46 protein-coding genes, 1 tRNA gene, 1 pseudogene and 1 riboswitch are annotated in these 44360 nt (G+C 71.3%); of the genes and pseudogenes, 37 read left to right on the top strand and 11 right to left on the bottom strand.

Annotated elements, in window-relative coordinates:
• The first annotated feature begins 65 nt into the window (after positions 1 to 65).
• From DLJ59_RS19340 to selB, 9 genes and pseudogenes are all read left to right on the top strand, one after another.
• Positions 66 to 863, top strand: coding sequence for a PrsW family intramembrane metalloprotease (locus DLJ59_RS19340; protein WP_124774047.1), 798 nt, complete (start codon positions 66 to 68; stop codon positions 861 to 863).
• Positions 864 to 980: 117 nt separating this feature from the next.
• A pseudogene (locus tag DLJ59_RS19345) lies at positions 981 to 1304 on the top strand (IS607 family transposase); the annotation flags it as partial.
• Positions 1301 to 2434, top strand: coding sequence for an IS607 family element RNA-guided endonuclease TnpB (tnpB, locus tag DLJ59_RS19350; RefSeq protein WP_208648766.1), 1134 nt, complete (start codon positions 1301 to 1303; stop codon positions 2432 to 2434). The pseudogene DLJ59_RS19345 and the gene tnpB, both read left to right, overlap by 4 nt.
• 106 nt (positions 2435 to 2540) lie before the next feature.
• A complete protein-coding gene (gene fdh, locus DLJ59_RS19360; RefSeq protein WP_279635765.1) occupies positions 2541 to 5813 on the top strand; it encodes a formate dehydrogenase in 3273 nt (1090 codons plus the stop codon).
• Positions 5785 to 6771: a 4Fe-4S dicluster domain-containing protein gene (locus DLJ59_RS19365; protein ID WP_124774051.1), complete on the top strand. Its 987-nt coding sequence runs from the start codon at positions 5785 to 5787 to the stop codon at positions 6769 to 6771. Before fdh ends, DLJ59_RS19365 begins: the two co-directional genes overlap by 29 nt.
• A complete protein-coding gene (nrfD, locus tag DLJ59_RS19370) occupies positions 6768 to 8030 on the top strand; it encodes an NrfD/PsrC family molybdoenzyme membrane anchor subunit (RefSeq protein ID WP_208648768.1) in 1263 nt (420 codons plus the stop codon). Before DLJ59_RS19365 ends, nrfD begins: the two co-directional genes overlap by 4 nt.
• Positions 8031 to 8043: 13 nt before the next feature.
• Positions 8044 to 8139, top strand: a tRNA-Sec gene (locus DLJ59_RS36355).
• 20 nt (positions 8140 to 8159) lie between these two features.
• A complete protein-coding gene (gene selA / locus DLJ59_RS19375; RefSeq protein WP_124774052.1) occupies positions 8160 to 9464 on the top strand; it encodes an L-seryl-tRNA(Sec) selenium transferase in 1305 nt (434 codons plus the stop codon).
• A gap of 2 nt (positions 9465 to 9466) precedes the next feature.
• Positions 9467 to 11251, top strand: coding sequence for a selenocysteine-specific translation elongation factor (gene selB / locus DLJ59_RS19380; protein ID WP_124774053.1), 1785 nt, complete (start codon positions 9467 to 9469; stop codon positions 11249 to 11251).
• A 24-nt stretch (positions 11252 to 11275) separates the two neighbouring features.
• Here the strand turns inward: selB and DLJ59_RS19385 are convergent, their stop codons facing one another.
• Positions 11276 to 12316: an NAD(P)-dependent alcohol dehydrogenase gene (locus DLJ59_RS19385; protein ID WP_124774054.1), complete on the bottom strand. Its 1041-nt coding sequence runs from the start codon at positions 12314 to 12316 to the stop codon at positions 11276 to 11278.
• Between the two features lie 97 nt (positions 12317 to 12413).
• Between DLJ59_RS19385 and DLJ59_RS19390 the strand changes: the two genes are divergently transcribed.
• The 5 genes from DLJ59_RS19390 (at position 12414) to DLJ59_RS19410 (ending at position 15697) form a co-directional block, all read left to right on the top strand.
• Complete coding sequence (locus DLJ59_RS19390; protein WP_124774055.1) at positions 12414 to 13022, top strand: TetR/AcrR family transcriptional regulator; 609 nt, start codon at positions 12414 to 12416, stop codon at positions 13020 to 13022.
• A 55-nt stretch (positions 13023 to 13077) separates the two neighbouring features.
• Positions 13078 to 13827, top strand: a complete 750-nt coding sequence (locus DLJ59_RS19395; protein WP_124774056.1) for a hypothetical protein — start codon at positions 13078 to 13080, stop codon at positions 13825 to 13827.
• Between the two features lie 57 nt (positions 13828 to 13884).
• Positions 13885 to 14082: a hypothetical protein gene (locus DLJ59_RS19400; RefSeq protein WP_030327722.1), complete on the top strand. Its 198-nt coding sequence runs from the start codon at positions 13885 to 13887 to the stop codon at positions 14080 to 14082.
• A gap of 79 nt (positions 14083 to 14161) precedes the next feature.
• Positions 14162 to 15439 carry a hemolysin family protein gene (locus tag DLJ59_RS19405; protein ID WP_124774057.1) on the top strand — a complete coding sequence of 426 codons (1278 nt, stop codon included), beginning with the start codon at positions 14162 to 14164 and terminating at the stop codon, positions 15437 to 15439.
• A gap of 72 nt (positions 15440 to 15511) precedes the next feature.
• Positions 15512 to 15697, top strand: a complete 186-nt coding sequence (locus DLJ59_RS19410; RefSeq protein WP_124774058.1) for a hypothetical protein — start codon at positions 15512 to 15514, stop codon at positions 15695 to 15697.
• A 5-nt stretch (positions 15698 to 15702) separates the two neighbouring features.
• Here the strand turns inward: DLJ59_RS19410 and DLJ59_RS19415 are convergent, their stop codons facing one another.
• A complete protein-coding gene (locus DLJ59_RS19415) occupies positions 15703 to 16353 on the bottom strand; it encodes a hypothetical protein (protein WP_124774059.1) in 651 nt (216 codons plus the stop codon).
• Positions 16354 to 16486: 133 nt separating this feature from the next.
• Here DLJ59_RS19415 and DLJ59_RS19420 point away from each other — a divergent pair, with 133 nt between their 5' ends.
• On the top strand, positions 16487 to 16690 hold the full coding sequence (locus DLJ59_RS19420) for a hypothetical protein (protein WP_124774060.1): 204 nt from the start codon (positions 16487 to 16489) through the stop codon (positions 16688 to 16690).
• Between the two features lie 5 nt (positions 16691 to 16695).
• Here DLJ59_RS19420 and DLJ59_RS19425 read toward each other — a convergent pair whose 3' ends face one another.
• The 3 genes from DLJ59_RS19425 to DLJ59_RS19435 all read right to left on the bottom strand — a co-directional run bounded on the left by DLJ59_RS19425 (position 16696) and on the right by DLJ59_RS19435 (position 18362).
• On the bottom strand, positions 16696 to 17172 hold the full coding sequence (locus DLJ59_RS19425; RefSeq protein WP_124774061.1) for a hypothetical protein: 477 nt from the start codon (positions 17170 to 17172) through the stop codon (positions 16696 to 16698).
• A complete protein-coding gene (locus DLJ59_RS19430) occupies positions 17169 to 17381 on the bottom strand; it encodes a hypothetical protein (protein ID WP_030327717.1) in 213 nt (70 codons plus the stop codon). Before DLJ59_RS19430 ends, DLJ59_RS19425 begins: the two co-directional genes overlap by 4 nt.
• 99 nt (positions 17382 to 17480) lie before the next feature.
• Positions 17481 to 18362 carry a universal stress protein gene (locus DLJ59_RS19435; protein ID WP_124774062.1) on the bottom strand — a complete coding sequence of 294 codons (882 nt, stop codon included), beginning with the start codon at positions 18360 to 18362 and terminating at the stop codon, positions 17481 to 17483.
• A 116-nt stretch (positions 18363 to 18478) separates the two neighbouring features.
• Here DLJ59_RS19435 and DLJ59_RS19440 point away from each other — a divergent pair, with 116 nt between their 5' ends.
• From DLJ59_RS19440 to DLJ59_RS37915, 16 genes are all read left to right on the top strand, one after another.
• A complete protein-coding gene (locus tag DLJ59_RS19440; RefSeq protein ID WP_124774063.1) occupies positions 18479 to 19225 on the top strand; it encodes an SAM-dependent methyltransferase in 747 nt (248 codons plus the stop codon).
• Between the two features lie 71 nt (positions 19226 to 19296).
• Positions 19297 to 20469: a PP2C family protein-serine/threonine phosphatase gene (locus DLJ59_RS19445; protein ID WP_124774064.1), complete on the top strand. Its 1173-nt coding sequence runs from the start codon at positions 19297 to 19299 to the stop codon at positions 20467 to 20469.
• A 56-nt stretch (positions 20470 to 20525) separates the two neighbouring features.
• On the top strand, positions 20526 to 20987 hold the full coding sequence (locus DLJ59_RS19450; protein ID WP_124774065.1) for a MarR family winged helix-turn-helix transcriptional regulator: 462 nt from the start codon (positions 20526 to 20528) through the stop codon (positions 20985 to 20987).
• Positions 20988 to 21281: 294 nt separating this feature from the next.
• Complete coding sequence (gene clsA, locus DLJ59_RS19455; RefSeq protein ID WP_124774066.1) at positions 21282 to 21914, top strand: cardiolipin synthase ClsA; 633 nt, start codon at positions 21282 to 21284, stop codon at positions 21912 to 21914.
• Positions 21911 to 22855, top strand: a complete 945-nt coding sequence (locus DLJ59_RS19460) for a DUF881 domain-containing protein (RefSeq protein WP_124774067.1) — start codon at positions 21911 to 21913, stop codon at positions 22853 to 22855. Before clsA ends, DLJ59_RS19460 begins: the two co-directional genes overlap by 4 nt.
• Positions 22852 to 23184 carry a small basic family protein gene (locus tag DLJ59_RS19465; protein ID WP_030327710.1) on the top strand — a complete coding sequence of 111 codons (333 nt, stop codon included), beginning with the start codon at positions 22852 to 22854 and terminating at the stop codon, positions 23182 to 23184. The genes DLJ59_RS19460 and DLJ59_RS19465 overlap by 4 nt, the downstream gene beginning before the upstream one ends.
• Positions 23185 to 23195: 11 nt before the next feature.
• Entirely contained in the window at positions 23196 to 24218 is a 1023-nt protein-coding gene (locus DLJ59_RS19470) for a DUF881 domain-containing protein (RefSeq protein ID WP_124774068.1), read from the top strand.
• Positions 24219 to 24278: 60 nt separating this feature from the next.
• Positions 24279 to 24659, top strand: coding sequence for a glycine cleavage system protein GcvH (gcvH, locus tag DLJ59_RS19475; RefSeq protein WP_091397961.1), 381 nt, complete (start codon positions 24279 to 24281; stop codon positions 24657 to 24659).
• A gap of 214 nt (positions 24660 to 24873) precedes the next feature.
• Positions 24874 to 25326 (top strand): oxoglutarate dehydrogenase inhibitor Odhl, encoded by a 453-nt coding sequence (gene odhI, locus DLJ59_RS19480; RefSeq protein WP_007071101.1) that lies wholly within the window; start codon positions 24874 to 24876, stop codon positions 25324 to 25326.
• A gap of 50 nt (positions 25327 to 25376) precedes the next feature.
• On the top strand, positions 25377 to 26078 hold the full coding sequence (gene ftsR / locus DLJ59_RS19485; protein WP_208648769.1) for a transcriptional regulator FtsR: 702 nt from the start codon (positions 25377 to 25379) through the stop codon (positions 26076 to 26078).
• 186 nt (positions 26079 to 26264) lie between these two features.
• Positions 26265 to 26729, top strand: a complete 465-nt coding sequence (locus DLJ59_RS19490) for a bifunctional nuclease family protein (protein WP_124774070.1) — start codon at positions 26265 to 26267, stop codon at positions 26727 to 26729.
• A gap of 159 nt (positions 26730 to 26888) precedes the next feature.
• Positions 26889 to 27485: a MerR family transcriptional regulator gene (locus DLJ59_RS19495; RefSeq protein ID WP_124774071.1), complete on the top strand. Its 597-nt coding sequence runs from the start codon at positions 26889 to 26891 to the stop codon at positions 27483 to 27485.
• 257 nt (positions 27486 to 27742) lie between these two features.
• Positions 27743 to 28141 carry a group I truncated hemoglobin gene (locus tag DLJ59_RS19500; protein WP_124774072.1) on the top strand — a complete coding sequence of 133 codons (399 nt, stop codon included), beginning with the start codon at positions 27743 to 27745 and terminating at the stop codon, positions 28139 to 28141.
• A 2-nt stretch (positions 28142 to 28143) separates the two neighbouring features.
• Positions 28144 to 29325: a globin domain-containing protein gene (locus tag DLJ59_RS19505; protein WP_124774073.1), complete on the top strand. Its 1182-nt coding sequence runs from the start codon at positions 28144 to 28146 to the stop codon at positions 29323 to 29325.
• A 52-nt stretch (positions 29326 to 29377) separates the two neighbouring features.
• On the top strand, positions 29378 to 30073 hold the full coding sequence (locus DLJ59_RS19510; RefSeq protein ID WP_124774074.1) for a DivIVA domain-containing protein: 696 nt from the start codon (positions 29378 to 29380) through the stop codon (positions 30071 to 30073).
• Positions 30074 to 30167: 94 nt separating this feature from the next.
• The gene (locus DLJ59_RS37915; RefSeq protein ID WP_208648770.1) at positions 30168 to 31127 is read left to right on the top strand and encodes an SAM-dependent methyltransferase; all 960 of its coding nucleotides are present in this window, start codon (positions 30168 to 30170) and stop codon (positions 31125 to 31127) included.
• Between the two features lie 25 nt (positions 31128 to 31152).
• Here DLJ59_RS37915 and DLJ59_RS19520 read toward each other — a convergent pair whose 3' ends face one another.
• Entirely contained in the window at positions 31153 to 31809 is a 657-nt protein-coding gene (locus DLJ59_RS19520) for an SDR family oxidoreductase (RefSeq protein ID WP_124774075.1), read from the bottom strand.
• A gap of 100 nt (positions 31810 to 31909) precedes the next feature.
• Between DLJ59_RS19520 and DLJ59_RS19525 the strand changes: the two genes are divergently transcribed.
• The 3 genes from DLJ59_RS19525 to gcvP all read left to right on the top strand — a co-directional run bounded on the left by DLJ59_RS19525 (position 31910) and on the right by gcvP (position 36976).
• Positions 31910 to 32977: a MerR family transcriptional regulator gene (locus DLJ59_RS19525; protein WP_208648771.1), complete on the top strand. Its 1068-nt coding sequence runs from the start codon at positions 31910 to 31912 to the stop codon at positions 32975 to 32977.
• 87 nt (positions 32978 to 33064) lie between these two features.
• A complete protein-coding gene (locus DLJ59_RS19530) occupies positions 33065 to 33907 on the top strand; it encodes an NAD-dependent protein deacetylase (RefSeq protein WP_124774076.1) in 843 nt (280 codons plus the stop codon).
• Positions 33908 to 33981: 74 nt separating this feature from the next.
• Positions 33982 to 34080: riboswitch (glycine riboswitch) on the top strand.
• Between the two features lie 73 nt (positions 34081 to 34153).
• The gene (gene gcvP, locus DLJ59_RS19535) at positions 34154 to 36976 is read left to right on the top strand and encodes an aminomethyl-transferring glycine dehydrogenase (protein WP_124774077.1); all 2823 of its coding nucleotides are present in this window, start codon (positions 34154 to 34156) and stop codon (positions 36974 to 36976) included.
• Positions 36977 to 37126: 150 nt separating this feature from the next.
• Here gcvP and DLJ59_RS19540 read toward each other — a convergent pair whose 3' ends face one another.
• On the bottom strand, positions 37127 to 37327 hold the full coding sequence (locus DLJ59_RS19540; RefSeq protein ID WP_007460326.1) for a DUF5999 family protein: 201 nt from the start codon (positions 37325 to 37327) through the stop codon (positions 37127 to 37129).
• Between the two features lie 123 nt (positions 37328 to 37450).
• Here DLJ59_RS19540 and DLJ59_RS19545 point away from each other — a divergent pair, with 123 nt between their 5' ends.
• The gene (locus DLJ59_RS19545; RefSeq protein WP_124774078.1) at positions 37451 to 38647 is read left to right on the top strand and encodes a chorismate-binding protein; all 1197 of its coding nucleotides are present in this window, start codon (positions 37451 to 37453) and stop codon (positions 38645 to 38647) included.
• A 55-nt stretch (positions 38648 to 38702) separates the two neighbouring features.
• Positions 38703 to 39212 (top strand): peptide deformylase, encoded by a 510-nt coding sequence (gene def, locus DLJ59_RS19550; protein WP_124774079.1) that lies wholly within the window; start codon positions 38703 to 38705, stop codon positions 39210 to 39212.
• Here def and DLJ59_RS19555 read toward each other — a convergent pair.
• Entirely contained in the window at positions 39209 to 39979 is a 771-nt protein-coding gene (locus tag DLJ59_RS19555) for a sulfite exporter TauE/SafE family protein (RefSeq protein WP_279635766.1), read from the bottom strand. The two genes, def and DLJ59_RS19555, sit on opposite strands and share 4 nt — an antisense overlap.
• Before the next feature lie 182 nt (positions 39980 to 40161).
• Here DLJ59_RS19555 and DLJ59_RS19560 point away from each other — a divergent pair, with 182 nt between their 5' ends.
• Positions 40162 to 40941, top strand: coding sequence for an endonuclease/exonuclease/phosphatase family protein (locus DLJ59_RS19560; RefSeq protein WP_124774080.1), 780 nt, complete (start codon positions 40162 to 40164; stop codon positions 40939 to 40941).
• Positions 40942 to 40990: 49 nt separating this feature from the next.
• On the opposite strand, the gene DLJ59_RS19565 is transcribed toward DLJ59_RS19560, so the two are convergent.
• The 3 genes from DLJ59_RS19565 to DLJ59_RS19575 are packed head-to-tail and all read right to left on the bottom strand — an operon-like array spanning position 40991 to position 44312.
• Positions 40991 to 41479 carry a cation:proton antiporter regulatory subunit gene (locus DLJ59_RS19565; RefSeq protein WP_124774081.1) on the bottom strand — a complete coding sequence of 163 codons (489 nt, stop codon included), beginning with the start codon at positions 41477 to 41479 and terminating at the stop codon, positions 40991 to 40993.
• Positions 41398 to 43008, bottom strand: a complete 1611-nt coding sequence (locus DLJ59_RS19570; RefSeq protein WP_124774082.1) for a potassium/proton antiporter — start codon at positions 43006 to 43008, stop codon at positions 41398 to 41400. Before DLJ59_RS19570 ends, DLJ59_RS19565 begins: the two co-directional genes overlap by 82 nt.
• Positions 43005 to 44312, bottom strand: coding sequence for an ArsB/NhaD family transporter (locus tag DLJ59_RS19575; RefSeq protein ID WP_124774083.1), 1308 nt, complete (start codon positions 44310 to 44312; stop codon positions 43005 to 43007). Before DLJ59_RS19575 ends, DLJ59_RS19570 begins: the two co-directional genes overlap by 4 nt.
• Positions 44313 to 44360: the final 48 nt, after the last annotated feature.

The following is a 44360-nucleotide window of genomic DNA, read 5'->3' on the forward strand; positions in this document are numbered from 1 at the left end:
GGGTTGGAGTTGTGAGGATCTCAGGGGGTGGGTCTTCGTAACCTTGGTCGGCCAGACTGCGCGGTATGCGTGATAGTTCCCGCCGGTGGGCGTGGCTCGGGGTGCTCGTCATCGGGTTGATCCTCTACATGGCGGTGCTGCGGACCCTCGTCAGCACCAAGAATCCGAACTTCGTACCGGCGTTGATCCTGCTCGGGGCGACGCTGGTGCCGTTGACGTTCCTGACATTCGCGCAGGCCCGCACCGGGCGGTGGCAGGTGCCGGCGTCGGTGCTGGTGACGTCGGCGTTCTTCGGCGGTGTGATCGGCACGGTGGTCGCCGGCACCCTGGAGTACGACACCCTGCGCGGGCTCGGCGCCCTGCCGATGCTGTTCGTGGCGTTGATCGAGGAGTCGGCGAAGCTGATCGTCCCGGTGGTGCTGCTGTTCACGGTGGTGGCCCAACATCGGCGTCGGGTGCCGTCGGACGGGCTGATCATCGGTGTGGCGGCCGGTATGGGCTTCGCCGCGCTGGAGACGATGGGCTACGCCTTCACCGCGCTGCTGAGCTCGCAGGGCAACATCGGCGCGGTGGAGCAGACGTTGTTCATCCGTGGGCTGACCGCGCCCGCCGGGCACACCGCCTGGACGGGGCTCACCGCCGGCGCGCTCTGGGCGCTGTTGGCAAGCCCGAGCGTCGCCCGGCTCTTCGGGTTCATCGGCACGTTCCTGGGTGTCGTCGTCCTGCACACCCTCTGGGACACGTTCTCCGGCTCACTGGTCTTCGTCGTGTTGGCGATCATCAGCATCGGCTGGTTGTTCTGGGAGCTGCGCCGCTACCGGACCTTCAGCGACCAGCGGATCGGCCAGCTGCAACAGCACTGACCATCGCCGTACTCCATGCCTCTCCATGCCCCTCCCGGGCTGCTCGACAGGCCGGGGGCTGACAGCTGCCGGCGTGTCGGTCGTCAGTTGTGCTCGCTGGTCGGCATAGTTGGCGTCGTGCCCACCTACCGGATCGGCCGCCTGATCATGGTCGGAGATCCGGTCACCGGAACGGCGGCCGAGGCCGGGCAGACCGTGGTGTACGAGCGGGTGTCGTCAGCCGATCAGAAGGCGGATCTGGACCGTCAGGTCGCCCGGGTGTCCGTGTGGGTGACCGGTCAGAAGCTCGGCGTGGACCGGGTGGTCACCGAGGTCGATGACGATCTGGTCTGCGACGTCATCGAGATCCTGACCTCGCTGTGCGCCCGCCTGTCCGGTCGTCGCGCCGCCGCGAACCGCGCCCGCCGCGTAGTCGAAGCCGCTACCGGGGCTCGGGTGTGAAGACGATTCAGGCGTACCGGTTCGCCCTCAACACGGGCTTGGAAGCCCTCGCGCGCGGCTTGAAGAATTGGGCTGACTCCCGCGGGGGCGCACGGGCCGGGCGAGTGGTCAGGTTTCCCCGGTTCAAGTCCCGCCGCCGCACTGCGCCATCCGTGCGGTTCACCACCGGGGCGATCCGGGTCGAGCCCGACCGCATGCACGTGGTGCTGCCGAGGCTGGGTCGGTTGAAGCTGCACGAGTCGGCCCGCAAACTCGCCCGGCGTTTGGACAACGGCACCGCCCGGATCATGTCCGCGACCGTGCGGCGCGGCGGCGGACGCTGGCACGTGTCGTTCACCGTCGAAGTCGAACGGGCCGAACGCGCCCCTGCCCGGCCGCGGTCGGTCGTCGGCGTGGACGTCGGGATCAAGCACCTTGCGGTGCTGTCCACTGGCGAGTTGGTCGACAACCCGCGCCACCTAGCCGCCGCGCACCAACGCATGCGCTCGTTGGGCCGGGCGCTGTCACGCAAGACCGGCCCGGACCGGCGTACCGGAAGACGGGCGTCGAAGCGGTGGGAGCGGGCAGCTGCGCGGGCCGGTCGTGCGCACGCCCGGGTCGCTCATCTGCGCCGCGACGGGCTGCACAAGCTCACCACCCGGCTCGCGCGTGAGCACGCCACCATCGTGGTCGAAGACCTCAACGTGGTCGGGATGCTGGCCAACCGCAAGCTGGCCCGGTGCGTCGCCGACGCCGGGTTCGCGGAGATCCGTCGCCAACTGGCGTACAAGACCGGGTGGAACGGCGGCCGTCTGCTGCTGGCCGACCGCTGGTATCCGTCCTCCAAGACCTGCTCGGGTTGCGGCACGGTGAAAACCAAGCTGGCCCTGTCCGAGCGCGAATACACCTGCGAGGCGTGCGGTCTGGTCATCGACCGGGACCGCAACGCCTCCTTGAACCTGGCCGCTCTCGCGGCCGAGTTCGATACCGTCGGGAGTGGCCCGGTGGCAGCACGTGGAGCCGACCAGAAGACCCGCGTACGCGGGCAGGTGGCGACGAAGCGTGAACCCGGCACGGCATCCGCCGGTCAGACCGGGACCGTCCCGCCGCAAGGCAGGACTACCAACCGTGTGTTTGCTAAAGCGCACTGAGAGGTAACGGAGGCATGACTGTTGGTGATCCCGCTGCGACCGGGCCGGCATCTCATCTAACGTCAGAGTGTTCATATTTGGCGGGATTAGTCGGGAAGGTGTGGCGATGGGGGTGCGCAGCTGGTTCGAGGGTTGGCCGGTCTATCGCCAGCTCACCGGCACGGACCCGTTGGGTCGGGGTGCGGCGGCGAAGTCCGATGGGTCTCGCGCGCTCACTGCCCGGACGGATACCGCTGACAGTGTGGCCCGGTCGGTCTGTCCGTACTGCGCTGTGGGTTGTGGTCAGCGGGTGTTCGTGAAGGACGGGCAGGTCAGTCAGATCGAGGGCGATCCGGACAGCCCGATCTCGCGGGGTCGGCTCTGTCCGAAGGGTTCGGCGAGTAAGAGCCTGGTGACGAGCCCGTTGCGGCAGACGACGGTCCGCTACCGCCGCCCGTACAGCACGCAGTGGGAAGGTCTGGAGCTCGACACGGCGCTCGACATGATCGCCGACCGGATCCTGGCCGCCCGGGAGCAGACCTGGGAGGACGTCGACACGCAGGGCCGGCCGCTCAACCGGACGCTGGGGATTTCCAGTCTGGGTGGGGCGACGTTGGACAACGAGGAGAACTACCTCATCAAGAAGTTGTTCACCGCGATGGGGGCTCTCCAGATCGAGAACCAGGCCCGTATTTGACACTCCGCCACTGTCCCCGGTCTGGGGGCCAGCTTTGGTCGTGGCGGTGCGACGGATTTCCAGCAGGACATCGCCAACGCTGACGTGATCGTCATTCAGGGTTCGAACATGGCTGAGGCGCACCCGGTGGGTTTCCAGTGGGTGATGGAGGCCAAGCGCCGAGGCGCGAAGGTCTTCCACGTCGACCCACGGTTCACGCGAACCAGCGCGGTCGCGGATGCATATCTGCCGATTCGGGCCGGCACGGACATCGCGTTGCTCGGTGGGGTGGTGCGCTACATCCTGGACAACGAGCTGGACTTCCGGGAGTACGTGGTCGCGTACACCAATGCGGCGACGATCGTGAGCGAGGAGTTCAGCGACACTGAGGACGGCGACGGCTTCTTCTCCGGTTTCGATCCGGAGACCGGCACGTACGTGCAGGACAGTTGGCAGTACGAGGGGCACGAGGGTTCGTCGGGCAGTGGGCACACCGCGCAGGAGCGGGACAGCGCTGCGGGGTTGACGCACGAGTCGCACGGCGCGCAGGTGGGTGGGCAGACCCGGCGTGACGAGACGTTGCAGCATCCGCGTTGCGTCTACCAGATCCTCAAGCGGCACTTCGCCCGTTACACGCCGGAGATGGTGGAGCGGGTCTGCGGTATCTCGCAGGAGAAGTTTCTGGAGTTGGCGCGGGCGTGGACGGAGAACTCGGGTCGGGATCGCACCGGGATGTTGGTTTATTCGGTGGGTTGGACGCAGCACAGTGTTGGGGTGCAGTACATCCGTACCGGTGCGATCATCCAGTTGTTGTTGGGCAACATGGGTCGTCCGGGTGGTGGGGTGATGGCCCTGCGGGGGCATGCCAGCATCCAGGGGTCGACTGACATTCCGACGTTGTTCAATTTGTTGCCGGGCTATCTGCCGATGCCGCACCACGCCGAGCACCCGACCCTGGACGAGTGGGTGGACAGCATCCGCCACCCCGGGCAGAAGGGGTTCTGGGGTAACGCGAGGTCGTTCGCGGCGAGCCTGCTGAAGGCGTACTGGGGTGACGCGGCGACACCGGAGAACGATTTCTGCTACGGCTACCTGCCCCGGATGACTGGTGATCATGGCACGTACCAGCAGGTGCTGAACATGATCGACGGGAAGATCAAGGGGTACTTCCTACTTGGGCAGAACCCGGCGGTCGGGTCGGCGCACGGTCGGGCGCAGCGGCTCGGCATGGCCAACCTCGACTGGCTGGTGGTCCGGGACCTGTTCATGATCGAGAGTGCGACGTTCTGGCAGAACGGCCCCGAGGTGGCGACCGGGGAGATCGTGCCGGAGGAGTGCCGTACCGAGGTGTTCTTCCTGCCCGCCGCGTCGCATGTGGAGAAGGAGGGCACCTTCACCCAGACGCAGCGCCTGTTGCAGTGGCGGGAGAAGGCCGTCGAGCCGCCAGGCGACGCCCGCTCCGAGCTGTGGTTCTTCTATCACCTGGGCCGAAAGCTGCGGGAGAAGCTGGCCGACTCGCCGTTGCCGCGCGACCGGGCGCTGCTCGACCTCACCTGGGACTACCCCACGCACGGTCCACAGGCGGAGCCGAGCGCCGAGGCGGTGCTGCGGGAGATCAACGGGTACGACGTGACGACCGGCCGCCCGCTGTCCGGTTTCGCCGAGGCACGCGCGGACGGCTCCACCGCGATCGGTTGTTGGATCTACACCGGGGTGTACGCGGACGGGGTGAACCAGGCGGCCCGCCGCAAGTCCCGACACGAGCAGGACTGGGTGGCCGCCGAGTGGGGGTGGGCGTGGCCGGCGAACCGGCGCATCCTTTACAACCGTGCCTCCGCGGACCCGGACGGTAACCCGTGGAGTGAGCGCAAACGCTACGTGTGGTGGGACGCGGAGAAGTCCGAGTGGACCGGCTACGACGTGCCGGACTTCGAGAAGACCAAGCCACCGTCGTACCGGCCGGCACCCGGCGCGTCCGGGACGGAGGGCATCGCCGGCGACGACCCGTTCGTCATGCAGGGCGACGGCAAGGGTTGGTTGTACGCGCCCAGCGGTGTCCTGGATGGTCCGCTGCCGACGCACTACGAGCCGGTGGAGTCGCCGGTGCGTAACCCGCTCTACGGCCAGCAGGCCAATCCGACCCGCAAGATGTACGCGCATCCGGTGAATTCGGTGAACCCGAGCCCGCCGCAGGAGCACGGTCAGGTGTTCCCGTACGTGTTCACGGTCAGCCGGCTCACCGAGCACCACACCGCCGGCGCGATGAGCCGGACCGTGTCACCGTTGGCCGAGTTGCAACCGGAGATGTTCGTCGAGGTGTCCCCGGATTTGGCCGCCGAGGTCGGGCTGACGCATCTGGGCTGGGCGCACCTGGTCAGCGGCCGCGCGGTGATCGAGGCGAAGGTGCTGGTGACCGACCGGCTCACCCCGCTGCGGGTGGATGGTCGGATCATCCACCAGGTGTGGTTGCCGTACCACTTCGGTTTCGAGGGCTTGGTGACCGGCGACTCGGCGAACGACCTGTTCGGCATCAGCCTGGACCCGAACGTCCTGATCCAGGAGAGCAAGGTCGGCACCTGCGACGTGCGGCCGGGCCGTCGCCCGACCGGGCCGGCGTTGCTCGACCTGGTGGCCGACTACCAGCGGCGCGCCGGGATCACCCCGGGCCAGCACGCCCCGGCCGTGACCACTGACGATGAGGGGAAGGAGCACGGTGCTTCCTGACCCGAACAGCCTGTACGGTCCGTTGGACCCGGCACCCGAGGCGGGCTACGAGAACGCGCCGCCGCGGATGGGGTTCTTCACCGACACCAGCGTCTGCATCGGCTGCAAGGCCTGCGAGGTGGCCTGCAAGGAGTGGAACGGTGTTCCCGAGAGCGGGCTCGACCTGCTGGGCATGTCGTACGACAACACCGGGGCCCTGACCGCGAACTCGTGGCGACATGTGGCGTTCATTGAGCAGCCCCGCCCGGCCGGGCATCGCGCCTCGCCGGCGGACGTCCTCGGCGCGCCGGTGGACGTTGGCCCTGACCGGCCGGTCGACGCGGGACCGCAGTTTCTGGGGATGCCGGGGGCCCAGCCGCCGGGGCGGGGGTCCGGTGCGGAGGGTCGCACGGATTTCCGGTGGTTGATGATGTCGGACGTCTGTAAGCACTGCACCCATGCGGCGTGCCTGGACGTGTGTCCGACGGGTTCCCTGTTCCGGACGGAGTTCGGCACGGTGGTGGTGCAGGAGGACATCTGCAACGGCTGCGGCTACTGCATCTCCGCCTGCCCGTACGGCGTGATCGATCAGCGTAAGGACGATGGTCGGGCGTGGAAGTGCACGCTGTGCTACGACCGGTTGGGTGCGGGGATGATGCCGGCGTGTGCGCAGGCGTGCCCGACCGAGTCGATTCAGTACGGCCCCCTCGACGAGTTGCGCGAACGCGCCGCCGCCCGGGTCGGGACGCTGCACGACCGGGGGGTTCCCGAGGCGCGGCTGTACGGGCACGACCCGAACGACGGCGTGGGTGGTGACGGTGCGTTCTTCCTGCTCCTCGACGAGCCCGAGGTGTACGGGCTGCCACCTGACCCGGTGGTGACCACCCGCGACCTGCCGAAGATGTGGAAACGTGCCGGCCTCGCCGCGCTCGCCATGGCGGCGGCGACCGTCGCCGCGTTCGTCGGAGGTTCCTCATGACCCCACCGGGCCCGGTCGGCGACCGGTTCCGTCGTTTCCGGGAGCGGCTCGCCGCCGAGGGCAGCCACCAGGCACGGGTGGGCGACGACCGGACCAGCGCCGCGGGCGGTGCGGAAACCGCGAGCGGTGCCGAGCTTGCGCACGGCGGCGACCGCCCGAACGACAGGGACACCGCCAGCGGTAACGGGGCCGCCGGTTCCCGTCGCGGCGACCGGCCGGCGCGGCGAACGACCGAAGCCTCCGGCCGGCGACGCGGGCGGCGCGGCGGTGGCGGCGAGGAACTGCGGGTGCCGGAGGCCGAGTTCACGTCCTACTACGGTCGGCCCGTTCTGAAGGCACCGGTCTGGAAGTGGGACATCGCCGCGTACCTGTTCACCGGCGGGTTGGCCGCCGGCTCGTCGCTGCTCGCCGCCGGTGGGCAGCTCACCGGCCGGCCCGCGCTGCGCCGCGCCGGTCGGGTCACCGCGTTGGCCGCCGTCAGCGCCAGCGCCGTCTTCCTGGTGAAGGATCTGGGCCGTCCGGCGCGGTTCCACCACATGCTGCGGGTGGCCAAGCCGACCTCGCCGATGTCGATGGGCACCTGGATCCTCACCGCGTACGGGCCGGCGGCGGGCGTCGCCGCGATCGCCGAGGCGGCCGGTGTGCTGCCCCGGCACGGTCTGCTCGGGCTGGCCGGCCGGGTGTTGCCGCCGATCGGGCACGCCGCTGGGCTGGTCGCCGCCGGCACCGCACCGGCGCTGGCCACGTACACCGGGGTGTTGCTGGCGGACACGGCGGTGCCGTCGTGGCATGAGGCGTACCCCGAGTTGCCGGTGATCTTCGCGGGCAGCGCGCTGGCCAGCGGTGCCGGCGTGGGTCTGCTCGCCGCGCCGCCGGCCCAGGCCGGGCCGGCCCGCCGGATGGCGGTGGCCGGCGCGGCCCTGGAGCTGTACGGCGCGCATCGGGTGGAGACCCGCCTCGGCCTGCTCAGCGAGCCCTACCGGTTGGGCCGGCCTGGTCGGTTGCTGCGCGCCGGGCGGCTGCTGACCGCCGGCGGGGTGGCGGGCGCCCTGTTGGGACGGCGCAGCCGAGTGGTCGGTGCGCTCTCCGGTACCGCGCTGCTGGCCGCGTCGGTGCTGACCCGGTTCGGCATCTTCTACGGTGGCGTCGCCTCCGCCCGCGACCCTCGGTACACGGTGGTGCCCCAGCGCGAACGGCTCGAAGCCCGACGAAGCAGCATGGATCTTCCACCTAATCGGGCGGCCCCGCCCACGGTGTGATCGAATGTCCGGTGGAGGCGTTCAGGCGGCTGGTGCCCCTCCCGGTCTTCAAAACCGGAGTGGTCCGGGACCCGGGCCAGGCGGGTTCGATTCCCGTCCGTCTCCGCCACACCGCTTGGAGATGACGTGATGGGCGACGGCCCGGTGGACCCGCGACGGCGGGTGCCCCGTACGGACACCCTGCTCGCCGATCCGGTGCTGGCCGCCGCCACCGTCACCCTCGGCCGGGACCAGGTCAAGGCGGTCGTTTCCCACGCGCAGGACCGCGCCCGCCGCGGTGAGCTCAAACCCGACGAGGTACGCGACGCCGCTGTCGCCGCGCTGCCCACCCCGGGGCCCCGGGTGGTGCTCAACGCCACCGGTGTCGTGCTGCACACCAACCTGGGCCGGGCGCCGTTGTCGTCCGCAGCGGTCGCCGCGGTGGTGGCCGCCGCCGGGCACACCGACGTCGAGTTGGACCTCGCCACCGGCCGGCGGGCCCGCCGCGGCCGGGGCGCGCTCGACGCGCTGGCCGCCGCCGTACCCGACGCGGGGGCCGTGCACGTGGTCAACAACGGCGCCGCCGCGCTGGTGCTGGCCGCCACCGCGTTGGCCGCCGGCCGCGAGATCGTGGTCAGCCGGGGCGAACTGGTCGAGATCGGCGACGGTTTCCGCCTGCCTGACCTGCTGGAGAGCACCGGCGCGCGGCTGCGTGAGGTGGGCACCACCAACCGCACCACCCTCGCGGACTACGCCGCCGCGCTCGGCCCGCAGACCGGCTTCGTGCTCAAGGTGCACCCGTCGAACTTTCGGGTCATCGGCTTCACCTCCACCACCGGCGTTCGGCAACTGGCCACGCTCGGGGTGCCGGTGGTCGCGGACATCGGCTCCGGTCTGCTCGACGCGGACCCGCTGCTGCCCGACGAACCGGACGCGGCCAGCACCCTGCGCGCGGGCGCCGCACTGGTTACCGCGAGCGGCGACAAGCTGCTCGGTGGGCCGCAGGCGGGGCTGCTGCTGGGTGACGCCGAGCTGATCGACCGGCTGCGTCGCCACCCGCTGGCCCGGGCGTTGCGGGTGGACAAGCTCACCCTGGCCGGGCTGGCCGCCACTCTGCACCAACCGGGCACCCCGACCCGGGCGGCGCTGCACGCCGACCCGGGTGTCCTGCGCGAACGGGTGGAGCGGCTGCGGGACCGGCTCGGCGCGGACGGCCGCAAGGCGGAGGTGGTGCCGGCCGTCGCGGTGGTCGGCGGGGGCGGCGCCCCCGGGGTGGAGCTGGACTCGTGGGCGTTGAGCCTGCCCGAGCGGTACGCGGCGCCGCTGCGCACCGGAGACCCGCCGGTCCTCGGCCGGGTGGTGCGCGGCCGGCTCCTGCTCGACCTGCGCTGTGTGCCCGCCGACGCCGACGAGGCCGTCCGCCAGGCGGTGCTGCGCGTGCCCGGGGACGACTGACCGTGTTCGTCGTCGCGACCGCCGGGCACGTCGACCACGGCAAATCGACGCTGGTGCGGGCGTTGACCGGGATGGAACCCGACCGATGGGCGGAGGAACGCCGCCGGGGGATGACCATCGACCTGGGTTTCGCCTGGACGACACTGCCGTCCGGCGGCACCGTCGCGTTCGTCGACGTACCCGGGCACGAACGGTTCGTGCCGAACATGCTCGCCGGGGTCGGCCCGGTCCCGGCGGCGCTGATCGTGGTGGCCGCCGACGAGGGCTGGATGCCGCAGTCCGCCGAGCACCTGGCCGCCCTCGACGCGCTCGGCGTCGCGTACGGCCTGTTGGCGGTGACCCGCGCGGACCTGGCCGATCCGGGGCCGGCGACGGCCCGCGCCCGCGCCGAGATCGCCGCGACCAGCCTCGGCGCGGTGCCGGCGGTGGCGGTCAGTGGCCTGACCGGCGCGGGCCTGCCGGAGCTGCGGGCCGCCCTGGACCGGCTCGCCGTCGACCTTCCCGTGCCGGTGCTGGATGATCCGGTCCGGCTCTGGGTGGACCGCAGCTTCACCGTGCGGGGCAGCGGCACCGTCGTCACCGGCACCCTCGGCGCCGGTCGGCTGCGGGTGGGCGACGAACTGGAGCTGGCCGGCGCCGACGAACCGGTCCGGGTCCGTGGCCTGCACTCGCTGGGCGAGGCCCGACCGGAGGCGGCGGCGGTCGCCCGGGTCGCTGTCAACCTGCGCGGTACGCCCCGCGACCGGCTCGGCCGGGGCGACGCGCTGCTCACCCCGGGCCGGTTTCACCACACCGACCTGGTCGACGTCCGGCTCGCCGGCGACCCGGCCGCCGACCTGCCGGCCACCCTCACCCTGCACGTCGGGTCGGCGGCGGTGCCGGTACGGGTGCGCCCGCTCGGCCCGGACACCGTCCGGCTGCGGTTGGCCCGACCGCTGCCGTTGCTGGTGGGTGACCGGGCGCTGCTGCGGGACCCGGGCCGCCACCACGTCAGCGGCGGGGTGCGGGTGTTGGACGTGGCACCCCCACCGCTGGCGCGACGCGGCGCGGCTGCCGCCCGCGCCCAGGTCCTCGCCGAGCTGGACGGTCGACCCGACCTGGCGGGGGAGCTGCGCCGCCGCCGGCTGGTCCGGGCCGGCGCGTTGGTCCGGATGGGCGTGCCGGTGCCCACCGCGCCGGGTCAGGGCCGGCCGGCGTTCGCCAAGCCGGTGGCCGGTGACTGGTTGGCCGACCCCGCGTACTGGCGGATGCTCGCCGGGCGGCTGACCGAGGAGGTCGCCCGCCACGCGCGCGAGCACCCGTTGGAGCCCGGGATGCCGGTGGACGCGTTGCGGCAGCGTCTCGCCCTGCCCGACCGGGTCCTGGTCGAGGCGCTGGTCCGGCCGCCGCTGCGGATCCACTCCGGCCGGGTCGGGGCGGCGAGCACCGCTGCGCTGCCCGAACCGGTGGCCCGGGCCGTGCAGCGGGTCCGCGCCGAGTACGGCGACCGGCCGTTCCGCGCCCCCGAAGCGGATCGCCTCGTCGACCTCGGTCTGGGCCCCCGGGAGATCGGTGCGGCGGTGCGCGCCGGTGCCCTGCTGCGGTTGGCCGACAACGTGGTGTTGCTGCCCGACGTGCTCGACGACGCGGTGCGGGTGTTGGCCGGGCTGCCGCAGCCGTTCACCCTCTCCGCGGCGCGGCAGGCGTTGGACACCACCCGCCGGGTGGCGGTGCCCCTGTTGGAGTTGCTGGACCGGCGGGGCGCGACCCGCCGGCTTCCCGACGACGCCCGCATCGTCGTCACCTGAGCGCCGCGACCTCGCCAACCACGTTCAGTCCAGGTCGGACATGTCGAGCACGAAGCGGTAGCGGACGTCGTTTCGCCGCAGGCGGTCGAGTGCCGTGCCCACCTGCGCCGACGGGAGGACCTCGATGTCGGCGGTGACGTCGTTGTCGGCGCAGAACCGGAGCATCTCGGCTGTCGAGCGGCGGCCTCCGCTCCCGGCGGAGCTGAGCTTCTTGCGGCCGATGAGCAGGTCGGTGGTTTCGACGGTCACCGGACCCAGGTATCCGAGCAGGCTGAGGGTGCCGTCCATCGCCACGAGCTTCAGATAGGGAGCGAGGTCGTGCGGTGCGGAGACGGTGTCGATGACGAGGTCGAAGGTGTCGCGGGCAGCAGCCATCTGCTGGGGATCGGTGGAGTCGACGAGGTCGTGTGCGCCGAGCCGGCGGGCGTCGTCCCGCTTGTCCAGCGTGCGGCTGATCACGGTCGTGGTAGCGCCGAGTGCCACGGCCATCTTGACCGCGAGGTGGCCCAGGCCGCCGAGCCCGGCCACGGCGACGCGAGTGCCGGGGCCGACGCGATGGGAGCGCAGGGGCTCCCAGACGGTGACGCCGGCGCACAGCAGCGGGGCGGCTGCGGCCGGGTCGAGGCCGGCGGGGAGCGGATAGGCGAAGGTGTTTCGCACCACGTATTCGCGGGAGAAGCCACCCAGGGTCGTCGACCCGTCCTGTCGGTCTGTGCCGCCGTAGGTCAGGGTCGGGAAGGAGTGGCAGAAGTTCTCCTGTCCGGCTGCGCACATGGCACAGGCGCCGCAGGAGTCGACGATGTTGCCCACCGCGACGCTCTCGCCGATCGAGAAGCTGGTCACCTCGGGGCCGGTGCCGGTCACCACGCCGGTGAATTCGTGACCCGGCACCAGCGGTGCGTTGGTGTGCTGGCCGTAGTCGCGCAGGGCGTGCAGGTCGCTGTGGCAGACCCCGCAGTGGTCGACCCGCACCGCGATGTCGTCCGGGCGTAGGTCACGGCGCTCGATCTCGGTACGCCGCAGCTCCGTCGGGCCGGTCGCTCGCCATCCAGTGGTCCTTCGCATGATCGATCTCCTACAAACAGACTGTTCGGTCTGTTGCAGCCTAGGTCGGGCGGCGAGCCGAAGCAAACCAACCGTTCTGTTTTGCTAGTGTGGAAAAATGCCGGAGCAGCCCCTGACCTCGCGAGGTGCCGCGACCTACCAGCGCATCCTGGACGCCGCCACCGAGGAGTTCGCCCAACACGGCATCGCCGGGGCCCGCGTCGAACGCATCGTGACGGCGGCCCGCACCAACAAGGCGCAGCTCTACGCCTACTTCGGGGACAAGGAACGACTCTTCGACGCGATCTTCCTCAGCTCGCTGGAACGCATCACCAACGTCGTGCCCATCGACGCCGACGATCTCGCCGACTGGGCCGTTCGTCTCTACGACGAATACCTGCGCCGCCCCGACCTCATCCGGCTCGCGACGTGGACGCGGCTGGAACGCCGGCCCGCCGGACACCTCGTCGAGACCCACCAGCACTACGACGATCGCAAGCTCACCGCAATCGCCGAGGCCCAGGCCGCCGGTCGGATCCGCGGTGGTGACCCGTTCGACATCATGGCCCTGGTCATCGCGATGTCCATGGCCTGGTCGCCGGTGAGCAACGTCTATGCGGCCAGCAGTCAGGAACCCGACGACGTGCATTCCCGACGTCGAGATCTGCTGCGCGAGTGCGTCCGGCGCGCCACCGTGCCGACGGACCAGGATCAACCTGACCGCTGACCGCCGCGACCGATCCGGTGCTGACACGGTTGCGCCGAGATGCGACGGTGGGCTGATGGTCGAGGTGACCCCGTCCCGGTCGCGGCCGTTCGATGGTCGGTGGCGGGAGATCGTCCCGGTGGCGCTGCGCTGGGGGCTGCCGGTGCTCTGGGTGCTGTGGGCCGGTCTGGCGTGGTGGGTCGAGCCCCGCCAGTCGACCGAGGCCCAGCTCGACCGCGATCTCGCGACCGGCCAGGTGGTGGCCTTCCAGCGGGCGTCCGGCTGGGCCGACGACGGCGCGTACTGGGGGAGCCGGCCCCGACCGCAGTTTGCGACAAACGGCGCGATGCTCGTCTGGACAGTGCCGAACGGCCAGAGCCGCTACATCCTTGACGCAACGCCCGCCTGGGATTCGCATCTCGCCGAGCCGGACCCGTCGGCGGGCGCCCCGCCGAGCTGGCGGGAAGCTCGGCTCGCCACCATTTCCGCTGCGGGGAGCGCGGACGGTGACCCGGGGCAGCGGATCGGGAACGCCGCGGGTCTGCTCGCCGGTGTGCTGACTCTGCTGTGGCTGGGCCGGCTGATCGTCGGCGCGCCGCCGCTGGCCGGCAGCAGGTGGTTCTGGTTCTGGGTGGGGCTCCTGCCGTTCGGGACAGGTGTGCTGGCGTGGACGTACCGGGAGTTGTGGAAACCGCCGCAGGCGCCGGTGCCCGGCCGGGGCTCGGGGTGGCGTGGCTTCGGCTGGTTGATCCTCGCCGGCATCGGGATCAGCCTGCTGGTGTCCGTCGCCCGGATCGTGTTCGGAACGACGGTGGTGCCGGGCTGAGCCGGCGGTGCCGGCCAACCGACCCCGAGGTCGGCGGTGGTCACCTACGGTGACGCCATGGACCCTTCGGCGGTCTGGCGGGACCGGCAGCACCGGTGGCGGATCGAGGCGTACCGCGCTCCGGACCTGCGCTTCGCCATCTACGCCACCAACGGCCCCACCGAGTCGGTGCCGCTGTGGCTGTTCGGGATGTCGGCGTTGGCCCGGTGGCTGATGACCCACGCCATCTCGCTGGACGACCTGGAGGTCGACTGAACCGGGCGCGGTGGCAAACCGGGCCCGCGCCGCGGCCCGCTGCGGTTGAGTGACCTCAGGCGGCGGACGGGGGTACGCGATGGGCGGTCAGCTCGGGCAGTTGGCGTTGGTGGCCGTGCTGGTGCTCGTCAACGCCGCGCTCTCCGGCAGTGAGATGGCGTTGGTGACCCTGCGCGAGGGGCAGTTGCGGCGGCTGGGTCGGCGCAGCCGGGCTGGGGACCGGTTGGTGCGGTTGTCCCGCGACCCGAACCGCTACCTGGCCACGATCCAGCTGGGGATCACCCTGGCCGGGTTCCTCGCGTCGGCGGCGGCAGCGGTGTCGTTGGCCGGTCCGCTGGTCGGCCCGTTGGGTTTTCTCGGTGGGGCGGCGCGTCCCGCCGCGGTGCTGCTGGTGACAGTGGCGTTGACGTTCGTCACGCTGGTGCTGGGCGAGTTGGCGCCGAAGCGGCTGGCCATGCAGCGGGCCGAGCGGTGGGCGTTGCTGAGTGCCGGTCCGCTGGACCTGCTCGCCCGGGTGTCCCGCCCGGCGGTGTGGTTGCTCAGCCGGGCCACCGACGCGGTCGTGCGGCTGGCCGGTGGTGATCCGAGGGCCAACCGGGAGGAGATGACCGAGGAGGAGCTGCGGGAGATGCTGGCCAGCCAGCGCGGCCTGTCGGCCCAGCAGCGGGAGATCCTGACCGGCGCGTTCGACATCGCCGGCCGGACGCTGCGGGAGATCCTGGTGGCCCGGCGGGAGGTCACCACGCTACCGGCGAGCCTGGCCGCCGACGAGGGGGTCCGGTGGCTCGCCGCCGCCGGACGGTCCCGTGCTCCCGTCACGGGTCCCGGCGGCCTGGACGAGGTGCTCGGGGTGGTGCACATCCGTGACCTGGTGCGGGCCGGCACCGCCGAAGTGGGCGAGCGGGTCCGTGCGCCGCTGCTGCTGCCGGTGACCCTGCCGGTCGCCGACGCGATGCGGCAGTTGCGGCAGGAACATCAGCAACTGGCCCTGGTCGTCGACGAGCACGGCGGCATCGACGGCATGATCACCATGGAGGATCTGCTGGCCGAGGTGGTCGGCGAGTTGTACGACGAGACAGACCGTGACGTGCGCGGGGTCGTCCGGGAGCCGGACGGCTCGCTGCTGGTGCCCGGTGACTTTCCGCTGCACGACCTGCCGGACCTGGGGGTGCGGCTGAGCTTCCCGTTGTCCCGGGACTACACGACGGTCGCTGGTCTGGTGCTGGCCCGGCTGCGGCACCTGCCCGACTCCCCGGGTGAGACGGTGCGGCTGCCCGGGCTGACCCTGCAGGTGGTGGAGGTCGCCGATCGGGCGGTGCGCCGGGTACGGCTCTGCGGGTTCGTCACCGAGCGCTGACACTCACTCAGAAGAATGACAAAAGGTCCAAACTGGTACGCCGGCGACCGTGGTCCGCTTACCGTGCCAGACGTGAAGGACCGAGGATTGCGGACGTTCGTCACGGTGCTGGCCGGCCTCGCGGTGATCTACTTCGGCAGCGCCGGGCGCAGTCCCGAGGAGGGCCGCGGCATCTCCGGCGGGGTGGTCATCCTGGCCCTGCTCGCCGCGCTGCTGGTGTGGCACCTGACCCGTCCGGGGGACAAGACGGTCAAGTGACAGCGTCACCGGGCGGCGACGCGGGTGACCTCACCGGCGGACTCCTCACCCAACGCCACCCGCACCAGCGCAGAGGCGAGCCGGCCGAAGTCCGGTTCGTCGACGAGACCGGCGAGCCGATCCGGGGACCCCGGCAGACCCAGCCGCTTCGCCCCGGCCAGGGCCCGACGGTCGGCGTACGGGCGCACGTCCGACCAGACCGACTGCGCCTCGCGCAGGTAGATGTCAGCCCCGGTGGGGCCGATGCCGGGGAACTCGGTGAGTCGCCGACGCAGCCCGGCGGGATCACCCTGGGCTTCCCGGTGCAGCCGTCGCAGGTCGCCGTGCCAGCGGTCCAGGCACAGCCGGGCGCCGGTGCCGAGCATGGTGGCGGTCCGCTCGTCGTAGCGGCGGTAGTGGCCTCGGCCCAGCGCGTCGACGCGCTCCTGCCAACTGGCCGCCTCCATGGCCTGTGGGGTGCGGTAACCGGCGGCGAACAGCTCGCGGGCGGCGTCCACCGCCACACACGCCCGGATCCGGGTGCTCAGCAGCGTGGTCAGCACCAACAGCTGGTAGAGCGGGCCGGGCCGGTCGGCGAGCTTGATGCCGGCCTCCTCGGCGTACGTGCGGCCACGCCGGTCGAGCAGGACCCGCACCACCGTTCGATCATTGCCCACACCCGTGGGGTACCCAGTTGGGGACGCGCTAGCCGTCGTACCGGTGACAGCTGTCGGAATGCCACAGCGGCGGGCGGGTATGCCGGCGGTGGAGGCGGTCGATGCCGCCTGCCGTACCGGAGGGAGACACCCCGTGACGAACCCGCAGCAGCAGGAGCTGCGCCGCAACGCACTGGGCGCGACCAGCCAGGACAACAAGGGCCCGGCTCCGGGCGGGCATCCGGCCAACCGTGGTACGTCGCGTGGCGACCAGGGTCGACCGGTGCCCAAGGGGCAGGTGTCGCCGTACGGCCCGGCCGGCGAGCCGGTGGCCGAGGACGACAGCGACACCCGCTGACCCGATCAGCGACCGCGACCTGGCGGCCGCCGCAACCTGTTCCAGGTGGCGGCGGCCGCCAGCCCGTACGCGAGGTGCGGAATGATGTCGGAGATCCAGTCGGAGCGCCGCCAGGTGCGCGGGTCGCTGATCCCGAGCACCGTGATCGACCCGTCGGTCATGGTCATGACACCGGCGCCGAGCAGCCCGGTGGCCACCGGCAACGGCTGACGCCGACCACCCGCGTACAGCGCGAACCCGACGCCTGCGGCGATTCCCAGCCCGTACCCGATGAGCGGCCCGAGGCCCGAGCGGCGATTGGCCGCCCGGGCCCCGTTGCCCAGGTCCACGTGCGCGATCCCGGCCAGCCGGTCGACGGTCTCCTGCGGGACGTCGCTCTCGGGCCGTCCCCGCAGTGCCATGTCGAGGTAACTGACCACGTTCAGCGCGGTGCTGCCGACGGCGCCCGCGATGGCGCCGTCGGCCACGTCGACCCTGCTCACTTCGGGTCGCCCGGTTCGCGCTCGCTCTTCGGGCCGTACGCGCGGTCACCGCGCACCACGCCGCGTTGGCCGCGATCCTCCTGGAGGATCCGGTTGGCGACCTGGTTGGCCTTGCCGTCGGGCACCCGGCGTCCGGAGTCGTCGATCGCGTTGCGCAACCGTGCCCGCTGCTTGTCGTACGCGTTACTGCCCGGCCGTGGTCCTGGCATCTGTGCCTCCTTCGTCGGTCTGGGCACCTGGTGCTGCCCACCGTCCGCTGGGCGTACCGCGGCCGTCTACCCGCCTGGCGGCGGACGAACCCCGGCGGGCTAGTGGGGAGCGCGGACCACCATGACCGGGCAGTGGGCGTGGTGCAGCATCGACTGGCTCACCGACCCCAGCAACAACCCGGTCACCTCGCCGCGCCCGCGCCCGCCGACCACCGCCAGTTGGGCGGAGCGGGACGCCTCGGCGAGCACGGTGCCGGGTCGACCACGTGTCGCCTGGCACGTCAACCGCAGACCCCGGTGGTCCTCGGTGAGGCCGGTCAGCCACCCGGCGAGCATCCGTTCCTGCTCGCGGTGCAGCTTCGCCTCGTCGTACACCAGGGGTTGCATGTCGCCCGGTCCGCTGCTGCCGGGGTGCCGGTACGCGTGCACCGCCACCAGCGGCACGCCGAGCGACACGGCCATCTCGGCGGCGACGTCCGCCGCCCGCCGGGAGGCGTCCGAACCGTCCACCGCCACCAGCACCGGCTGGTCGGGGCGTTGCGTGCCGCGGGCGACCAGCACCGGGCAGTCGGCGTACGCGGCGACCTGCACCGCGACCGAGCCGACCACCAGCGCGGAGAACCCACCGAGCCCGCGGTCGCCGAGCACGATGAGCGCGGCGGTGGGGGACTCGCCCACCAGCACCGCGGCGGCCTCCCCGTCGATGATCTCGCCGGAGATCGACAACCCGGGCGCGGTGGCCTCGGCCTCGTTCACCGCGGCCTCGACGAGTTCCTCGGCCCGGTGACGCAGTCCACCGCCGGGCGGCGCGTCCGGGGCGGGGGAGACCGGTACGCGTAGCAGCGGCCAGATGAAGCCGTGCACGACCCGCAGTGGTCGATGCTGTCGGGCCGCCTCGGTGGCGGCGAGGCGGACGGCGCGTAGCGCCGGCTCCGAGCCGTCGACGCCGACCACCACCGCCGCGTTGTTCGCCGAGTTCACCGCCCACCTCCGCTCGCGGCCAGTATCGCGGGCCCGGACCCCTTCGCGCCGTGATACCGCTGAGCGCGTCCCGATCGGTACGCTGACGAGGACCGGCCGGGGAGGGAGCGTCGCCGATGGGTGAACCAGACCAACCGAGCACCGCTCGCATGATCGACTTCTGGCTCGGCGGGCAGCATCACTTCCCGGTGGACGTGGCTGCCGCTCACGCGTTCGAGCAGGCGTACGGGCCGTGCGCGCCGGTGTTCCGGGAGCTGCGGGCGTTCCTGGGTCGGGTGGTGCGGGCGATGGCCGGTCAGGGCGTGGACGGTTTCCTGGTGTTCGGCGCCGGGGTGCCGACGATGGGTAACGTGCACGAGGTCGCCACCGACGCGACGGTGCTCTACACCGACGTCGATCCGGTCACCATCCGGTTGGGACAGAGCATCCTCGCCGGCAGCGACCGGGCCGACTACGGCTTCGGCGACGCGACGGACATCGGCACCATCGATCCGGCGCAGCTGCACCGCTTCGTGCCGGGGTGGGGTCGGCGGCCGGTCGGGGTGGTCTTCCTCGGCCTGGCGGCGTTCCTCGACGACGCCACGCTGACCCGCACCCTCGACGAGTTGTACGCTGCCGCGGCGCCGGGCAGCCTGCTGGCGGTGGACTTCGACACCGAGGAGCTGGCGGGTCACCCGGAGGCGCTGGCCATGATGGGCCCGCAGTTTCGGATGCGCCCGCCGGCGGCGTTCGCGCCCCTGCTCGGTCGATGGGCGCCGACGGCGGACGGGATCGTCCCGGTCGCCCAGTGGCGGGCGGAGGGTCCTCCGGCCCGGGTGCCCGACGCGTTCCACGGTGTGCTCGCGACCCGGGCGGCTGACTGACCGCGCCGATCCGCCGTCCGAGGGCGTCCGTATGATGCTTGCCCTATAGCAAGCTTCTGGGGAGGACGACGATGGTAGACGCGCCGGACGTGGTGTCGCGCGCGTTGCGCGAAGCCCCGCCCGACCAGTTGGCCGAGGCGGCGGACCGGGCGATCCGGTCGGCGATGGGCGCGTTGCGCACCGACGTCTTCGTCGCCGACTACCGGATCAGCGGCCTCTGGCCGGTGCTGCACCCGGACCTGCCGGCGGGTGGGTTCCTGGAATGCCACACCGTGGCGCAGCGCTGTTTCAGCAGCCAGCAGCCGGTACGCGACGGCGAGGGCCCGTGCCGGCTCTACCTGCCGTTGACGGTGTGGGGGGAGCGGCTGGGGGTGCTGCTGATCGAGCTGCCGGCCGTGCCGAATCCGGCGGTCACCGGTCAGGCCACGGACATCGCCGACGCCCTGGCGGTGGCGATGCGCGCGGCGGACCGGGAGACCGACCGTTACCGGCGGGCCCGCCGACGGGAGCGACTGACGATGGCCGCCGAGATGCAGTGGGATCTGCTGCCCGGTCGCGGTGTGGCGCACCACGCGTTCGATCTGGCCGGTCAGCTCGAACCGGCGTACACGGTGGGCGGTGACCACTTCGACTGGTCGCTGGACGGCGACCGTCTCACAGTGACGGTGCTCAACGGTGAGGGCACCGGGCTGGCCGCGTCGCTGTTGACCGCCGTCACCGTGAACGCGATGCGCAACGCGCGGCGCTCCGGTGGCGGCCTGGTGGAACAGGCCGAGCTGGCCTCGGACACGGTCTTCTACCAGCACCGGGGCGCTCGGTACGTGGCCACCCTGCTGCTCGAGGTGGACACTCGCTGCGGTCGGGTGCGGGCGGTCGACGCGGGTTCGCCCCATCTGCTGCGGATGCGCGGGTCCACGGTCGAGCCCATGAAGCTGGACCAGCAGCTGCCGCTGGGCATGTTCGCCGAGACGCGCTACGAGCTTCAGGAGGTGCAACTCGCTCCGGGCGACCGTCTCTTCGTGGTCAGCGACGGGGTGTGGGCCGCCGAGCCGCCGGGGCAGGAGCCGTACGGGCAGCGGATGATGGCGCGTTCCCTGCGTGCCACTCGGCTGCAGCCACCGGCCGAGGCGGTTGGTACGGTGATGCGCGAACTGCACGCCTATCACGCGGATTCCGACCTGCGCGACGACGCCGTCGTGGTCTGTCTGGACTGGCATGGTCCACGCGAACAGGGCACGGGGTGAGAGTCGCGGCCGCGTTGTCGGGCGGGCACCAGCGCGACGACGGCAGGGGACATCAGGTGGAGCGACCTGCGGATCTCGCCGCGGCGATCGACGCGGCCGCCGGGACGCTGATCGCTGTTCTGGACTCGGCTGCGGCGCGGCATCAGGTGCCGCCCACCCAGCTGCGGGTGCTCACGCTGATCTGCGGTCGACCGGAGACCAACGTCAACGGGTTGGCGGAGTTGCTGGACGTGGTGCCGTCGTCGGCGAGCCGCCTGTGCGACCGGCTGGAGGCGACCGGCCTGTTGCGCCGGGTGGCCGATCCCCGCGACCGGCGGGAGGTGCGGTTGGTGCCGACCGCCGCTGCGCTGACCCTGTTGCGGGAGTTGGCCGAGCGGCGTCAGCGCGCGGTGCAGGCGGTGCTGGACCGGATGCCGGCGCGGATGCAGCACGAGCTCCTGCTGGCGCTGGTCGGTTTTGCGAGGGCGGCGAACGCGGTGCCCGAGCAGCAGACCGACTCCGCGGTGCAGACGGCCTGAACGCCGCCCCCTTCTTCACTAGTATCCTAGGATGCCTTAGGCGTGGTGACCCACGCCATAGTGCGGCACAGCCGCACCAACAGCCCGGCGACGGCGCCCGGCACGCGTGAGGAGGCCCGATATAGTGGCAGCGCATCTACCCGGCCCGCGATCTCGATGACCGCGGGCCGCATCAGGGGAACGGGCCCCGCCCGGGGCCGCAGGGGAGAGCCGGCGCTGGTCGGCCCGACAGCGCGTACGACCCTCAGCCGCGCCCGGCGTCGGCGGGGGGCCGCGTGCCGTGGAGGAGGATCGGTGCCGCGTCGGCCGGCTCGGGCAGAGCAACCGCGAGACACCGGTGACGAGGTTCCCGGCAACCAGGTGCTCACGCTGCCCAACCTGATCAGCTTCGGGCGGCTGCTGGGCGTGCCGCTCTTCCTCTACCTGTTCCTGGTGGAGCGGGCCGACGTGGCGGCGGTCGTCGTGCTGGCCATCGGCGGCACCACCGACTGGGTCGACGGTTGGATCGCCCGCCGCCTGCGTCAGGTGAGCCGCCTGGGCGAGCTGCTCGACCCGCTCGCCGACCGGCTCTACATCCTCGCCACCCTGGTCGCCTTCACCGCGCGGGAGGTGGTGCCGTGGCAGTTCACCGCGGCGCTGCTGGCCCGTGAGGTGCTCCTGCTCGCCTCGCTGGCGGTGCTGCGTCGCCACGGGTACGGGCCCCCGCCGGTGCACTACGTGGGTAAGACCGCCACGTTCCTGCTGCTCGCCGCGTTCCCGGTGCTGCTGCTGGCCACCGCGTCGACCGACGTGGCGACGGCGGCGAGCGCCATCGGTTGGGCGTTGGCCTGGTGGGGCCTGGTGCTCTACTGGGTGGCCGGCGGGATGTACGTCGTGCAGGCGGCCCGGCTGGTGCGCGCGGTGCGCCGTCCGGGAGCGGCGGCGTGAGCGCGCCGCGGCTGGGCAAGCCCGGCCAGGACCGGGTGTACGCCCCGGATTTCCTCACCGAGCTGTTTCGCAACCCGTTGGATCCGGGGTACGCGGACGCGGCCGCCGCCCGTCGGGGCTCGACGGAGTCCGCTGCGGCGCGCGGCTGGCGGGCCTGGCCGGCGCGGTCGGTGAGCCTGGTCGTGGTGGTGATGCTCGGTTTCCTGTTCGCGGTCGCGTACCGGCAGACGATGGCGGATGAGCCGGGCCGCAGTCAGGCCCGCTCGGGTCTGGTGGCGCAGATCAAGGAGCGGGAGAACCAGACCGACCGGTTGTCCACCCGAGCGGACCAGTTGCGCGAGGAGGTCAGTCGGCAGCGGGACGCGGCGTTGAGCGGGTCGGCCGCCGCCCGGTTGCGCAACCTGGAGGCGAGCACCGGGCTGGGTCGGGTGCGCGGTGACGGCGTGGTGGTGCGGTTGGCGGACGCGCCGGACAAGGCGGACGCGGTGACCGGTGTCGGAGCTGGGCCGCCGCGGGTGCTCTACAGCGACCTGCAGGGGGTGGCGAACGCGTTGTGGAGTGCTGGCGCGGAGGCGATCGCCATCAACGGGCAGCGGTTGACCTCGACGTCGACGATCCGGTCGGCGGGTGAGGCGATGCTTGTGGATTTCCGGCCGGTGACCGGGCCGTACGAGGTGTCGGCGATTGGGCCGGAGTCGATGCGGCGCAAGTTCGAGGACAGTCGGAACGCGGCGCTGATGCGGAAGGTGGCGCAGGGGACCGGGTTGTCGTTCGGTGTGCGGGAGTCGGATGACCTCACCCTGCCGGCGGCTCCGGAGCCGCAGCTACGCTACGCCAAGCCGTCGGTCAGTCCGAGCCCTTCCGCGTCGGGTGTCCGGTCCGGCAGTCCCGGGTCGTCCGGTCCGGCGACGACTGCAAGCCCCTCCGGAGGTGGCCGATGATCGCGGTGCTGGCGTTGCTCGCCGGTGTGGTGCTGGGCGTGTGGCTTGATCCCACGGTGCCGGCGGCGTTGCAGCCGTACCTGCCGATCGCGGTGGTGGCCGCGTTGGATGCGGTGTTCGGTGGGGTGCGGGCCCGGTTGGACCGCATCTTCGACGACAAGCAGTTCGTGGTGTCGTTCATTTCGAACGTGCTGGTCGCTGGTCTGATCGTGTATCTGGGTGATCAGCTGGGGGTGGGTGGGCAGTTGTCCACCGGTGTGGTCGTTGTGTTGGGTGTGCGTATCTTCGGCAACGTGGCGGCGATCCGTCGGCACCTGTTCCGGGCGTAGGTTGGGTTGCGATGAGTGACGAGCAGACCGACACGGGTACCGGGTGGCCGCAGCCGGCGGGTCCGGTGCGGCCGGGTGGGCCGGCGGGTGAGCCGGATCCTCGGCCGGATGCGCCGGATCCGGATGAGTTGAGCCCGTTGGCGCCCAAGGGGCCGGCGCAGCCGCGGCCGTCGGATGATGAGCCTGCGGTGGAGCCGGGTGTGGAGCCGGTCGACGACGGTGTGACGGTGGATCTGAGCGCGGTGTCCCGGTCGTCGGGGGAGCCGGTCGCGAGTTCCGACGGGTTGGCGGAGCCGGTGGTGGGGTCGGTGGAGCCGGCGGTGCCGTCTCGGTCCCGGTGGAGTACGGCCGGGGTGATGATCGCGGCGTTGTTGGCGTTGTTGGGGTTCACGTTGGTGGTGCAGTTGAAGACGACGTCGGCGGATCCGACGTTGGGGGCCACGCGGCAGGAGGACCTGGTTCGGATTCTGTCGGATCTGGATGCGCGGGAGAACCGCCTGCAGCAGGATATTCGTGCGCTGGAGGACAGTCAGCGGCAGTTGCACTCGGGTGAGCAGGGTCGTCAGGCGGCGTTGGATGAGGCGACGCGGCGGGCGGACGAGTTGGGCATCCTGGCGGGGACGTTGCCGGCGGTGGGTCCGGGGTTGACGGTGCAGTTCGATTCCGGGGCGAAGCCGATCTCGGCGAACCGGGTGTTGGACGCGGTGCAGGAGCTGCGGGGTGCGGGCGCCGAGGCGATGCAGATCTCCGGTGGGGATCGGGCGACGGTGCGGATCATCGCGTCGACGTACTTCCTCGACGGGGACAACGACAACGGGTCGTTGATGGTGGAGGGGCGTCGGTTGACGGGGCCGTACACGATTACGGTGATCGGTGATCCGGCGACGATGCGTACGGCGTTGAACATTCCTGGTGGGGTGGTGGCGTCGGTTCGCGGTGACGGCGGTAACGTGACGTTTGGGGAGCGTGAGGTTGCCGAGGTTTCGGCGCTGCACGTGCCGATCAAGTTGGAACACGCCCGTCCGGTCTCCTGACCGGCGCGGCCGCGCCGGACCCGGGTGGTCCGGGGCACCGATGGATGAAGGACGCGTCTGGTGATTCCCGAGGATCTGCGATACACCGCCGAGCATGAGTGGGTGGCGGGTGACGGCACGGCTTCGGTCCGGGTCGGCATCACGCACTTCGCGCAGGACGCGCTCGGTGACATCGTGTACGTGCAGTTGCCCGAGGCGGGTGCCGTGGTCGCGGCCGGTGACTCGTTGGGTGAGATCGAGTCGACCAAGAGTGTGTCGGAGATCTACGCGCCGGTGGCCGGTACGGTGGCGGCGCGCAACGACGCGTTGGCTGACACGCCTGAGCTGATCAACACTGATCCGTACGGTGAGGGTTGGTTGGTGGAGATCACGCCGAATGATCCGACTGCGACGGATGGGTTGCTCACGGCGGCCGCGTATCAGAAGATCACCGAAGGCTGAGTGTGCTTGATCCGGTGCGTGGGATGTCTGCGCGCGTCCGGTTGCCCTGCATTTCGGCGCTGGCTAGGCTCGCCCAGTCGACCGAGAACCCAATAGTTGAGCGTTGTGGAATTGCCTTCCCGGGCACGGGGAGCCAGCCGCCGGGTGTGCATGTGCCCGGCGGCCAGACCCGCCATTACCCGACGCCGACCGAACAGATCCGTGAGGTGGTCCCATGACGCGGCCAGACGACGAGTTCCCCCCACTCGACGTCACTTCGACGCTCAATCTCGGTTCGCTCGACGAAGTGCTGGAGGGGCCGGATACCGATGTGGTGCCGAGCCGGATGTCCGGTTCGTTGCCGCCGGGTATGGCGCTGCTGGTGGTTCGTCGAGGCCCGAATGCGGGTGCCCGGTTCCTGTTGGACCACGATGTGACGACCAGTGGCCGGCACCCGGACAGTGACATTTTCCTGGATGACGTGACGGTGTCGCGTCGGCATGCGGAGTTCCACCGCGATGGTGGGACGTTCACGGTGCGGGACGTGGGCAGCTTGAATGGCACGTATGTCAACCGTGAGCGGGTTGAGGCGGCCACGTTGAGCAACGGTGACGAGGTCCAGATCGGTAAGTTCCGGGTGGTGTTCATCGCCGGTCCGCGCCCGGAGGAGGAGGCCGGCCGGGGGTGAACGAGCCTGCGGCCTCCACGTCACCCGGGGCGGCTCGGTCTGAGCCGCTGATGAGCATCGGTGAGGTGCTTGGGCAGTTGCGGGTGGATTTTCCGGACACCACGATTTCGAAGCTGCGGTTTCTTGAGGCCGAGGGTTTGGTCGAGCCGCAGCGGACGGCGGCGGGTTACCGGAAGTACAGCTGGGACGATGTGGCGCGGTTGCGGTTCGTGTTGACCGCGCAGCGGGACAAGTACCTGCCGTTGCGGGTGATCCGGGAGCAGTTGGCCCAGTGGGATTCGTCCGGTGAGCAGCCGGGGCGGTCGCGGCCGGCGTTGGTGGCGGTTGGTCCCGATGGTGCGGTGCCGGGTCGTGAGTTGAGGGAGCCGGCCGAGTCGTCGCAGGTGCGGCTCGGCCGGGCGGATCTGGTGGCGCGTAGTGGGATCGACGAGTCGACGTTGGTGGAGTTGGAGCGGCTCGGTGTGTTGGTGTCGGATCCGCCGGGCTGGTATGACGCGGATGCTCTGATCATCGCGTCGGCGGTGGCGGGGTTGGCGTCGTACGGGTTGGAGCCGCGACACCTGCGGGGTTATCGGACGGCGGCGGACCGGGAGGTCGGTTTGTTCGCGCAGTTGGTGGCGCCGTTGGCGCGGCAGAGTGATCCGGCGGCGCGGGCTCGGGCGGCGGAGACGGCGCGTGAGTTGGTGGCGTTGTCGGAGCAGTTGCACGCGGCGTTGGTGCGGGTGGGGCTGCGGTCGACGTTGGGTCGGTGACGGGTGCCCGGTGGGTGGCGGCTGAGCGGAAAGATCTCTTCGGGGAAGCGTGCCGTAGGCTTGCCGGGGTAACCCCTTTTCGGCGCGGGCGTGGTGCTGTAGCGCATGGGACGGCCGTGTTGCGGTCCGTGTACCGTGCAGGGAAGGGCGCGGTGCGGCGTAGGTGACAACGACACGGAGGCGGCGGTGCGCGAGCTGAGCGTGGTCGGAGTTCGGGTGGAGCTGCCCAGCAACCAGCCGATCGTCCTGCTCAGGGAGGTCGAGGGGGACCGCTATTTGCCGATCTGGATCGGCGCGGTCGAGGCGACGGCTATCGCTTACGAGCAGCAGGGGGTCAAGCCGGCCCGGCCGTTGACTCATGATCTTCTGCGGGATGTGTTGGCGGCGTTGAAGGCGCCCTTGCAGGCGGTGGAGATCACCGAGCTGAAGGAGAACGTCTTCTACGCGGATCTGTTGATCGGTGACGGGGTGCGGGTGTCGGCGCGGCCGAGCGATTCGATCGCGTTGGCGTTGCGTGTCGGTGCGCCGATTCGTTGTGCCGAGCAGGTCCTCAGCGAGGCGGGGATCATCATCCCTGATGAGCAGGAGGACGAGGTGGAGAAGTTCCGCGAGTTCCTGGAGCAGGTGCGTCCGGAGGATTTCGCGGGCTGAGGTGTGCCTGGGCTCGGTTGGTGATCTTTCTCGGTGGCGGCGCGGCGTGTCGTGTCGGTTCCTCCGTGGTAACTCCTGACGGTGACGATAGGGTTTCCATGTCGAGGGGTGCGCGTCCCGGAAACGATGCGTCGCCACACTGACGGGGAGGTTGTCCGGATGCACGAGCCGCGGGATTCCGATCCGGGTGCAGAGTTCGACGAGCCGGGTGCCTCGTCGCCAGGTGTGGCGGCTGAGGGTGACGGTTCGGTTGGCTACCGGGGTGTGACGGCCTGTCACGCGGTGGGCATCAGTTACCGGCAGTTGGATTACTGGGCGCGGACGACGTTGGTGGTGCCGAGCGTTCGGGATGCCTCGGGTTCGGGGACGCAGCGGTTGTATTCGTTCCGGGACCTGGTGGTGTTGAAGGTCGTGAAGCGGTTGTTGGATGCGGGGGTGTCCCTGCAGAACATCCGTAAGGCGATCGAGGCGTTGCGGTCGCGTGGTGTGGAGGATCTGGCGGGGATCACGCTGATCTCTGATGGGACGACGGTGTACGAGTGCCGGTCTCCGGAGGAGGTGGTCGACCTGTTGCAGGGTGGCCAGGGGGTCTTCGGCATCGCGATCGGTGGGGCCTTCAAGGAGATCCAGGGGTCGTTGTCGCATCTGCCGGCGGAGCCGGCGACGAGCGGCCCGGTGGAGCCGGCGGTGGCGTCGGGGTCGGACCCGGTGGGGGACGAGTTGGCGGCGCGGCGGGCGCGGCGGCGGGCCGGCTGACCGTTCGATCTTCCGGTTTTTTCCGGTTGTTTTCTCGCGACCGTCGGTGACGGTGACAGGCGTCTATCGGCTGTGACGCTCCATTGTGGATACGGTGGGTGCTGGTCCGGTGGCCGATTGTGGAGATACCCATTGGTAGTGATGACGCAACGTGGTGTCGACTTGTCGGGAACCCGATAGGGGGGCGCTGACCGGAGGCGGTTGACACGCTATGGTCCCTCACGGTTCTGGACCCTTCAATCCCGGAAGGAACAACCGTGACGGTTACGGAAGAGACGGCGCCCGTTTCGCACTACGACCGCATTGGCGGTGCCAGTTCGGTCAAGGCGGCGGTTGAGCTGTTCTACGACAAGGTGCTCGCGGACCCGGAGTTGGCGGGCTATTTCAATGACGTGGACATGGCGGGTCAGCGGCGGCATCTGGCGTTGATGTTGACCGTGGTGCTGGGTGGCCCGAACGAGTACACGGGTCGTGGGTTGGCCGAGGCGCACCAGCCGTTGAACATTCCGGTGGGGCACTACGCGAAGGTGGGCGAGCACCTGACGGTGACGCTGACCGAGCTGGGGGTGCCGGCGGACATCCTCGCTGACGTGCAGACAGTGCTTGGGCAGGTGCAGGACCAGGTGGTGGCTGCCGGAAACAGGTCGGGCGTCTGAGCGTGGACGCGGCTCGCCTCAAGCAGAGCTGGTCAGTGGTCGCCGGTCACGGCGACCAGGTGCCGCTCTACTTCTATTCGACGTTGTTCCTCGCTCATCCTGAGACGCGGCAGATGTTCCCCACGAACATGGCCGGTCAGCGGGATCGCCTCGTGACCGCGTTGGGTCACATCGTGTCCAACGTGGACCAGGTCGATCAGCTGGTGGGTTTCCTGCAGGATCTCGGCGCGGATCACCGCAAGTTCGCGGTCCGCGCGGAGCACTACCCGGCGGTCGGTGAGGCGCTGGTGGCGACGTTGCAGCATTTCCTCGCCGAGCAGTGGACCGATGAGTTGGCAGCGGACTGGACTGCCGCGTACGGGTTGGTCGCCCAGGTGATGATGGAGGCCGCGCAGGCCGCTGAGGCGGTCAATCCGCCGTGGTGGGTGGCCGAGATCGTGGCGCATGAGCGGCGGGCGTTCGACGTGGCGGTGTTGACGGTGCGTCCGCAGTACCTGTTGCCGTTCACCCCGGGTCAGTCGATCGGGGTGTCGCACCCGTCGGTGCGGTCGTGGCGGTACTACTCGCCGGCGAACGCGCCGCGGGCGGACGGCACGTTGGAGTTGCATGTGCGGGCCGCGCCGGGTGGCGCGGTGTCGTCGCGGCTGGTGTACGGGTCGGCGGTGGGGGATCGGGTCCACCTGGCGGCGCCGGTGGGTGACCGGCTGGGGTTGTGGTCGGCCGGCTCCAGTGACCTGTTGCTGTTGGTCGCGGGTACGGGCTGGGCGCCGGTGAAGGCGTTGGTGGAGCAGGTGGCCGCAGAGGGTTCCCGCCGACGGGTCGATCTCTACGTGGGGGCCCGTTCCCGTAGCGAGTTCTACGACAGTGACGCGATCGACAAGTTGGCGTCGTCGTATCCGTGGTTGACGGTGACGTACGTGGTGGGTGCCGACGTGCACCGGCCGGGGGAGTTCGTGCAGGCGGTGGATCGGGCGTTGGCCGACGGTGACTGGCGTTCCCGGCACGTGTTCGTGTGTGGGTCGGACGAGATGGTGTCGCACGCGGTGCAGACGTTGGCGCAGGCGGGTTATCACGCGGGTCAGGTGCACCATGAGGGCCTGGGTGCGCAGTGGTACGGCCCGGCGTGGCGCACGGCGGTGCCGCAGTCGGCTGCGGGTGACACTTCAGGAGGTGGGCACAGGTGAGCGCGAGGAGTGAGCTTGCGAGCCCCGTGGTCGCGAACGGAGGCGGGCACAGGTGAGCGCGACGCCGATCAGCCGGTATGACGGTGTGCAGGTTTCCGGCGGTGTGCAGGTACGGATGACCTCCGACCGGGTTCGGCGGTGGGAGTTCGGTGCCGCGTCGTTCGCCCGGCGTGGTTACGACAACGCCGATGTGGACCGGTTCCGGGTGCAGGTCGCTGACGAGTTGGACCTGTTGGCAACGCAGATCGCGACGTTGCGGGCGGAGAACGAGCGGCTGAACGACCGGGTGGAGTTGCACCGGCACGGGGTGATTCCGAGTACGGGGGCGGCGGCGAAGGTTCCGGCGGCGCGGGAGGTGAATCTGCTGTCGGCGGCCCAGCGGGAGGCGGAGCAGATCATCGCGCAGGCGCATGACTATGCGCGTCGGGTCGCCGAGTACGCCCGGGTGCAGTATGAGAGCTATCTGCACGCGGCGGAGGCGGAGGCGAAGCAGGAGGCGGAGCGGGCGGTTGCGGAGTACCGCAGCGCTGCCGGGTCGAGCTTCGACGACACTGTGGCGACGCGGGAGGCGTTGCGGATTTTCGGCGAGATGATGGTGTCGCACATGCAGGCGGCGGCGCGGCATCTTGATGACGGCAGTGAGCAGTTGGCGCGCACGATGGATCGGATCGCGGCGGAGACGCCGGGGGCGCCGTTCGTGGGTGGTGTGGTGGGGCAGCCGGCGTTGCCGCGGCACCAGCAGCGCTGATCGTGGACCACACTCGGGGTGTTGGCGGCGGTGGCATAGTCGGAGGGGTCAGGCGGGGCTGACCGACGGCCCCGCCCCGGGGAGAGGCCCGTTCGTGTCCGTATCACCGTCTCCGCCCGGCGGGTCACCGGACCCGCTGGCCGCGTTGGAGGCTTCGGCGTGGGCTCTGGCGGCCGCGGTCGGCACCATGAGTGAGGCCCTGTCGGCGCCGCTCGCCGAGGTCCTCGCGGTGTCGCCGCACCGCAGCGCGGTGTTGGAGGCCGCTGGTCTGCTGTCCTGGGATGGTGGGTCGCCGGTCGCGCACCCGTCGTTGGTGCCTGCCGATGGGCCGACCGGGAGTAGCGCTGTGCAGGCGCGGTTGAGTTCGTTGCGGCAGGCGGTCGCGGCGGCGGCGCAGGAGCCTTCCGGGCCGCGCGGGGCGGGTTGGGCGGAGCTGGACGACGAGGTGTTGCTGCATCAGGGTCGGGCGTCGGCGGCGACCGGCCGGGCGTTGGCTACCCGGGTGGTGCCCGAGTTGCCGGGGCTGGCGGAGCGCTTGGGTTCGGCGGACGGCCGGGTGCTGGACGTGGGCACCGGTGTGGCGGCGTTGGCTGTCGCGCTCGCTCGCGCGTTGCCCCGGGCGTCGGTGGTGGGTATCGACGTGTTGCAGCGGGCGTTGGACCTGGCCCGCGACGAGTTGGCCGGGGCCCGTGATGTCGCGGATCGGATCACTCTGCGCTGTCAGGATGTGGCGGAGGTGACCGAGCCGGGCGGGTACGACCTGGTCTGGCTGCCGGCGCCGTTCCTGCCCGAGCTGACGTTGGCGGCGGCGTTGCCCCGGCTGGTGGCGGCGCTGCGACCCGGCGGTTGGCTGGTGGCGGGCACCAACCCGCCGGCCGGGGATCCGTTGCGGGCGGCCGTCGACCGGTGGAACGCGGTCCGCAACGGCGGCAACGCCTTCGACGCGGACCGGATGGCGCAGGTGCTGGCGGCGTCGGGGTTGGTCGACGTCCGCCGTTTTCCGACCGTCCCCGGCGGGCCGGTGCTGGTCGCCGCGCACCGCCCGGGCGGCTGACGCCCACCGCCCGCGGGGCGGATGCTCAGGTGGCGGCGGCGCGGACGGCGTCGGCGATCGGGGTGGGCCCGTCGACGAGTTCCAGGGTTGCGCCGGCGGTGCGTGGTTCGTCGAGCAGCGCGGCGAGGACGTGGGCGACGTCGGTGCGGCTGATCGCGCCACGGCCGGCGTGTGGGGTGAGGGTGACCCGCCCGGTGGGTGGGTCGTCGGTGAGCCGGCCGGGTCGCAGCACCGTCCAGGCCAGGTCGCGGCCGCGCAGGTCGTCCTCGGCGGCGCGTTTGGCGCGCAGGTACGCCGCCCACACGTCGTCAGTGCCGGGGGCGGGTGGGTTGTCCACGCCCATGGAGGAGACGAGCAGGTAGCGGTGGACGCCGGCGCGGGTGGCGGCGTCGGCGAGCAGCGCGGCGGCGCCCCGGTCGACCGTGTCCTTGCGGGCGGCGCCGCTGCCGGGGCCGGCGCCCGCGGCGAAGATCACCGCGTCGGCGCCGTCGAGGTGCGGGGCCAGCTGCGCGACCTCGGTGTGTTCCAGGTCGCAGACGATGGGGGTGGCGCCGGCGGCGCGTAGCGTCGCGGCCTGCTCGGGGTTGCGGATGAGGCCGACGGCGGTGTCGCCGCGCCCGACGAGGTGACGTTGCAGCAGTAGGGCGATCTTGCCGTGGCCTCCGGCGATGACGACGCGCATGCGCCCAACCTACCGGCGGCTCCGGCTTGACCTTGACCTTCGGGTAACCCTGAGCCTGATTGGTGCCGGTCGCCGTGACCGGCACGAGGAGGATGGCGACGTGGGGCTGATGACCATCGGGGCGTTCGCCCGGGCGGCGAGGCTGACGCCGAAGGCGTTGCGCCTGTACGACCAGGTCGGGTTGCTGGTGCCGGCGGCTGTGGATCCGGAGTCCGGCTACCGGCTCTATGCCCCGGCTCAGCTGCCGGTGGCTCGGCTGGTCGCCCAGTTGCGTCGGCTCGGTATGCCGCTGGCGACGATCCGGGTGGTGTGTGGCCTGGAGCCCGCGGCGGCGGCGGAGGCGATCACCGCGTACTGGCGGCGGGTCAGCGCTGACACCGCGGCTCGCGCCCGCCTGGCCACCTTCCTCGTGGACCACCTCTCTGAAGGGGGAACCACCATGTCTCACCCGAATTCCGCCGTTGCCGTGCGCTGCGCCGCCGGTTGTGACACCGGGTTGGTGCGCGACAGCAACGAGGACGCCGCGTACGCCGGCGGGCGGTTGTTGGCCGTGGCCGACGGTATGCGGGGGCCGGGCGGCGCGGCTGCCAGCGCGGCCGCCGTTGAGGCCTTGAAGCCGTTGGAGCTCACCGACCTGCCGTCCGCCGACCTGCTGACGTTGGTGGCCGGGGCGGTCGCGGACGCTGACCGTGCCGTACGCGGGTTGGCGACCGACGCCGATCAGCCGGTCACCACGCTGACCGCGTTGCTGCTGCGCGGTTCCCGGTTGGCGCTGGTGCACGTCGGTGACACCCGGGCGTATCTGCTGCGCGACGGCGACCTGTCGCTGCTCACGCAGGATCACACCTGGGTGCAGGCCCAGGTGGATCAGGGCAGGCTCGACCGGGAGCAGGCGGCGTCGCATCCGCAGCGCGCGGTGCTGGTGCGCGCCCTCGGTGGTGGTCGGCAGGTCGAGGCGGATCTCGCGTTACGTACCGCGCAGCCCGGTGATCGGTATCTGCTGTGCTCCGACGGGCTGTCCGCGGTCGTCGACCGGGCCGACCTGCGCTCGGCGTTGGCGGCGGGGGGCGATCCCGCGGGCACGGTGCGGGCGCTGATCGGTCTGGCGCGGGCCGAGGGGGCGCCGGACAACATCGCCTGCGTGGTCGCCGACGTGGTCGCGGTGTAGACGCCGCCGACGCCCGCGCCGGGTGGGGCGGCCCACTCGGCGCGGGCGTCGGCGTTAGCGGACGGGTTGAGGCAGCATGGAGAGGTGATGGAGAGCCTCGACGCGTTGACCTCGCTGGTGGCCGGTGGTGGGGTGGTGGTGCTCAGCGGCGCCGGCCTGTCCACCGAGTCGGGGATTCCGGATTACCGGGGGCCCAGCGGGGTGGCGCGGCGGCACACGCCGATGACCTTCCAGGCGTTCACCCGGGATCCGCTGGCCCGGCGGCGCTACTGGGCGCGTAGCCACCTGGGGTGGCGGTTGATCGCGGGTTCGGCCCCCAACGCCGGGCATCGGGCGGTGGCCGAGCTGCAACGCGCTGGTCTGGTCGACACCGTGATCACGCAGAACGTCGACGGTCTGCACGGTGCGGCCGGCAGCACGTCGGTGATCGAGTTGCACGGTCGCCTCGACGAGGTGACCTGCCTGGACTGCGGCAACCTGACCTCCCGGGAGGAGCTGGACCGGCGGCTGCGCGAGGCCAACCCGGACTTCGTGGCCCGTGTCGCCGGGGTCAACCCGGACGGTGATGTTGATCTCCCCGATGATCAGGTGGCGGCGTTCCGGCCGGTGGATTGCGGGATTTGCGGCACCGGGATGGTGAAGCCGGACGTGGTGTTCTTCGGTGAGACGGTGCCTGCGCAGCGGGTGGCGCGGTGTTTCGCGGCCGTGGAGCAGGCCCGCTCGTTGCTGGTGCTCGGGTCGTCGTTGACGGTGATGTCGGGGCGCCGTTTCGTGATTCGGGCCGCGAAACGGGGCATCCCCGTCGCGATCGTCAACCAGGGGCCGACGCGTGGTGACGGGCACGCCACCGTGTGCGTCGACGCGCCGTTGGGTGTGGTGTTGCCGCAGGTGGCCGCGCGGGTCGGCGTGGGGGCGCCGCTGGCTGTGTGACAGCGGGCTGCGGCGGCCGCGGGGGTAGGACATCTGCCGGAAACACCAACGCTGGTAGCGTTGACCACGCCGGTAACACCCACGTGGGAGAGACCGCCCGACAGCACGCAGGGCGGCGCCGAAGGGGCAAATCCTCCCCGGAACCTCTCAGGCAAAAGGACCTCGTGGGCAGGCACTGTGGAGTGCCCCTGTGGGTGCGACAGAGGGGGAGGCCGACACGTCGACCTCGCCCCGGGAGTACCCCTGATGACCGTAGAGCAGTTCGCCACCCGTCACATCGGTCCCGGCCCCGACGATGAGCGTCGGATGCTGGAGGTCGTCGGGCACGACTCGATCGACGAGCTGATGGACGCCGCGATCCCCGAGGTGATCCGCTGGCACGGCACCCTCGACCTGCCCGACCCGGCCACCGAGGCCGAGACGATCGCCGAGCTGCGGGCCCTCGCGGCGCGTAACACCGTCGCCGTCTCCATGATCGGGTTGGGGTACCACGGCACGCACACCCCGGCGGTGATCCGCCGCAACGTGCTGGAGGACCCGGCCTGGTACACGGCGTACACGCCGTATCAGCCGGAGATCAGTCAGGGCCGGCTGGAGGCGCTGCTGAACTTCCAGACCATGGTCACCGACCTGACCGGGCTGGCCACCGCGAACGCCTCCATGCTCGACGAGGGCACCGCCGCGGCGGAGGCGATGACCCTCGCGCGGCGGGCCTCCAAGAGCAAGAGCCCGGTGTACGTGGTCGACGCCGACGCGTTGCCGCAGACCATCGCGGTGATCACCAGTCGGGCCGAGCCGCTCGGCATCGACGTGCGGGTCCTCGACGTCGAGCGCGACGAGTTGCCGGCGGAGTTCTTCGGTCTGCACCTGCAGTACCCGGGTGCGTCCGGTGCGGTGCGCGACCAGGCGGGTCTCGTCGAGGCGGCGCACGCCGTCGGTGCCCTGGTCACCGTCGCGGCGGACCTGCTGGCGTTGACGCTGCTGCGGGCTCCGGGGGAGATCGGCGCGGACATCGCCGCCGGCACCACCCAGCGTTTCGGCGTACCCATGGGCTTCGGTGGGCCGCACGCCGGTTACCTGGCGGTGCGCTCGGGCCTGGAGCGGATGCTGCCCGGGCGCCTGGTCGGGGTGTCGCGCGACGCCGACGGCAACCCGGCGTACCGGTTGGCGTTGCAGACCCGTGAGCAGCACATCCGGCGGGAGAAGGCGACCAGCAACATCTGCACCGCGCAGGTGCTGCTCGCGGTGATGGCCGGCATGTACGCCGTCTACCACGGCCCGGACGGGTTGCGGGACATCGCGACGCGTACCCACCGGATGGCGGCGCGGCTCGCGGCCGGGTTGCGCGCCGGTGGCGTGCAGGTCGCGGACGTCGCGTTCTTCGACACCGTCACCGCGCGCGTGCCGGGCGGCGCGGCGCGGGTCGTCGCGGCCGCCGCGCAGCGGGGGGTGAACCTGCGGCTGGTCGACGCCGACCGGGTGGGGGTGTCCTGCGACGAGACGACCACCGACGCGCACCTTCAGGCGGTGTGGACGGCGTTCGAGGTGCCCGCGTTCGACGGGGCCGTGGACGCGGCCCTGCCGGCCGAGGTGACCCGGACGACCGACTTCCTCACCCACCCGGTGTTCCGCAGCCACCACTCGGAGACGGCGATGCTGCGCTACCTGCGGCGGCTGTCGGACTTCGACTACGCCCTGGACCGGGGCATGATCCCGTTGGGGTCGTGCACGATGAAGCTGAACGCGACCACCGAGATGGAGCCGGTCAGCTGGGCGGAGTTCGCGAACATCCACCCGTTCGCGCCCGACGCGCAGACCGTCGGATACCGGGAGATGATCGGTCAGCTGGAGTCGTGGCTGGCCGAGGTGACCGGCTACGACGCCGTCAGCGTGCAGCCCAACGCCGGTTCGCAGGGTGAGCTGGCCGGGTTGCTGGCGATCCGCTCGTACCACACGTCGCGGGATCAGGCGCACCGCGACGTGTGCCTGATCCCGTCGTCGGCGCACGGCACCAACGCGGCGTCGGCGGTGATGGCCGGCATGCGGGTCGTGGTGGTGGCCTGCGACGACAACGGCAACGTCGACCTGGTCGACCTGGACGCGAAGATCGACAAGCACCGGGACGCGCTCGCCGCGATCATGGTGACGTACCCGTCGACGCACGGGGTGTACGAGACGGGCATCGCGTCGCTGTGCGCGAAGGTCCACGACGCCGGCGGTCAGGTGTACGTCGACGGGGCGAACCTCAACGCGCTGGTCGGGTTCGCCAAGCCCGGGAAGTTCGGCGCGGACGTGTCGCACCTGAATCTGCACAAGACGTTCTGCATTCCGCACGGCGGCGGTGGCCCCGGGGTGGGCCCGGTGGCGGTACGCGCGCACCTGGCGCCGTTCCTGCCCGGTGACCCGCTGGGCGCGCACGTGGACGCCACGCCGGCGATCTCGGCGGCGAAGTACGGTTCGGCGGGCATCCTGCCGATCCCGTGGGCGTACCTGCGGATGATGGGCGCCGAGGGGCTGACCCGGGCGACCGGTGTGGCGGTGCTGGCCGCGAACTACGTGGCGGCGCGGCTGCGCGGGCACTTCCCGGTGCTGTACACCGGCAACAAGGGCCTGGTGGCGCACGAGTGCATCCTCGACCTGCGGCCGTTGACGAAGGCGACCGGGGTGAGCGTCGACGACGTGGCGAAGCGGCTGATCGACTACGGCTTCCACGCGCCCACGATGTCGTTCCCGGTGGCGGGGACGCTGATGGTGGAGCCGACCGAGAGCGAGGACCTGGCCGAGCTGGACCGGTTCTGCGACGCGATGATCGCGATCCGCGCGGAGATCGAGCAGGTGGGCTCCGGGGCGTGGCCGCTAGGGGACAACCCCCTGGCCAACGCGCCGCACACCGCGGCGATGGTCAGCGGTGACGAGTGGTCGCACGCGTACCCGCGGTCGGTGGGCGCGTACCCGGCCGGGGTGGACCGGGCTGGGAAGTACTGGCCGCCGGTGCGGCGCATCGACGGCGCGTACGGCGACCGGAACCTGGTCTGCTCGTGCCCGTCGCCGGAGGCGTTCGAGGACTGACAACGCCGTAGCCGTTGGGCGACTGATGACGGCGCGCCGGGGCGGGCGGTACGGCCTGCCCCGGCAGCCGCTGCGACCTGGGCGGGGACGTCCCTTACCGGGGGACTAGCCTGGACCGACGGCGGCTATTCGGTGACGCTGAGTGGTAGGTCAGGCCACGAGGGCGTGGCGGGCGGGGCCACGGTGCGGTGCGATGCTGCTGCCGTCGGGAAGCAGTTCGCCGGTGTCCTCGAAGACGATGACGCCGTTGCAGAGCAGGCTCCAGCCCTGCTCACGGAAGCAGGCGAGGACCCGCGCGGCTTCCCGGTCGGTGGCTTCAGCGGAAGGGCAGGTCGGTTGGTGCTGGCACATCGGGTTCTCCGGACTGTGGGGGCACTGTGTCATGGTTCACATGACCAGTCACGCACAGTACCAAGCGAAAGTGTCCAGCATCGAACAGGTGCCCGCCTGGTGCCCGGGAAATCCACTGAACGGATGAGGAAGGTCGGACCATACGGCGTGGAAACGCTCCCACAGGTGCTGGTCGATGTGCCCGCGGCACCACCCGGATGCCGGGACGCACTCGTCGAACGCGCCCGCCTACAGTGGCGCCCCGCCGACGGCGGCGATCCCGCCAAGCTCGTCGAGGAGTTCCTCGCCGCCCACGGACTGCCACTGGACGACCTCGCGCGCCCCGCCCCCGAACACATCCCGGATGGCCCCTGCGGCGCCGCCCTGTACGTCTCGGCGGCCGCCGGCGCGCTGCTCGCCGGCGCGCCGCCCGGCCCACCGAACCCGGCGCCGGCGCTGCCGGAGGTCGCCGTGGTGGTGTACGGGCACGCCGAAACACCACCACCATCACCAGCGCGGGGCGCCGGCCCCTGGCGGCTCGGCGACTGGCAGGAGAGCTGGACCCCGGGGCAGCACGCGGCGGCCGTCGACGCGGTCCGCCAGGCCATCGGTCGCGGCGACGTCTACCAGGTCAACGTCGTCGGGCACGCCGCCGCCCCCTACACCGGTGATCCGCTGCCGGCCCTGCGACGGCTCGGCGCGCTGCCCGGCGCCCGCTACGGCGGCACCCTCACCGGCGCGGGCTGGGCGATCGGCTGCGCCTCCCCGGAGACGCTGATCGAACTCACCGACGGCCGCCTCGTCACCCGACCCATCAAGGGCACCCGCCCGGCCACCACCGCCGGCGAGCGGGAGCTGCGGGCCAGCGCGAAGGAACGCGCCGAACACGTGATGATCGTCGACCTGGAACGCAACGACCTGGCCCGTGTCGCCCGCACCGGCAGCGTGCGCGTCGACGAGCTCTTCGCGGTACGCCGCTGGTGTGACCTGTGGCAGGCCGAGTCGACGATCTCCGCGGCCGTCGCCGACGGGCTGAGCCTGGCCGACCTGCTGCGCGCGGTCTGCCCCGGCGGCTCGGTCACCGGAGCGCCGAAACTCGCCGCCCTGGACCAGATCGCCGCCCTCGAACCCGTCGGACGCGGCGCCGGCATGGGTGCGCTCGGTTGGGTCGCTCCCGGCCGCATCGACCTGGGCCTGACCATCCGTACCGCCGCCGCCGATGGTGAGCGGCTGCACGTGTGGGCCGGCGGCGGAATCACCTGGGGCAGTGACCCGCAGGCGGAGGTCGCCGAGGCGGCCGCCAAGAGCCGCCCGATCCGGGCCACCCTCGCCGGCCGCTGACCCGCGCCTGAGGTGCCCACCCACGGCGGCCGTGCCGCCGGATAATCTTGCCGGCATGACAATGCGGCCCATCCGGATCATCGGCGATCCCGTCCTGCGTACCTCGTGCGAGCCGGTCACCACCTTCGACGCCGAACTACGCGCCCTGGTCACCGACCTGATGGACACCCTGCTCGGCGAGCCCGGCCGGGCCGGTGTCGCCGCCCCACAGATCGGGGTCAGCGCCCAGGTGTTCGTCTACGACGCCGACGGGCACCGCGGCCACCTCATCAACCCCACCCTGGAGCTGTCCGAGGAACGCCAGGACGACGAGGAGGGCTGCCTGTCCATCCCCGGCCTGTACTTCCCGACCCAACGGGCCATGCACGCCACCGCCCACGGCGTCGACCAGCACGGCGAGCCGCTGACCATCGCCGGCAGCGGTTTCCTCGCCCGCGCCCTGCAACACGAGACCGACCACCTGCGCGGCACGCTCTACGTCGACACGCTGCGCGGAGACATCCGCCGCCGTGCCCTGCGGGAGATCCGCGCCGGCCGGTTCGACTCACCCAGCCGCCGCCGCTAGGCCACCCACTGGTCGTGGCCGAGCTTGGCGATCAACGCCGCCACCACCACCATCAGCACCACCCGCACGAACCCGGACCCGCGGCGCAACGCCATGCGCGCCCCGAGCACCGCGCCGGCGATGTTGCAGACCGCCATGCCCGCGCCCAGCAGCCACCACACGTGCCCGGTCACCGCGAACACCACCAGCGCGCCCAGGTTCGTCCCCGCGTTGACGACCTTCGCCATCGCCGAGCCGTGCACGAAGTCCGCGCCCACGAGGGCGGTGAACGCCAACACCAGGAACGTGCCGGTTCCGGGGCCGATCAACCCGTCGTACAGGGCGATCCCCACCCCGGCCACCGCGATCACCGCCGCCACCCGCGCCGGGGTGCGCCGCTGCGGCGCCGGCTGCGCCCCCAGGCGGGGGCGCAGCAGCACGAACACCGCCACCGCCACCAACACGACCAGCACCACCGGCCGGTACGCCGACGCCGGCACCGCCCCGGCGAGCACGGCGCCCACGCCTGAGCTGAGCACCGCCAACCCGGCCGTCGGCCCCGCCACCCGCCAGTCGAGGGTGGTCCTGCGGGCGTACGTCGTCGCCGCCGTGGCCGTGCCGAAGATCGCGGCCAACTTGTTCGTGCCCAACGCGGTGGCCACCGGCAAACCCGGGGCGGCCACCAGCAACGCCGGCAGCAGCAACAACCCGCCACCACCGACCACGGCATCGACCCACCCGGCCATCGCCGCGGCGGCCAGCAGGGTACTCAGCGATACGACGTCCACGGGCGGCAATTCTTACCGCCGGGCACGGCCTGACCAGCTCCGACGTGGTCAGACTCACCTTCAACGACCCCGCGTACGCCGCAGCCACACCGCTAGGGCCCCGACCGCCACGAACACCAACGCCGAGCACAGCAACACCTTCACCACCCGGCAACCATGCCACGGGCACGTAAGGTGCAGGAGTGCGCCTGGCCACCTTCAACGTGCTGCACGGACGGTCCCTCACCGACGGGCTCGTCGACTCCGACCGACTCGCCGCCGCCATCGGCGCCCTCGACGCCGACGTGCTCGCCCTGCAGGAGGTCGACCGCGACCAACACCGCAGCGGCAACCTCGACGTCACCGCCATCGCCGCCCGCGCCCTGGACGCACCCCACCACCGCTTCGCCGCCGCCGTCGTCGGCACCCCCGGTGAACAGTTCCGCCCGCTGCGCCACGACGACGACGGCCACGGCGAACCCTGCTACGGCATCGGGCTGATCAGCCGACACCCCGTACGCAGCTGGCACGTCACCCGGCTCAAGCCGGCGCCGGTGCGCTCACCGGTCTACGTGCCCGGCCCCCGCGGCGGCCTCATCCTGCTGCACGACGAACCCCGCGTGATCCTCGCCGCCCTCCTGGACACCCCCCATGGCCCCCTCACCGTCGCCGCGACCCACTTGTCCTTCGTGCCCGGCTGGAACGCCCGCCAACTGCGCCAGACCGTCCGCGCCCTGCGCGCGCTGCCGGCACCCCGCGTCCTGCTCGGCGACCTCAACCTGCCCGCCGGCGCGGCCCGGCTCATCTCCGGCTGGCGGCTCCTGGGCCGACGCCCCACCTACCCCTCCGGGCAGCCCCGCGTCCAACTCGACCACATCCTCGCCGACCGGCACGCCCTCGACCAGCTCCCACCGGTACGCGCGGTCACCACCCCGCTGTCCACCATCTCCGACCACCGGCCCCTCCTGGTCGACCTGGGCTGAGGCCGTTACTCCGGGTGGGTCCCGCGGCCCACCCGGCCGCTGCCTGCCCTCATCCATTCCGGGTCGTCAGACCGCCGGTGACGACGCGTCCGAGGTGGTCGATCGTGTCGCGGGTGCCGACGACGACCAGGGTGTCGCCGTATCGCAGGGCCTGCCGGGTGTCGGGTTTGACGATGGGGTGGCCGTCGCGCAGGACCGCCACGACGACGGCGGCGGCGCCGAGACTGCCCAACGGTCGGCCGTCGTAGTCGCTGCCAGCGGGAATCGGCACCCGGGCGACCGTCACGGCGTCCACGTCCACGTCACCGTCGGACACGAGGCCGATGACCGAGGTCGCCGCGAGCAGGTTGGCGAGGTGGTGGGCCTCCAACGGCGACAACGCCGCCGCGGCGCGGACCTCGGTGGGATCGTCGCGGTCGTACAGGGCGATGTCACGGGCACCGTTGGGGTGGCAGATCACCCCGAGTCGGGTGCCGTCGCCGGTGACGAACGAGTACGAGACGCCGACGCTGGGGAGGGCGATGCGTTCGATTTCCATGACGGACTCCTCCTTGATGGTTCCGCACGCCGTTCGGGGTCGCCGTATTCGCCGTGCCAGTGGGCCAGCCGCCCGGCGCGGCTGACCGCCCGCAGTCGGCGTTCGGTGGCCTCACGCACCGTCGGGGTGGTGAGGACGAGCAGATCGTCGCCGGTCCGCAACCGGGTGTCCGTCGCGGGGACGAACGCGACGCCGTCGCGGATCACCAGTGGGGCCACCGCGGGGTACGGCAGCCGCAGCTCGTCCAGGTACGTGCCGTGCAGCTTCGAACCCGCGGTGATGGTGACGTCGATGAGGTCGGCGTCGATGTTGTCCAGCGGGGCGATCTCGACCTGCAGGTCCGGGCCGACGCGGTGCGGGGCCAGTCCGAGGCGTCGGGCGAGCAACGGCAGCGACGGCGCTTGGATCGCGGTGAACACCACGACGAGCACGAAGACGATGTTGAACACGACCAGGCTGCCCGGGGTGCCGGCCACCACCGGCACCGTGGCCAGCACGATGGGCACCGCGCCGCGCAACCCCGCCCAGGACAGGAACACCTGCTCGCGCAGCGGGATGCGGAACGGCAGCAGGGTCAGCAGCACCGAGACGGGCCGGGCGATGAGCAGCAGGGCGGCGCCGACCACCAACGCCGGCACGATCGCCGCCGGCAGGTCGGCCGGGGAGACCAGCAGACCCAGCATGACGAACAGGCCGATCTGCGCGATCCAGCCGAGACCTTCGGCCAGTGACTCGGTGGCGCGGCGGTGCGGCAGACCGGCGTTGCCGAGCACCAGACCCGCCAGGTAGGCGGCGATGAACCCGCTGGCCTGGACCAAACCGGAGCCGGCGAACGCGAGCACCCCGCACGCGAACGTGGCTATCGGATACAGCCCCGACGTGGGCAGGGTCAGCCGGCGCAGCAGCCACACCGCCGCCATGCCCACCCCGACGCCGGCGAGCGCGCCGACGACCAGTTGGTAGCTCATCTGGGCGAGCATCCCGCCCGGTGACAGCGTGGTCAGACTCGTCGCGCTGAACGCCAACACCAGGATGAACGTGGGCGCGTCGTTGAGCCCCGACTCGGCCTCCAGCAGGTTGCTCAACCGCCGGGGCAGCGGCACGGCGCGCAGCACCGAGAAGACCGCGGCCGCGTCGGTGGACGAGACGATCGCGCCCAGCAGCAGCGCCAGCTGCCATCCCAGGCCGAGCAGATAGTGCGCCGCCGCGGCGGTGACGGCGACGCTGATGAACACGCCGAGGGTGGCGAGCGCGCAGGCCGGGCGCAACACCCGCCGCACATCGCTGATCCGCGTGGTCAGGCCGCCCTCGACGAGGATCACCGCGAGGGCGGCCAACCCGAGCGCCTGCGCCAGCGCGGCGTCGTCGAACGGCAACCCGAGCCCGCCCTCGCCGAGCAGCAACCCGACGCCCAGGTACGCCAGCAGCACCGGCATCCCGGCCTTCGCGGCGATCTTCGCCGCGCCCACGCTGACCAACGCCACCAACGTTCCCGCTGCCAGCAGCAGATACAGCGCCGGCAGCGTCACGGCGCACCACCCAGAACGAAGTAGCGCAACCACACGTACAAGCCGGCCAACACGATGGTGACGATGGTCAGCAGCAGACCGTCGCGGGTGAACCGCCAGAACGAGATCGGCTCCCCGGCGCGCTGCGCCAAACCGACCATCACCACGTTGGAGGCGGCGGCGATCACCGTGGCGTTGCTGCCGAGCCCCGCGCCGAGCGCGAGCGACCACCACAGCATTCCGGCCTGTTCCATGCCGCCGTTCGCCGCGACGAGCTGCTCGATGATCGGGCTGACGGCGGTCACCGACGGGATGTTGTCCACCAACGCCGACATGAGCGCCCCGCCGCCGATCAGGGTCAGCGACGCGCCGAGCAGGTTGTCGCCGACAGCGTCGGTGGCGAAGGTGCCCACCACCTGGATCACGCCCGTGTCGACCAGGGCGCCGACCATGATGAACAGGCCGGCGAAGAACGCCAGGGTGGGCCACTCCACGTCGCGCATGACGCTGGCCGTCTCCAGCCGTGACACACCCAGCAGAACGACGCCGCCGGTCAGGGCGATCACCGCCGGTTCCAGGTGCAGGATGGTGTGCAGGCCGAACCCGGCGAGAACGAAGGCGAGAACGATGCCGCTGAGCAGCAGCAGGCGCGGATCGCGGATCGCGTCGCGTTCCCGCAGCGCCAGCACCGCCCCGACCCGTTCCGGGTGGTACGTCAGCGCCGACCGGAAGATCACCCGGCAGATCAGCAACAGGACACCCAGCAACACGATGACCAGCGGCGCCAGGTGCACGAGGAACGCGTTGAACGACAGCCCGGCCCGCGCCGCGATGATGATGTTGGGTGGATCACCGATCAACGTCGCCGTGCCGCCGATGTTCGCCGCGAACACCTCCGCCAGCAGGAACGGCACCACGGGTGCGCCGAGCTGCCGACACACGGAGATGGTCACCGGGGCAACGAGCAGGACCGTGGTGACATTGTCCAACAGCGCCGACGCCGCAGCGGTGATCAACACCAGGATGACCATGAGCCGGTACGGTCGCCCCCGGGCCCGTTTCGCCGACCAGATCGCCAGGTACTCGAACACACCCGTGCGGCTGAGCACCGACACGATGATCATCATTCCGATGAGCAGGAAGATGACCCGCCAGTCGATACCCGTGTCCGTGGAGAAGAACGCCTCCTGCGTACCGGTCAACCCGACCGCGAGCATCAACACCGCACCGCCCACCGACGCGGCCACCCGATCCACCCGGTCCGTCGCGATCAACGCATACACGACCGCGAACACCGCCACCGCCAACCAACCCGCCGTGGTCATCCACCGCCCCCCTCCCCGCGGACCCCGCACTGCCCCTTATACACATCT

This window comes from Micromonospora inaquosa (assembly GCF_003857055.1).
GTDB classification, from domain to species: Bacteria; Actinomycetota; Actinomycetes; order Mycobacteriales; family Micromonosporaceae; genus Micromonospora; species Micromonospora inaquosa.

What these genes read in the sequence shown, in the direction of transcription:
- DLJ59_RS19340 (WP_124774047.1), top strand. Translation starts at nt 66, where the DNA reads ATGCGTGATAGTTCCCGCCGGTGGGCGTGGCTCGGGGTGCTCGTCATC.
- DLJ59_RS19365 (WP_124774051.1), top strand. Translation starts at nt 5,785, where the DNA reads ATGAGGGGAAGGAGCACGGTGCTTCCTGACCCGAACAGCCTGTACGGT.
- nrfD (WP_208648768.1), top strand. Translation starts at nt 6,768, where the DNA reads ATGACCCCACCGGGCCCGGTCGGCGACCGGTTCCGTCGTTTCCGGGAG.
- selA (WP_124774052.1), top strand. Translation starts at nt 8,160, where the DNA reads ATGGGCGACGGCCCGGTGGACCCGCGACGGCGGGTGCCCCGTACGGAC.
- DLJ59_RS19385 (WP_124774054.1), bottom strand. Translation starts at nt 12,316, where the DNA reads ATGCGAAGGACCACTGGATGGCGAGCGACCGGCCCGACGGAGCTGCGG.
- DLJ59_RS19390 (WP_124774055.1), top strand. Translation starts at nt 12,414, where the DNA reads ATGCCGGAGCAGCCCCTGACCTCGCGAGGTGCCGCGACCTACCAGCGC.
- DLJ59_RS19395 (WP_124774056.1), top strand. Translation starts at nt 13,078, where the DNA reads ATGGTCGAGGTGACCCCGTCCCGGTCGCGGCCGTTCGATGGTCGGTGG.
- DLJ59_RS19400 (WP_030327722.1), top strand. Translation starts at nt 13,885, where the DNA reads ATGGACCCTTCGGCGGTCTGGCGGGACCGGCAGCACCGGTGGCGGATC.
- DLJ59_RS19405 (WP_124774057.1), top strand. Translation starts at nt 14,162, where the DNA reads ATGGGCGGTCAGCTCGGGCAGTTGGCGTTGGTGGCCGTGCTGGTGCTC.
- DLJ59_RS19430 (WP_030327717.1), bottom strand. Translation starts at nt 17,381, where the DNA reads ATGCCAGGACCACGGCCGGGCAGTAACGCGTACGACAAGCAGCGGGCA.
- DLJ59_RS19440 (WP_124774063.1), top strand. Translation starts at nt 18,479, where the DNA reads ATGGGTGAACCAGACCAACCGAGCACCGCTCGCATGATCGACTTCTGG.
- DLJ59_RS19445 (WP_124774064.1), top strand. Translation starts at nt 19,297, where the DNA reads ATGGTAGACGCGCCGGACGTGGTGTCGCGCGCGTTGCGCGAAGCCCCG.
- DLJ59_RS19465 (WP_030327710.1), top strand. Translation starts at nt 22,852, where the DNA reads ATGATCGCGGTGCTGGCGTTGCTCGCCGGTGTGGTGCTGGGCGTGTGG.
- DLJ59_RS19470 (WP_124774068.1), top strand. Translation starts at nt 23,196, where the DNA reads ATGAGTGACGAGCAGACCGACACGGGTACCGGGTGGCCGCAGCCGGCG.
- odhI (WP_007071101.1), top strand. Translation starts at nt 24,874, where the DNA reads ATGACGCGGCCAGACGACGAGTTCCCCCCACTCGACGTCACTTCGACG.
- ftsR (WP_208648769.1), top strand. Translation starts at nt 25,377, where the DNA reads ATGAGCATCGGTGAGGTGCTTGGGCAGTTGCGGGTGGATTTTCCGGAC.
- DLJ59_RS19495 (WP_124774071.1), top strand. Translation starts at nt 26,889, where the DNA reads ATGCACGAGCCGCGGGATTCCGATCCGGGTGCAGAGTTCGACGAGCCG.
- DLJ59_RS19520 (WP_124774075.1), bottom strand. Translation starts at nt 31,809, where the DNA reads ATGCGCGTCGTCATCGCCGGAGGCCACGGCAAGATCGCCCTACTGCTG.
- DLJ59_RS19530 (WP_124774076.1), top strand. Translation starts at nt 33,065, where the DNA reads ATGGAGAGCCTCGACGCGTTGACCTCGCTGGTGGCCGGTGGTGGGGTG.
- gcvP (WP_124774077.1), top strand. Translation starts at nt 34,154, where the DNA reads ATGACCGTAGAGCAGTTCGCCACCCGTCACATCGGTCCCGGCCCCGAC.
- DLJ59_RS19540 (WP_007460326.1), bottom strand. Translation starts at nt 37,327, where the DNA reads ATGTGCCAGCACCAACCGACCTGCCCTTCCGCTGAAGCCACCGACCGG.
- DLJ59_RS19545 (WP_124774078.1), top strand. Translation starts at nt 37,451, where the DNA reads ATGAGGAAGGTCGGACCATACGGCGTGGAAACGCTCCCACAGGTGCTG.
- def (WP_124774079.1), top strand. Translation starts at nt 38,703, where the DNA reads ATGACAATGCGGCCCATCCGGATCATCGGCGATCCCGTCCTGCGTACC.
- DLJ59_RS19565 (WP_124774081.1), bottom strand. Translation starts at nt 41,479, where the DNA reads ATGGAAATCGAACGCATCGCCCTCCCCAGCGTCGGCGTCTCGTACTCG.
- DLJ59_RS19575 (WP_124774083.1), bottom strand. Translation starts at nt 44,312, where the DNA reads ATGACCACGGCGGGTTGGTTGGCGGTGGCGGTGTTCGCGGTCGTGTAT.